The organism is Marinoscillum sp. HNIBRBA16962, from assembly GCF_057801515.1.
The window spans coordinates 5,789,471-5,847,141 of the sequence record NZ_CM173603.1 but is presented as its reverse complement, the minus strand read 5'-3'; the positions used below and the strand labels follow the sequence as shown (position 1 = coordinate 5,847,141).

General features: G+C 44.2%; 55 protein-coding genes and 5 tRNA genes (2 of these 60 running past the window's edge). 35 read left to right on the top strand and 25 right to left on the bottom strand.

Annotation, left to right across the window (positions count from 1 at the left end; all coding sequences use genetic code 11):
* The 6 genes from AC3E9V_RS24310 to AC3E9V_RS24285 all read left to right on the top strand — a co-directional run.
* On the top strand, positions 1-1,235 hold the 3' portion of the coding sequence (locus AC3E9V_RS24310; protein WP_488750767.1) for a CHU_0125 family OmpA-like outer membrane integrity protein. Its footprint begins 757 nt before the window's first position; the window shows 1,235 of its 1,992 coding nt (coding positions 758-1,992); its start codon lies off the left edge, out of view; it ends in the stop codon at positions 1,233-1,235.
* Positions 1,236-1,341: 106 nt separating this feature from the next.
* Positions 1,342-2,430, top strand: a complete 1,089-nt coding sequence (locus AC3E9V_RS24305; protein ID WP_488750766.1) for an MFS transporter — start codon at positions 1,342-1,344, stop codon at positions 2,428-2,430.
* 28 nt (positions 2,431-2,458) lie between these two features.
* Entirely contained in the window at positions 2,459-3,625 is a 1,167-nt protein-coding gene (locus AC3E9V_RS24300; RefSeq protein WP_488750765.1) for an AIR synthase related protein, read from the top strand.
* A complete protein-coding gene (locus tag AC3E9V_RS24295) occupies positions 3,626-4,204 on the top strand; it encodes a GNAT family N-acetyltransferase (protein ID WP_488750764.1) in 579 nt (192 codons plus the stop codon).
* 63 nt (positions 4,205-4,267) lie between these two features.
* Positions 4,268-4,774, top strand: coding sequence for a hypothetical protein (locus AC3E9V_RS24290; RefSeq protein WP_488750763.1), 507 nt, complete (start codon positions 4,268-4,270; stop codon positions 4,772-4,774).
* Positions 4,775-4,791: 17 nt separating this feature from the next.
* Positions 4,792-5,229, top strand: coding sequence for a hypothetical protein (locus AC3E9V_RS24285; protein WP_488750762.1), 438 nt, complete (start codon positions 4,792-4,794; stop codon positions 5,227-5,229).
* Between the two features lie 145 nt (positions 5,230-5,374).
* Here AC3E9V_RS24285 and AC3E9V_RS24280 read toward each other — a convergent pair whose 3' ends face one another.
* The gene (locus tag AC3E9V_RS24280; protein ID WP_488750761.1) at positions 5,375-6,469 is read right to left on the bottom strand and encodes a bile acid:sodium symporter family protein; all 1,095 of its coding nucleotides are present in this window, start codon (positions 6,467-6,469) and stop codon (positions 5,375-5,377) included.
* 171 nt (positions 6,470-6,640) lie between these two features.
* Positions 6,641-9,880, bottom strand: coding sequence for a caspase family protein (locus AC3E9V_RS24275; RefSeq protein ID WP_488750760.1), 3,240 nt, complete (start codon positions 9,878-9,880; stop codon positions 6,641-6,643).
* 209 nt (positions 9,881-10,089) lie between these two features.
* On the opposite strand from AC3E9V_RS24275, the gene ygiD reads away from it, so the two are divergent.
* The 3 genes from ygiD (at position 10,090) to AC3E9V_RS24260 (ending at position 11,756) form a co-directional block, all read left to right on the top strand.
* On the top strand, positions 10,090-10,923 hold the full coding sequence (ygiD, locus tag AC3E9V_RS24270) for a 4,5-DOPA-extradiol-dioxygenase (protein ID WP_488753683.1): 834 nt from the start codon (positions 10,090-10,092) through the stop codon (positions 10,921-10,923).
* A 64-nt stretch (positions 10,924-10,987) separates the two neighbouring features.
* Positions 10,988-11,170: a hypothetical protein gene (locus AC3E9V_RS24265; protein ID WP_488750759.1), complete on the top strand. Its 183-nt coding sequence runs from the start codon at positions 10,988-10,990 to the stop codon at positions 11,168-11,170.
* Complete coding sequence (locus AC3E9V_RS24260) at positions 11,151-11,756, top strand: hypothetical protein (protein ID WP_488750758.1); 606 nt, start codon at positions 11,151-11,153, stop codon at positions 11,754-11,756. Before AC3E9V_RS24265 ends, AC3E9V_RS24260 begins: the two co-directional genes overlap by 20 nt.
* A 148-nt stretch (positions 11,757-11,904) precedes the next feature.
* Here AC3E9V_RS24260 and AC3E9V_RS24255 read toward each other — a convergent pair whose 3' ends face one another.
* The 12 genes from AC3E9V_RS24255 to AC3E9V_RS24200 form a co-directional block, all read right to left on the bottom strand.
* Positions 11,905-12,171: a thioredoxin domain-containing protein gene (locus AC3E9V_RS24255; RefSeq protein WP_488753682.1), complete on the bottom strand. Its 267-nt coding sequence runs from the start codon at positions 12,169-12,171 to the stop codon at positions 11,905-11,907.
* Entirely contained in the window at positions 12,129-12,269 is a 141-nt protein-coding gene (locus AC3E9V_RS24250; RefSeq protein ID WP_488750757.1) for a hypothetical protein, read from the bottom strand. Before AC3E9V_RS24250 ends, AC3E9V_RS24255 begins: the two co-directional genes overlap by 43 nt.
* A gap of 103 nt (positions 12,270-12,372) precedes the next feature.
* Positions 12,373-12,969 carry an RtcB family protein gene (locus AC3E9V_RS24245; protein WP_488750756.1) on the bottom strand — a complete coding sequence of 199 codons (597 nt, stop codon included), beginning with the start codon at positions 12,967-12,969 and terminating at the stop codon, positions 12,373-12,375.
* On the bottom strand, positions 12,888-13,793 hold the full coding sequence (locus AC3E9V_RS24240; protein ID WP_488750755.1) for an RtcB family protein: 906 nt from the start codon (positions 13,791-13,793) through the stop codon (positions 12,888-12,890). The genes AC3E9V_RS24245 and AC3E9V_RS24240 overlap by 82 nt, the downstream gene beginning before the upstream one ends.
* Positions 13,793-14,302 (bottom strand): hypothetical protein, encoded by a 510-nt coding sequence (locus AC3E9V_RS24235; protein ID WP_488750754.1) that lies wholly within the window; start codon positions 14,300-14,302, stop codon positions 13,793-13,795. Before AC3E9V_RS24235 ends, AC3E9V_RS24240 begins: the two co-directional genes overlap by 1 nt.
* 49 nt (positions 14,303-14,351) lie before the next feature.
* Entirely contained in the window at positions 14,352-15,446 is a 1,095-nt protein-coding gene (locus tag AC3E9V_RS24230; RefSeq protein ID WP_488750753.1) for a slipin family protein, read from the bottom strand.
* A 391-nt stretch (positions 15,447-15,837) separates the two neighbouring features.
* Positions 15,838-15,907: transfer RNA gene (locus AC3E9V_RS24225), tRNA-OTHER, on the bottom strand.
* A gap of 146 nt (positions 15,908-16,053) precedes the next feature.
* Positions 16,054-16,126: transfer RNA gene (locus AC3E9V_RS24220), tRNA-Lys, on the bottom strand.
* Between the two features lie 5 nt (positions 16,127-16,131).
* Positions 16,132-16,214: transfer RNA gene (locus AC3E9V_RS24215), tRNA-Tyr, on the bottom strand.
* 164 nt (positions 16,215-16,378) lie between these two features.
* Positions 16,379-16,468: transfer RNA gene (locus AC3E9V_RS24210), tRNA-OTHER, on the bottom strand.
* A gap of 501 nt (positions 16,469-16,969) precedes the next feature.
* A complete protein-coding gene (locus tag AC3E9V_RS24205; protein WP_488750752.1) occupies positions 16,970-17,722 on the bottom strand; it encodes a LytR/AlgR family response regulator transcription factor in 753 nt (250 codons plus the stop codon).
* Positions 17,715-19,712 carry a tetratricopeptide repeat-containing sensor histidine kinase gene (locus tag AC3E9V_RS24200; RefSeq protein WP_488750751.1) on the bottom strand — a complete coding sequence of 666 codons (1,998 nt, stop codon included), beginning with the start codon at positions 19,710-19,712 and terminating at the stop codon, positions 17,715-17,717. The genes AC3E9V_RS24205 and AC3E9V_RS24200 overlap by 8 nt, the downstream gene beginning before the upstream one ends.
* 186 nt (positions 19,713-19,898) lie before the next feature.
* On the opposite strand from AC3E9V_RS24200, the gene AC3E9V_RS24195 reads away from it, so the two are divergent.
* Together AC3E9V_RS24195 and AC3E9V_RS24190 are read left to right on the top strand one after the other, a co-directional pair.
* Positions 19,899-21,062 carry a VWA domain-containing protein gene (locus AC3E9V_RS24195; RefSeq protein WP_488750750.1) on the top strand — a complete coding sequence of 388 codons (1,164 nt, stop codon included), beginning with the start codon at positions 19,899-19,901 and terminating at the stop codon, positions 21,060-21,062.
* 102 nt (positions 21,063-21,164) lie between these two features.
* Positions 21,165-22,403, top strand: a complete 1,239-nt coding sequence (locus AC3E9V_RS24190) for an IS256 family transposase (protein ID WP_488750749.1) — start codon at positions 21,165-21,167, stop codon at positions 22,401-22,403.
* Positions 22,404-22,671: 268 nt separating this feature from the next.
* On the opposite strand, the gene AC3E9V_RS24185 is transcribed toward AC3E9V_RS24190, so the two are convergent.
* From AC3E9V_RS24185 to AC3E9V_RS24165, 5 genes are all read right to left on the bottom strand, one after another.
* A complete protein-coding gene (locus AC3E9V_RS24185) occupies positions 22,672-24,396 on the bottom strand; it encodes an energy transducer TonB (protein WP_488750748.1) in 1,725 nt (574 codons plus the stop codon).
* A 168-nt stretch (positions 24,397-24,564) separates the two neighbouring features.
* Entirely contained in the window at positions 24,565-25,830 is a 1,266-nt protein-coding gene (locus tag AC3E9V_RS24180; RefSeq protein WP_488750747.1) for a type II toxin-antitoxin system HipA family toxin, read from the bottom strand.
* Positions 25,831-25,832: 2 nt separating this feature from the next.
* Complete coding sequence (locus tag AC3E9V_RS24175) at positions 25,833-26,147, bottom strand: helix-turn-helix domain-containing protein (RefSeq protein WP_488750746.1); 315 nt, start codon at positions 26,145-26,147, stop codon at positions 25,833-25,835.
* A gap of 109 nt (positions 26,148-26,256) precedes the next feature.
* Positions 26,257-26,703, bottom strand: coding sequence for an ExbD/TolR family protein (locus AC3E9V_RS24170; protein WP_488750745.1), 447 nt, complete (start codon positions 26,701-26,703; stop codon positions 26,257-26,259).
* A gap of 85 nt (positions 26,704-26,788) precedes the next feature.
* Positions 26,789-27,337, bottom strand: coding sequence for an ExbD/TolR family protein (locus AC3E9V_RS24165; protein ID WP_488750744.1), 549 nt, complete (start codon positions 27,335-27,337; stop codon positions 26,789-26,791).
* Between the two features lie 108 nt (positions 27,338-27,445).
* On the opposite strand from AC3E9V_RS24165, the gene AC3E9V_RS24160 reads away from it, so the two are divergent.
* The 4 genes from AC3E9V_RS24160 to AC3E9V_RS24145 all read left to right on the top strand — a co-directional run bounded on the left by AC3E9V_RS24160 (position 27,446) and on the right by AC3E9V_RS24145 (position 29,465).
* Positions 27,446-28,006 (top strand): RNA polymerase sigma factor, encoded by a 561-nt coding sequence (locus AC3E9V_RS24160; protein WP_488750743.1) that lies wholly within the window; start codon positions 27,446-27,448, stop codon positions 28,004-28,006.
* On the top strand, positions 27,993-28,259 hold the full coding sequence (locus AC3E9V_RS24155; protein WP_488750742.1) for a hypothetical protein: 267 nt from the start codon (positions 27,993-27,995) through the stop codon (positions 28,257-28,259). The genes AC3E9V_RS24160 and AC3E9V_RS24155 overlap by 14 nt, the downstream gene beginning before the upstream one ends.
* Positions 28,260-28,338: 79 nt before the next feature.
* Complete coding sequence (locus AC3E9V_RS24150; protein WP_488750741.1) at positions 28,339-29,019, top strand: hypothetical protein; 681 nt, start codon at positions 28,339-28,341, stop codon at positions 29,017-29,019.
* On the top strand, positions 29,016-29,465 hold the full coding sequence (locus AC3E9V_RS24145) for a hypothetical protein (RefSeq protein ID WP_488750740.1): 450 nt from the start codon (positions 29,016-29,018) through the stop codon (positions 29,463-29,465). The genes AC3E9V_RS24150 and AC3E9V_RS24145 overlap by 4 nt, the downstream gene beginning before the upstream one ends.
* 142 nt (positions 29,466-29,607) lie before the next feature.
* On the opposite strand, the gene AC3E9V_RS24140 is transcribed toward AC3E9V_RS24145, so the two are convergent.
* Positions 29,608-30,483, bottom strand: coding sequence for a fatty acid desaturase family protein (locus AC3E9V_RS24140; RefSeq protein ID WP_488750739.1), 876 nt, complete (start codon positions 30,481-30,483; stop codon positions 29,608-29,610).
* A gap of 92 nt (positions 30,484-30,575) precedes the next feature.
* Positions 30,576-32,321 carry a response regulator gene (locus AC3E9V_RS24135; RefSeq protein ID WP_488750738.1) on the bottom strand — a complete coding sequence of 582 codons (1,746 nt, stop codon included), beginning with the start codon at positions 32,319-32,321 and terminating at the stop codon, positions 30,576-30,578.
* Positions 32,322-32,493: 172 nt separating this feature from the next.
* On the opposite strand from AC3E9V_RS24135, the gene AC3E9V_RS24130 reads away from it, so the two are divergent.
* The 3 genes from AC3E9V_RS24130 to AC3E9V_RS24120 are packed head-to-tail and all read left to right on the top strand — an operon-like array spanning position 32,494 to position 33,906.
* Positions 32,494-33,009 (top strand): RNA polymerase sigma factor, encoded by a 516-nt coding sequence (locus AC3E9V_RS24130; RefSeq protein WP_488750737.1) that lies wholly within the window; start codon positions 32,494-32,496, stop codon positions 33,007-33,009.
* A complete protein-coding gene (locus AC3E9V_RS24125) occupies positions 32,990-33,256 on the top strand; it encodes a hypothetical protein (RefSeq protein WP_488750736.1) in 267 nt (88 codons plus the stop codon). Before AC3E9V_RS24130 ends, AC3E9V_RS24125 begins: the two co-directional genes overlap by 20 nt.
* A 5-nt stretch (positions 33,257-33,261) precedes the next feature.
* Positions 33,262-33,906: a ClpP family protease gene (locus tag AC3E9V_RS24120; RefSeq protein ID WP_488750735.1), complete on the top strand. Its 645-nt coding sequence runs from the start codon at positions 33,262-33,264 to the stop codon at positions 33,904-33,906.
* A 30-nt stretch (positions 33,907-33,936) separates the two neighbouring features.
* Here the strand turns inward: AC3E9V_RS24120 and AC3E9V_RS24115 are convergent, their stop codons facing one another.
* The gene (locus AC3E9V_RS24115; RefSeq protein ID WP_488750734.1) at positions 33,937-34,866 is read right to left on the bottom strand and encodes a PAS domain S-box protein; all 930 of its coding nucleotides are present in this window, start codon (positions 34,864-34,866) and stop codon (positions 33,937-33,939) included.
* A gap of 256 nt (positions 34,867-35,122) precedes the next feature.
* Between AC3E9V_RS24115 and AC3E9V_RS24110 the strand changes: the two genes are divergently transcribed.
* The 6 genes from AC3E9V_RS24110 to AC3E9V_RS24085 all read left to right on the top strand — a co-directional run bounded on the left by AC3E9V_RS24110 (position 35,123) and on the right by AC3E9V_RS24085 (position 42,404).
* Positions 35,123-36,493 (top strand): RCC1 domain-containing protein, encoded by a 1,371-nt coding sequence (locus AC3E9V_RS24110; RefSeq protein WP_488750733.1) that lies wholly within the window; start codon positions 35,123-35,125, stop codon positions 36,491-36,493.
* Positions 36,494-36,795: 302 nt separating this feature from the next.
* On the top strand, positions 36,796-39,678 hold the full coding sequence (locus AC3E9V_RS24105; protein ID WP_488750732.1) for an IPT/TIG domain-containing protein: 2,883 nt from the start codon (positions 36,796-36,798) through the stop codon (positions 39,676-39,678).
* Positions 39,679-39,862: 184 nt separating this feature from the next.
* Positions 39,863-40,792: a helix-turn-helix domain-containing protein gene (locus AC3E9V_RS24100; protein WP_488750731.1), complete on the top strand. Its 930-nt coding sequence runs from the start codon at positions 39,863-39,865 to the stop codon at positions 40,790-40,792.
* A 74-nt stretch (positions 40,793-40,866) separates the two neighbouring features.
* On the top strand, positions 40,867-41,208 hold the full coding sequence (locus AC3E9V_RS24095) for a hypothetical protein (protein WP_488750730.1): 342 nt from the start codon (positions 40,867-40,869) through the stop codon (positions 41,206-41,208).
* 73 nt (positions 41,209-41,281) lie between these two features.
* Positions 41,282-41,731 (top strand): YHS domain-containing (seleno)protein, encoded by a 450-nt coding sequence (locus AC3E9V_RS24090; protein WP_488750729.1) that lies wholly within the window; start codon positions 41,282-41,284, stop codon positions 41,729-41,731.
* 103 nt (positions 41,732-41,834) lie between these two features.
* Positions 41,835-42,404, top strand: a complete 570-nt coding sequence (locus tag AC3E9V_RS24085; RefSeq protein ID WP_488750728.1) for a uracil-DNA glycosylase family protein — start codon at positions 41,835-41,837, stop codon at positions 42,402-42,404.
* Positions 42,405-42,489: 85 nt separating this feature from the next.
* Here AC3E9V_RS24085 and AC3E9V_RS24080 read toward each other — a convergent pair whose 3' ends face one another.
* Entirely contained in the window at positions 42,490-43,230 is a 741-nt protein-coding gene (locus AC3E9V_RS24080; RefSeq protein ID WP_488750727.1) for a copper homeostasis protein CutC, read from the bottom strand.
* 51 nt (positions 43,231-43,281) lie between these two features.
* Between AC3E9V_RS24080 and AC3E9V_RS24075 the strand changes: the two genes are divergently transcribed.
* The 5 genes from AC3E9V_RS24075 (at position 43,282) to AC3E9V_RS24055 (ending at position 47,129) form a co-directional block, all read left to right on the top strand.
* Complete coding sequence (locus AC3E9V_RS24075) at positions 43,282-43,866, top strand: YdeI/OmpD-associated family protein (protein WP_488750726.1); 585 nt, start codon at positions 43,282-43,284, stop codon at positions 43,864-43,866.
* Positions 43,863-44,906, top strand: a complete 1,044-nt coding sequence (locus AC3E9V_RS24070; protein WP_488750725.1) for a WD40/YVTN/BNR-like repeat-containing protein — start codon at positions 43,863-43,865, stop codon at positions 44,904-44,906. The genes AC3E9V_RS24075 and AC3E9V_RS24070 overlap by 4 nt, the downstream gene beginning before the upstream one ends.
* A gap of 716 nt (positions 44,907-45,622) precedes the next feature.
* A complete protein-coding gene (locus AC3E9V_RS24065; RefSeq protein ID WP_488750724.1) occupies positions 45,623-46,249 on the top strand; it encodes a DUF2975 domain-containing protein in 627 nt (208 codons plus the stop codon).
* A gap of 42 nt (positions 46,250-46,291) precedes the next feature.
* Positions 46,292-46,924, top strand: a complete 633-nt coding sequence (locus AC3E9V_RS24060; protein WP_488750723.1) for a DUF2975 domain-containing protein — start codon at positions 46,292-46,294, stop codon at positions 46,922-46,924.
* 1 nt (position 46,925) lies between these two features.
* Positions 46,926-47,129, top strand: coding sequence for a helix-turn-helix domain-containing protein (locus tag AC3E9V_RS24055; RefSeq protein WP_488750722.1), 204 nt, complete (start codon positions 46,926-46,928; stop codon positions 47,127-47,129).
* An 87-nt stretch (positions 47,130-47,216) separates the two neighbouring features.
* Here AC3E9V_RS24055 and AC3E9V_RS24050 read toward each other — a convergent pair whose 3' ends face one another.
* Positions 47,217-48,191 (bottom strand): glycoside hydrolase family 43 protein, encoded by a 975-nt coding sequence (locus AC3E9V_RS24050; protein ID WP_488750721.1) that lies wholly within the window; start codon positions 48,189-48,191, stop codon positions 47,217-47,219.
* A gap of 214 nt (positions 48,192-48,405) precedes the next feature.
* Between AC3E9V_RS24050 and AC3E9V_RS24045 the strand changes: the two genes are divergently transcribed.
* Entirely contained in the window at positions 48,406-49,194 is a 789-nt protein-coding gene (locus AC3E9V_RS24045; RefSeq protein WP_488750720.1) for a CPBP family intramembrane glutamic endopeptidase, read from the top strand.
* Entirely contained in the window at positions 49,178-50,152 is a 975-nt protein-coding gene (gene hemB / locus AC3E9V_RS24040) for a porphobilinogen synthase (protein ID WP_488750719.1), read from the top strand. The genes AC3E9V_RS24045 and hemB overlap by 17 nt, the downstream gene beginning before the upstream one ends.
* A gap of 951 nt (positions 50,153-51,103) precedes the next feature.
* On the opposite strand, the gene AC3E9V_RS24035 is transcribed toward hemB, so the two are convergent.
* Positions 51,104-51,181 (bottom strand) — tRNA-Pro (locus AC3E9V_RS24035).
* A 386-nt stretch (positions 51,182-51,567) separates the two neighbouring features.
* Here AC3E9V_RS24035 and AC3E9V_RS24030 point away from each other — a divergent pair.
* From AC3E9V_RS24030 to AC3E9V_RS24015, 4 genes are all read left to right on the top strand, one after another.
* Positions 51,568-52,212 carry an RNA polymerase sigma factor gene (locus AC3E9V_RS24030; RefSeq protein ID WP_488750718.1) on the top strand — a complete coding sequence of 215 codons (645 nt, stop codon included), beginning with the start codon at positions 51,568-51,570 and terminating at the stop codon, positions 52,210-52,212.
* 165 nt (positions 52,213-52,377) lie between these two features.
* Positions 52,378-53,409, top strand: coding sequence for a FecR family protein (locus AC3E9V_RS24025; protein ID WP_488750717.1), 1,032 nt, complete (start codon positions 52,378-52,380; stop codon positions 53,407-53,409).
* Between the two features lie 125 nt (positions 53,410-53,534).
* Positions 53,535-56,795, top strand: coding sequence for a SusC/RagA family TonB-linked outer membrane protein (locus AC3E9V_RS24020; RefSeq protein ID WP_488750716.1), 3,261 nt, complete (start codon positions 53,535-53,537; stop codon positions 56,793-56,795).
* A 12-nt stretch (positions 56,796-56,807) separates the two neighbouring features.
* A protein-coding gene (locus AC3E9V_RS24015) for a RagB/SusD family nutrient uptake outer membrane protein (protein ID WP_488750715.1) crosses the window boundary here: on the top strand, positions 56,808-57,671 show its 5' portion. 834 nt of this gene lie beyond the right edge of the window; 864 of the gene's 1,698 nt are visible here — the first part of the coding sequence; its start codon is at positions 56,808-56,810; the stop codon falls past the right edge of the window.

Sequence of the window (57,671 nt, the reverse complement as noted above, 5' to 3'; positions counted from 1 at the left end):
TTAGGATTGGGAACTGGACCGAACCACGACCACTCAGCATCAATGACCCGGACTCCTGGGATTCTACCCCGGCTCTGACTCCTGATGGCACCACCCTGTATTTTTCCAGTACCAGGGAAGGTGGCTATGGAGGGGCTGACCTATATTCTGCACAGCTAAACCGGCGAGGACGCTGGGTGGATGTACAAAACCTGGGACCTGCCATTAACACACCGGGAGATGAGGCATTTCCATTTGTATCAGAGGATGGCCGGTTGTATTTTGCATCAGACGGGCATCCTGGTTTTGGAAATCTGGACCTGTTTGCAGCAACACGTACCAGAGGTAAGATTACGATAGAAAACCTGGGCCAGCCTATGAACTCCTCTGCGGATGATTTTGCACTTTACCAGTTTGACCTTACCCGGGGTTTCTTCTCCTCCAACCGACCTGGCGGAAAAGGAGATGATGATATCTATACCTTTGTCAACGATGATCCGGACCTGAAGATTGTCAATTACTTTGTGCAGGGAATTACCGTAACCACTGATGACGGAAACCAGGAGATCCTCTTGCCAAACACCAAAGTATCATTGGTAGCCACAGATGGTGAGGTAGTCAACGAAGCATTTACCGGAGAAGACGGAGCATTTAAATTCCGCGTATACCCGGAAGAAGACTATAACTTGATTGGAGAAAAAACAGACTATTTCACTACAAGGAAGGAATTTTCAACAATCGGAAAGAGTGTGAATAAAGATACCCTTAGTGAACTCATTACCAATGTCACCTTCAATACGAAGGTTATGATGGACCGAATCGTGCTGGAAAAACCAATTGTGCTCAACAATATCTATTATGACCTGGATAAAGCCAACATCAGGCCCGATGCGGAGCCCGTTCTCGACAGTCTGGTAACCATCATGAATGATAACCCTGATATCTACATTGAACTCGGTTCCCATACGGATGCTCGTGCCCCGGATGACTACAACATGGATCTGTCTCGAAGAAGGGCTCAGTCGGCAGTAAATTATATTATCAGGAATGGGATCAATCCGGAACGCATTGTGGCTAAAGGATATGGAGAAACCCAGCTGATCATAAAGGACGCCCAAACAGAGGAGGAACATCAGAAAAACCGACGAACAGAATTTAAAGTACTCCGCTACGACCCTCGAGAGCGAAATGATGACCTGCCTCCTGTGGAAGAAGCAGACGAGTATGATCGGTTCTTTGATGATGAGGGTGATTAATCCGCTGACCTTCAATTAACTTCGCGCCAAATTCGATAAAAATTTGGCACAGCATCTTAGATTTTTCTTCAGCAAAAAAGACAGCGTCCTAATAGGACTTGTTTTCATGATGAACAGTTTGCTGTTTGGCAACTGGGTCACCCGTATTCCCAGCATGAAAAATGCCCTGGGCCTTAGTGAAGCAGAGCTGGGTCTGGCTCTCCTGGGCGCACCAATTGGTGCTTTGTTCATTATGCCCTTTTCCGGCTGGATCATAGCCCATTTCCGTCTGGGGAAAACGGTCTGGTCCAGCGGATTAATCCATTCCCTGTCTTTACCGCTACTTGCACTGGCAGACTCTTTTTGGTCATTGACACTGGCCCTGGTCTTTTTTGGGCTTACCAACTCGATCATGGACATCTCCATGAACGCTACAGCTGCTGCTACGGAGCGAGCCCTGAAAAAGAATATCATGTCCACATGTCATGGGATGTGGAGCGTAGGAGCCATGCTGGGATCTGGATTGGGAAGCATCCTGGTAGGCATAAATGTCTCTACTTTCGCACACCTGGCCGGTACAGCGCTCTTCGTTTGCTTGCTGCTCTTCAGCTTATTCAAAAGTCTTTTGGCATATCATGAAGAAAAACGCTCCGGGGATAAAGTGTTTGCAATACCCAATAAAACGCTACTATTGCTGGCCCTGATGGGGTTTTGTATCATGGTGAGTGAGGGTGGTATTGCTGACTGGAGTGGCGTATATATGCGAGATAACCTCCATGCCAACGCCTATCTCACGGGTATTGCTTACGCGGGATTTTCCCTGTTGATGGCTGTTGGTCGCCTTATCGGAGACGCCATTATTCCAAAATTCGGGAAAAAAGCAATAGTTTCCTTCGGCGGATTTCTGGGAGTAATCGGACTTGGTACTTCGCTCCTGGTAGGCCATCCCATTGTAGCCATCGTCGGCTTTTCCATTGCCGGGTTTGGATACTCCTGTATCGTTCCCGTGCTGTTTATTACTGCAGCAAATGAGCCCGGATACTCATCAGGAGCGGGAATAGCCTCCGTGACCACCATTGGTTACACGGGTTTCTTAATCGGCCCCCCACTTATTGGCTTCCTGGCAGAGGCTTACAGTCTTCCTGTAGGACTGGGGTTTATTGTTCTGTGTTCATTACTGGTAGGACTGTTGTCTCTGACCATAAAATTCAAATGATTTACTTTCTTTGCGTAAAAAAATTCCCATGTCTGATCGCTACGCAAAACGAGGAGTATCTGCCACCAAAGATGATGTGCATGCCGCCATAAAAAATGTGGACAAGGGGCTTTTCCCAAAAGCTTTTTGCAAAATAGTACCGGATCTGCTGGCCAAAGATGACGACTACTGCACCATCATGCATGCAGATGGAGCTGGCACTAAATCCTCTCTGGCATACATGTACTGGAAAGAAACCGGAGACCTGTCCGTATGGAAAGGCATTGCACAGGATGCGGTGGTCATGAATACAGATGACCTGCTGTGTGTGGGATGTACGGAAAACATTCTCCTCTCCTCCACCATCGGAAGGAATAAAAACCTGATCCCGGGTGAAGTGATCTCTGCCATAATCAATGGTACCGAAGAGGTACTGCAAATGCTCCGTGATCAGGGAATTGACATCATCAGTACCGGTGGTGAAACGGCAGACGTAGGTGACCTGGTCCGTACGATCATCGTGGACAGTACCGTGACTGCCCGTCTCAAAAGGGATGAAGTAATCAGCAACGATGGTATCAAACCAGGCAATGTGATTATCGGGCTGGCTTCTTATGGACAAGCTTCTTATGAAGATACTTATAATGGAGGTATGGGCAGTAACGGACTGACCTCCGCCCGCCACGATGTATTTGATAAAATCTATCGCGATAAATACCCTGAAGCCTATGACCCTGCTGTAGATCGTGAGTTGATCTTTTCCGGCAGCAAAAAGCTTACTGATCCTGTACAGGACAGCCCGCTGGATGCCGGCAAACTTGTTCTTTCGCCTACGAGAACCTACGCTCCGGTAGTCCGGCAGATCTTATCTGAGCTTCCTAAACGAATCGATGGAATGGTGCACTGTAGTGGAGGAGCTCAAACAAAAGTCCTTCATTTCATAGATAACCTGAAAGTCGTAAAAGATAACCTGTTCGATATACCCCCGCTCTTCAAATTGATTCACGAGGAAAGCGGTACGGACTGGAAAGAAATGTACCAGGTGTTTAACATGGGACACCGATTTGAGCTCTACCTGGATGAAGCTTATGCACAAACTGTGATCGATATAGCTACCTCATTTGGTATTGAAGCTCAAAGAGTGGGTCATGTAGAAGCTGCCCGGACGAAAGAAGTCATCATCAAATCCCCTGGCGGGACTTACAGCTACCAATAAATGATTATAGTACCAGATCTTTCTGACCAAAAAGTCAAACTTTCACTACTAAAAGAAACTGATTTTGACGGCTTGCTAAAAGCAGGCCAGGATCCTGATATCTGGAGATGGTTCCCTGTGGTCTTATCAGATCCGGATACATTAAAAAGCTGGATGGAAAAGTTGCTGGGTGACCACCAGGCAGGAGTTCGTGTTCCTTTCACGATCCGTGACGTACAAACGGACAAGGTCATTGGATCGACCAGTTACATGCACATAGCTGCTGCAGATCTGTGTCTGGAGATCGGCACCACCTGGATTGATAAAGCTTATCACGGCTCAGGAATTAATTTCAATATGAAATACCTTCTACTTAAACATGCGTTTGAGGCTATGGGCTACTACCGCGTGGAGTTCAGAACTGATGTGCTCAATGTCCGGTCAAGAAAAGCCATCGAAAAACTGGGAGCAGTGCAGGAGGGCATCTTTCGAAATCACCGGTTTAACCAATCAGGCGGAAGGAGAGATTCGGTGATTTACAGTATTGTGAAAGAGGAATGGCCAGCTGTAAAAGGGACTCTTTTGAAAAAAAGCATTTAACAAAAAACATAGGAAGCCAGAGGTCGTTTCAAATAGATAGAATCGATTTACCGGATATCAGTTATGAGAAAATTTCTGATAGCCGCCTTTATCTTGCTTTTATTTAATTCGCTACAAGCTCAGGACTCTCTCAGGCTGCAGCTTCGTAGTGAGTTTTATCCGATCTACAGCAACTTCCTGAGTTCTGTTGGCGAGGGGCTGGGTATAGAAATTCAGAAAGAAGTTTCAAAAAACTCAAGCGTTGGCATCAGCTACGGCAAATTTCTCTTTGACCAGTCATCAGCAAGAAACCTCGAAATCCTTTTTTACAACCGGTCAGATACTCATCAAAGCATAAATGCCAGTGTAGGGTTAGGTTTCTTCGTAAGGCAGTGGAGTGACTCTTCCCCGAAAATCCGAGACACCTTATCAGGTACCAGGATGATTTATACCACCGGATATGTAGTTTCACTTGGAGTGATCGGGCGTCTTCGGGAGCAGGTGAGTATATCCACCAGGGTAAATTTCAGCAATAATACAAATGCCAAAGCAACTTATTCTCTTCGACAGGGTATCATCATCCGTTTTTGATGCATTAGTTTTGAGACATGATCGTTTCAAAACCCAAGACGAATACCATTACTGCACTGAGTGTTTTCGTTCTGCTGATCTTTGCTGCATTTTTCATGCTGCTCAACAGCCTGCTGACTAACCAGGCTTATTTCATTCTCAAGCTTATTCTCACTCCCATTGTGCTGGTTATCGGACTCATCGTACTGAGTAAGCTTCTTGCCTCCATCAAGGTGGTAAAGCTGGGGGACAACAAACTCCGGATTTTTTACCCGGTCACTCGGCTCAAGATAAATGTGGACGTAAAAGATATCCTGGGCTGGCGTGAAGAAGTGATCAAAACAAAAAATGGTGAATTTAGAGAAGTAAAGATCCTGTATACCAGGAAAAAGATCCTGAAACTCTCCAATCGTGAAAACAGTGAATATGAAGCGATAGTGAAGTACCTGAAAAAGAAGGTAAAAGTCAGTAAGTAAATTTCTTTGATTACAATTACAGTTAAGCGACGGTAAAATACCGGTCTGGCTAAAGCCTGACCTAAGAGCTACCTGGGATCAGACACGGTCGGTCAGACACGGTCGGTGAGACTTTAAGTCGGATCGAAAATAAGACGAAGCAGGACTAATCGCGATTTTTATCGCTTTTTTCGGGATCCCGGTCCCGCCACCAGCTGGCCAGTGCAGATCCGGTAATGTTCATCATAGGTCCGAAAACGGCCGGAGCAAGACCTACAGTGGCCACTTTCCCCATCTGCAAAGCAATCCCGGAGGCCAGACCGGAATTTTGCATGCCCACCTCTATAGCAATGGTACGACAGGAAGCTTCGTCCATCCGAAAAAGCCGACAAGACCAGTAGCCCAGGAAATAGCCAAGTCCATTGTGGATAACACTGGCAGCCACCAGCGCCAGACCAATCTGCAGCAGACTATCCCTGCCGGATGCGGTAATAATAGCGATCACCACAGCGATGCTGATCATGGAAATTCGGGGCATTGCATCATCCAGCCATTTGGTTTTGCCATGGAGTAATCGGTTGAAAAGCAAGCCACCTATGATCGGTAGAATAACAATCCTGATGATCCCCCACATCATACTCCAGAAATCAATCGGCACGAGTTGTCCTGCCAGTAGCTTCATAAGCAAAGGAGTAGTAAGAGGCGCTAGCAAAGTTGCCACAGCGGTGAGGGTCACGGACAGTGCGAGGTTTGCCCGGGCTATGTAAGTCATCACATTACTAGCCAGCCCACTTGGTGAAGACCCGACCAAAATCACCCCTGCAGCAATGGCAGGAGGGAAGCCAAACAGGTAAGTGAGGGAGACACCAACGATCGGCATGATGGTAAACTGGCAGGTCAGACCAATAAATACCGCCCTGGGACTTTTTATCACTTCGCCAAAATCCTTCAAACTCATAGCAGTGCCCATCCCAAACATAATGATCTGCAAAAGGGGTATGATCAGTGTTTTCAATTCAAACGTTCTCCAGGTCTGTAGCACAGAAGGGTAATACATCGCCACTGAAACGGCCGCAAACACCCACATAGCAAAAACAAACCCTTTAGCCAGCGGATGTTTTTGAATTCCCAGGGCGAGGAAAACAAAAAAAGAAACAGCATACGGACCAGTGGCGGATAAGCCATCTGTAAAGAAAAAGTAACCAAAAAGAATTGCTGCCAGGCCGGCAAGAACTAAAAAGTACGACGGTTTGAATTGCATAAGATATGATCTATAATTTTCTAAAATACATCATAAAATTTAGTCCTGGGAAAATAATGCGCGGTAGGGAGTAGCCATCGGTCATTTTGCTTCTTTTTGCTTATGCCTCCGCTAAGTCTTTATGATATGCAAACCCATAATACGGACCGCTCATGGCCAATACATGGTAGCTTACTTTTCTCTCTTCAAAACAATTGGAAAATCATGTCCGATAGAAAATGTATTCGGGTATTGGGGAACATTTTTATATTTCTGTGAGTACTCCGGAACTCGGTCGTCCAAAAATGACTTCAGCTCGTAAACAGTGATTTTGTTGTCCGCCGGAGCACCATCCGCCTCTCCACTCAGGGCTTCCAGTACTGCATAGGTAAACAATCCATGCCCAAGCTCCTGGTACTCCGTAGCTGTCTGATCCGAGCCTGCCGCCGCCAGGATGTGTACTCCGGCACTGCGGGATAGCTGTGCCAAAGCCTTCTCCTCACCTGCACCCCGGGAGGCCAGAACTGCCGTAGACCCTCCTGAATGACAGGCATCTACAAAAAGGACTTGCTTCAATGCCTTAATCGATTTGAGTTGCTCCACCAGGTCATTCACATGGAGCGCTTCCTGCTTTAAACCCTCTTCCTCATAAAGGCGGGTACAATTGACCGGGATAAAATAAAAGTCATCATCAAGCATGCTACCGTGACCCGCATAAAAGAAATAAAAGACATCCGTAGGCTTTACCCGGGCAGAAAGTTCCTGCAGCTTAGCCAGTATGTTTTCCCGCGTAGCTGCTTCATCGGTAATCAGGTGCGTTTCTATTCGGGTAAACAGCTTTTGACCCTGAGTCTCAATCAAGCTGGCGACACTCTTAGCATCATCAACAGCGTAGTTAAGGTTGAGCTGGGGATTTTTATATTGATTGATCCCAATGGAAACGACATAGCAAGCAGCTGTTGGTTCATCCGCCGGACGTACCAGCCGGATCTCATCAGTAGCTGACTCAATGCGTCCTGTACTAAAAGCTGATGCCTGAATGATATTGACTCCCGGTACCAGTTCTATGGAAAATGAATGGGCCACAGTTCCGGCAGACCGGGAAGTACCGGCGGCCTCACCCGTAACAATCCGTTTTCCATTATGAAGCAGTTTGATCTCATCTACACCGCCACCCTGATTTGTTACCCGGACTAACAGCTCGATGCGTTCTTCTTGTGTAATTCCACTTTTCGGATAGATAATCTCCACTTTTGGTGGGGGCAGTTTGGCTATCTGGTCCCCGATTTTTGAGCGATTACTCTCAAAAGCACTCCCCAACAGATTGATCGCCAGCCTGGGTTGATAAAACTCCTCGAAAAAACGATCCAGGCTGTAGCTCTCCGTCCCCCGAACAAAAAACATAGACTCCATACCCTGCTGTGTTGCATAAAAGTGCCCGGATGGTAGCTGGGTGGTCCACCGATCCTGATCCAGCAAAATATGCGTATAAACCTCCTCCTGTTTCTCCAGATCCCAAACCTTCACTGTCCCGTCCTGGCTTCCGGAAATCAGATACCCGTCATCAGAGGTAAAGGTAACCGACACTACCGGACCCGTATGGCCCACAAGATCAAACAGTTCTTCTCCATCCCGGTTCATAACCCGGATAATATTATCTGCTCCTCCTGTGACAATTCGCTCTTCCGCCTCATTCAGTGCGACACAATAGCTGGTGGATCCTCCCTTTCCGATTGGCGTAACCTTTCCGCCATAGTAAAGGTCTCTCAAAAAAACCTGGTCATCCCAACCAGTTGTCAGAAGCGATTTGCCATCCCTGGTGACCAGCACATCATGTACCCGCTTTTCATGTGAATCAAATACCACGACCTCCTGTCCCGTAGCATAGTCTCTGAGAAAATCACCCCAGGTAATCAGTCCGGTTCCGGTAAAAGCAATGCTCAGCGGCGTATCGTACCAGTTTCCGGACGCCGATGAGAAGTCCCTCACGTAGTTCCCGGTCTTTGCATCCCAGATCGCTACGCGTCCGCCCATCAGCACAGATATCAGCTCCTTTCCATCAGGAGTGAAAGCCAGAGCAAAAACCTTATTGGACAAGTCTTTTCGCCAGAGCGTATCACTACTTTCCACATCTGAAACCCGGATGGTTCCGTCCGAGCAACCTGTAGCCAGCAATTGCTGATCAGGACTTAGGGCCATACCCAGCACCAATCCCGGGTGGCTTGCATATTTCCGAACCAGCTTCCCCGTTTTAAAGTCCCAGGCCAGCACCTGATTACCCACCTTTTCCACAACAGTGGAGGGAGGAATAAACAAATGTTTTTTGGTGGTTCGCATGATCCAGTAATCTGCCGGGTGATCAGTCAGGTGACCTTTGAATTCCTGATATGGATCTGTGGTTTCAGGATCGACAAGCTGTAATACTGCCCCTCTCGCCCAGAGCAAGGTATCAGATAAGGGACTAAAAGCCATAGTAGCCAGTTGACCGATATTTCCCACATCCTGAGCCAGGACCTCTTCACCTTTTTCCAGGTCATAAAGGTGGTATCCGATTTCTTTCTCACGGGTAAAAGAACCCTGGACACCCTCCAGGTACAGCGCTGCCAGACGAGTACCATCTTTATTGATCGCCAGATCACTGAGCATAAAAGTAAGCCCACTGGTTATGCGCTGTGAAGGCAACAAAATCCCCGGATCATCTCCCGCATTCACTGACCATTTAATGATCCCCTCTTCTTCCGAACCTACAATGAAATGTTTACTGTCTGGCAAGAAAGCCATTGCAGTAACTCCGGAAAAGCTTAGGGAACGATTTTCATAATGCTTGTAGGTACGGATTAGCTTTTGATTCCTGACATTCCAAAGGGAAACTACTCCCTGCCGGTCTAACGTCAACAACCATTTTCCGTCCGGACTGACATCCATGGATTGCTGGCAGTTGTCCATGCAGTAGGTTCGCTCGCCTTCAAAGATTGCAATGGGCTCCGTTTCATTTAAGCTCCATAAATAGGCTGTTTGTTCTCCCCCGGAAGTCACAAAGCGTTTGCCATCCGGCAGAAACCTACCCGATCTCAGATATGGTTCATCACCGCCTGCTTTCATCAGTAATTTCCCGGTCTTTATTTCATGCACCTGGGCCAGCCCTCCATCCAAAACGGACAAAAGCTTTTCTCCATCCGGACTGAAATCGAGGGATTTGATGTACTCAGGACACTCGATCCGACGTAGTTCACGCCCGGTTTTCACATCCCAGATCAGGATATTTTGATCATACCCGCCACTGGCTATCAGACTGCCATCAGGAGAAAAGACTGTGGCAGTAATCCGGTTGTAGTGCCCTGACTGTATCCGCAGCTCGACCGGTAGCTCCTGGGAAAAGAGCTGTGAGGTGAGAAAAAAAAGCAGGAAATAAGTAAGTTTTCCGAGAGACATGGATTCTAAGTTGATGGCAAGGTAAAATTGGGTAATAGTGAGGTGAAATTAGCAATTACTAACGGCATAAATCGTAAAATGCTGACTCACAGAAACCCCTAACCAAAACCAGGGACATAACTTTCTTATTAAATGTACGTACATACATTTAAAAGAATTACTTGAACAGAACAGAGTTTTTATTAACAGCGTTAGGAGGGGTTACAGACATGTCATCATTGAAATCATTTGCTAAATCAGCAAGAGAACTACCCAAAAGGGATGTGAAAATGCCTGTTTTGTTTGTAGGTCATGGTTCTCCGATGAATGGTATCGAAGACAATGAGTTCACGCAGGGTTGGGAGAAAATGGCCAAAGAGATCCCTGCCCCGGCGGCTGTACTCTGTATTTCTGCACACTGGCTTACTCGAGGGACACACGTTACAGCCATGAATGATCCAAGAACGATCCATGATTTTGGTGGATTTCCACAAGAGCTTTTTGAAGTAAAGTATCCTGCTCCCGGAGACCCTTCCTTAGCTCAGGAAACTGCCCAACTGATTAAAAGCACCAATGTAGGGCTGGATCATGACTGGGGCCTGGATCATGGCACCTGGTCTGTTGTGAAAAAGATGTATCCCGATGCAAACATCCCTGTTCTGCAGCTCAGTATTGATTATCATCAATCACCGGAATACCACTACAAACTAGCCCGGGAGCTATCCGAACTACGAAAAAAAGGGGTGCTGGTAATAGGCAGTGGCAACATGGTGCACAACCTTCGCATGGTGGACTGGCAGCATTTTGATACACCTGACTATGGATTTGACTGGGCGAAGGAGATGAATGAAAAATTCAAAGCCAGCATCAACTCCAAAGACCATGAGAGCCTGCTCAACTACTCGGACTGGGGTGCTGCAGCCAAGCTGGCTATCCCCACTCCCGATCATTATTATCCTTTGATATATTCACTTGCTTTGCAAGGCGATCGTGAAGAGGTAGAGATATTCAATGATAAGTATGTGGCTGGCTCACTGACCATGACCTCTGTGAAGGTGGGGTAAACACCTAAACTTTTTCGTAAAGTATGGAATTATATATTTACCTGAGAATAGATATATTTGAATAATGGCTAAACGTAAAATTGTTAGAAAAAAAAGATCAGACACTAAAATGGGCACCATTGAAAAAAAATATGGAAAGGATTTTGGGGTGCGTTCTGATAAAAAACTTGGCAACTATTTAAAAGAGAAAGGTTATGGCTCTTTAAATGAACTCCTGAATTCCAGGGATGGGAAAGCTAGAAGATAAGCTTGAGGACAATATTCCCGAGATAGAGTTTTTAGAAAACAGGTTCAAGTTTATCAAAAACAGAGCATTAAGAACTAACCTTTCTATTTCATTCCAATACATAATTTTCTTAATTACTCTTGAAGAGGAGGTTAGGCTCCAGGGCCCCATATCTTATTCTGTATTTAAAAACATAATTCTACATACCGCTTCTATAATCGAAGGGTCCCTACACTATTTGATTAATTCACTAATTAAAGTAGGTAAAGTAGATGAAAAAATCCTTGGAACTGAAATAAAATACTCAAATAAAAAGCTTCTTTACAAAACTGAACAGGGCATAGAAATTTGTGGTATTCACATCTCTCGTAAGCCTGTGAAAATAAGTTCCAACACAAACTTTATAGAAATCAATCGAGCCTGTAAAAGAGCTCAAATATTGAGTGACGAACTATTTGGGGAGGTCGAGGAGCTAAGGGAAAAAAGGAATCGAATCCACTTAGCAGGATTAAAAGAAGTAGACAACTACTATGATAAAAAGGATATCCAGAAAGCCTTTGAAACAGCAACAGAAATTTTAAAACTAGTAGAGAATAAGTTAAAATAATGAGGGATAATTACTCACCTGTCTATCTCCAGAAAAGGGCTACAATACAAACCTCACCTAAGCTAATATTATGTTATAGAAATAACGTATTGATAGAGCCGGATCATTGACGATGACCTCCGTGAGGATCGGGTAACGATTACAGAATTTAGCTTGCTTTTACCGATAGTAATTCCCTGTCAATGATCTCTTTTAATGCCACTTTTGGAAGTGCTCCCATTTGCATTTTTGGCTGACCTTCCACAGGGATGAATAAAATGCTGGGGATGCTTCTGATACCAAATAAAGCAGCTAGCTCCCGCTCGGCTTCTGTATCCAGCTTATAGATGACAATATCCTCATATTCTTCCGACAATTCCTCGAATATTGGTGCTACCATCTGGCACGGTCCGCACCAGTCGGCATAGAAATCAATAATTGCCGGCTTATCACCTTTGTATTTCCACTCTTTTCGGTGGTATAGTCAAAGATCTCTTCCTTAAATAGTTCTGCTGTCAATTTTACGGTTGCCATAAATTTCCTTTTTTACTTAAGCAATTTTACGGCTTCAGATTGGTGACGTTTGTAACAAAAGTTGCATTTGGGAGTAAAAAAATCCCACCTAAAAGGCAGGATTTTAATTTGACTTTGAAAAACGTTGATCTCCACACATTCTCACAACCTTCGGAGTAAAGGTCCCTAGCACATCCACCAGGTTTGACTGATGGGCCATCACTTCACGGATATCCTTGTAGACCTGCGGAGCCTCATCCAGACCGGAACCAATCACCTCTACACTGTGCTTTTTCAGATGCTTACGCACATCGTCTCTCGACAGTGACTGTTTGGCCTTGGACCTGGACATGACCCTACCAGCACCATGAGATGCGGAATTTATGGATTCATGCACGCCTTTACCCCTCACTATAAAGCCCGGAGAGGTCATCGAGCCCGGGATAATCCCAAGAACTCCACTACCAGCCGGAGTAGCACCTTTTCGGTGCACAATGATCTCATTGCCATCATTATCCTGCTCTTTCCAGGCAAAATTGTGATGGTTCTCGATCATAGCGAGATGCTGCTCTCCAAGCGCCTGAGCAATCCGCTCGTGGATCTGGTGATGGCAGGCAGATGCGTAATCGCCAGCCAGATTCATTGCCAGCCAGTATTCCTGGCCATCTTCAGTGTCCAGATCCAGCCAGGCCAGATGTTTGCTTCCGAGGGAAGTTTGCACTTATCCATGGCCAGCTTTGTATAGTGCCGGGCAATGTTGGCTCCCAGTCCCCGCGACCCTGAGTGTGAGAGCACTGCCAGGTATTTGCCTGTAGGCAGACCAAACTCGTTACTTTCATCCAATAGCTCAGCTACTCCAAATTCCACGAAGTGATTTCCTCCGCCGGATGTGCCGATTTGAGCAAAGGCTCTATCCTTAAGTGATTTCACAATATTGATCTCACCAAAGGCTTTGCTTTCCAATACTGCATGATCCTTTGGTCGCTTGAATGACGCATTTCCAAACCTCGTGTTGTCCAGCAGCATTTGCTTATAATTATTCACCGAATCGTAATCAAACACGGCAGGCAAGTCATAAAGGGTCATGCACATTCTACATCCGATATCCACACCTACACCATATGGAATCACGGCATTCTCAGTAGCCAGGACACCACCAATGGGCAAGCCATACCCCTGATGAGCATCGGGCATCAATGCCCCTGCCTTTGCAATGGGTAATTTCATGGCTACTTCCATCTGATGGATGGCCCCTGGCTCTATACCAGATGCTCCATAAGTAGTGTATTCCTTCCTTTTCGGCTGAAGGTCTATGGTCTCATTGTGCTCGGTTTTGATGATAAGGCTTTTTGCAACGGGGCCTAATACTTCATGTTTTAGGTAAAAGGCCGGCTCAGCAATAACCCGCTTAAGCAGATCCTTTTTATGAAGTTTACTCTTTCCTTTAAAGTGCTCTTCCATTACTTTCAGAGCTATCCCAATGACCTTACCTTCCGGGTAACCCAGTTTTCTGAGTTCTTTTCCGGTTAATTTATTTGATGCCATTACTTTTTTCTTTTTTTCACTTTCATCAAAACTCCGCTTTTTGGATGAACGTAAAATTTAGGCCAAAATGAATTGGCAACTAATTCTCTCTCACCCCCAAACCTGTCCAGCGTGTATATCCTTTTCCTCCTGATCTCGACTTTTATTTCTACAAAATCAAATAAGTGCTGGAATACGTGAAGTCCTGAAACAGTATTTTTATCCATTTTTTGACATAGTTCTGAATAAACTTTATCCCAATGTTTTCCAACTTTGGAAATAAGGAATCTTTTTAATGGATTCAAATTATCATTTAGCATTTTACCTCCACCGCTCATTAGTTTGATGCTCTCCATCTTTGCGGCGTATTGAAAATCTTTTCCGACATATTTTTTCTTATATCCTTTTCTTTTTGTCGGGTCACTACTACCAATTCGGTAGCATTCGATTAGTTCTTTGTCCATCCTCTTATCACGCCTTTTCTGTCGCTTTTGCCTGGATGGGTTCAAAGTATCAATTTGTGTCTCCATGATGAATGTTTAAAATGCCTCTCGCCCAAATGATGGGCGAGAGGCTTATTTACCTGGAGAAAATGCTCCTCAATTGCTCAATCACCTGACCGTTTCCGGTGACAGTGATTTCCCCAATTTTATCAGCAATTTTCTCTACATACTCCATCTCCTTCAGCTTAAACAACATTTCGTTGTCCTCCATCAGTTTCGCAGTGTTCAGCAAACTTCTGGTAGAAGCCGTTTCTTCCCGACGCATGATCACGTTGGCCTGAGCCTTTTTTTGTGCGATCAGCACCTGGTTCATAATATCTCTTACCTCTCCAGGCAAAATGATATCCCGAACACCGCAATCCAGGATTTCCACCCCAAGTGCATGAACTTTTGTTTTCAGGGCCTTGATAACATATCCTGACAGTGATTCTTTTCGTTCAAGAACCTCATCCAGGGTGTATGTTCCCAAATACTCCCGAAGCGCCAGCTGCACCTGGATGTATAGCTGCTTTTCATAATCCTTGTTGTCAATCACCGCTTTCTCCACATCGGTCACCCGATACTGAGTCATAAAATTGACACGCAAGGCCGCTTTATCCCTGGTAAGGATCTCCTGACCGGAGATCTCCATTTGTCGTTGCCTCATATCCACTTTCTCCACTTTCAGTGGAATCCGGTTTCTCCAGAAATAGTAAGTACCAGTAGTGAGCATTTTCTCAAATTTCCCATCTACATAGAGCACCCCTCGTTCGTAAGATTCCACCACAAAAACCCTGACATAAGGCAAGACTTCTCTTTGCTCCAGCAAAGCCAGGTCTATTTCTTTACCTATCTCCAGTTTGCTTAGGTCAGCCTTTGTGAAAGAAAATTTTTTAACTCCTTTCCAGAAGGCGTACCGACCGGGAGTCAGGACATTTTTGAAAATGCCGTCCTCAAACTGAAGCGCAATCTCCTGGTCCTTCACCTCCACAACCGTCAATAGGCTCATCAGCTGTTCATCTGCCATCAGCAGACTCAGCTCTACCGGAGGATAAAATGGTTTTGACAGATCATATTGGACCACCTTCTCAAAAGGAAAGATCCAATAGACTCCCCGGGTGATCACCCGCTGATAATCACCTTTACGGAATACCAAACCCACTTTCCCTGCATTGATTCTAATTCGTCTCATTGCTTTTGTTGTTAATCGTTTTACTTAATTATTATTGGTCCAATAATTTCATTTTTGTTACTCCACTTTAAGTGGAAAAGAAAGCTCCGAAAGCCGGCCACCCGGAAATGGCGGAGTGACCATTAAGTCAGACTTCTTTCTGCCAGTTCATTCTCACCTTTCCTGCCCATCTTATCTTCTTCACTGATGATCCTGAAGTGCCAAAAAGTTACCTGACGGTATCCTGGGCACTCAGAGCCTTTCCGGACTTTTTGAGTAAGGGTCCACAAGGGAGACCTTACAAAAACCGGCTTTCGGCTGCTCTCAATGGTGCCCTGATTTAGAAGTGAGCGAACTTCATGAATCTAATGGAGCCTCAATCCATCGCGTTTGCCATTTCGCCATCCCGAAACAACGGGAGTGGGATTCGAACCCACACAGATATAAGGGCTGTTGTTCTAACCTGACTGAACTATCCCGCCTCAGGCGGGAGAAGGAGTCGAACCTTCGTCCTACAGCGTTGTTGGAAACCCCTCAAGGAAAGCAGCATATGCGTGTCTACAAGACGGCATACTATGACGCTATACCGAAACGTCTATCCGGTCTTTACACTATCGGAATTATCCAGTGTGTCCGGAAGGACTCGAACCTTCAACCTTCGCATTAAAAGTGCGAAGCTCTGCCTGTTGAGCTACGAACACATATGTGGAAGTGGCAGGATTCGAACCTGCTTAGCCTTGAGCACCTGTTTTACAGACAGGCACGACTCTCCAACTTCGTCGCACTCCCAAAAACTGGTCGTTGGACCGACTATGGCGTATCAGCCAACGACCATTGCTAACATATTCGGAGCTTTTTCAAACATCACAGAGTGAAACGGAACTCTGCTTGCGGCCTTCAACCGCTCTCCGGATTTATCGGGAAGCACCCGTTCTGCCCTTCCCTTAGCATTGCAGCCGATGCATGAATCGAACATGCACCCCCAGAGCCAACCTGCCTGCCGTAGGCAGGACTCTGATGTTCTGCCATTGAACTAATCGGCTGTGCACATAAAAAAACCCCGACCTGAATATCCAGGACGGGGTTCTTTTATCAATGAGTATTACTCATCAACAATGGAATCTCCATTCCTGAAATATTCTTTTGTCTACATCTATACTTTCTTGACAATCTGCCTTAAAAAGGACATACTTCTCCCATTGACGGATCGCTCCGAAACCAAATATTATTCTGTAATTGTGCATATTCTCAAAATTCATATACAACAAAAAACCCAGACCGTAATGGCCTGGGTTTCGATATCTTTATATTGATAAATTAACTTCTTCCAGGCCAATACATCCCATAATCACCAAATAACATATATTTCGGTGTCAGGCTTCGCTCTATGTGTTGGATGCATTGTTTCATTGCTCGGTTTATTTTAGCATTGCAAGTATCGGAAATCGATTTTTTAAAACCAAATAATGTTCTAAAAATTATGAAATATTTTACTGACAGCAGATTAGAAATATGGTAGGAGAACAGTGACCTTTCACCATATATTATCTTCTAAACACACTTAGAAAGTCAGCTTTCTTTTTCTCAGCAACTTCCAGTTCAACTCCATTTTCCAAAGTGAGAAACCCACCTTTACCCTTTGCATACCGAACTACGTAATTGAGATTGACCATATGCGATCGATGAACCCGGAAAAATAACCGGCTGGGGAGCGTCTCTTCATAATGCTTCAAGGTACGGCAGATCAGCAATTCCTTAGGCCCTTGAAGGTGAAATCGGGTAAAGTTGTCATCCGCCTCACAATAAATGATATCATCAATAAGAACAATCTCAAATCCTTCCATAGTTGGGAGCATCACCCTATTGGCTTCACCATTAGATTGTCTGAGATTATCCAAAAGTACCCGGGTATGGTGCATATAGTCATCCCGAGCTCGTTCATTTTTGATCTTATCCACTGCCTGTATCAATTCATCAATATCAATTGGTTTTAGGAGATAGTAAGCAGCACTTTGATTCAAAGCCTGGATGGCATAATTATCATAAGCTGTAACAAATACCGTCTCAAACATTACCTCCCCAACCTGATCCAGTAGATCAAATCCATTGCCATAAGGCATCTCAATGTCCAGAAACACAATGTCCGGTTCATGGTTCTCGATAGCTTTCAAGCCGGTAGCAACAGAATCACACTTTTCCATAAGCTGCACGTCCTTGCAATACTTCGAAAGGTAATTAGCGAGAATTTCCCTGCTATCCTTCTCATCATCTACCAAAATTGCTTTTAGCCTATCCATGTTTTCCATTTATACCATTTGAAGGTAGGTGAACAATCACTTTTGTTCCAGTTTCGGGCTCATTCAAATCCTGAATTTCCACAGAGAGCCTCTTTTTATAAACTTTGTTGAGGATGGTTATTCGTTCACGGATATTTTTTAGACCCATCGAATTATGCTTTTGCTGATTAGGTGTTTTTACAGCTATTGACCTTTCTCTTCCTATCCCATTATCTTCAATAGTAACCAGTAAATCTCCATTTGATTTAGTAAATGAGACCTCCAGATGTCCTTTCTCCTCTTTATATCTCAAACCATGCCATACCGCATTTTCAATATAAGGCTGAATGAGCATTGGAGGAATATCCACAGCGTCCATATCTATTTTTTCATCTACATGAAAAGTGTAGTCAAATTTATCCCTGAACCTATAATGCTCAAGCTTGAGATACAGGTTAAGCATTTCCTTCTCCTCATGTAGTGTTATTAAATCCTTTTGAGAATTATCCAGCACCAGCCGCATCAGTTTTGAAAATTCAGATAAAAATTTATTGGCTGAGCGCTCATCGTTTCGAGCAATGAATTGATTGATAGAGTTTAAAGCATTAAAAATAAAATGTGGATTCATCTGGCTTCTCAGGGATTTTAATGCCAGTAACTGACTCATTTTTTTACTGCGCTGTGCGTTTCTGTAAACCAGAAATGAGCCAACAAAAGCAATAACAAGGAGCAAAACGAGTCCATAAATAATGATCCACTGAATAAATAATTGCGATTCTATTAATTGACTGCTGGTCACTCCAAGTTCATAACGGGTATCGTCCAGAGCTAATTCTTTAGAAAGGGATTCGATATCACTTTGCTTGCGAATCAGATCGGCTCGTTGCTGCTGCAGTTGCTGGTTTTCTTTAGACAGCTGGTCCGATAATTTGCTAAATCGATCATATGCATGAAGTGCCCTGGCAGTTAATCCATCCTGCCTGTACGCTTCAGCCAATGCCCGGTAAGCATTTACCTGCTCCTCCACAACACCCAGGGAATCTGCAAGCTCGGCAGCCTGTTCCAGCTGCACAATTGCTTCTGATGTCTTCCCCTGCTCAATCAAGATCTTTCCTATTGCCTGACGTTCTTTGGAAACACTCAACTTGTCCCCTTTCTCCAGACTTTTTTCAACCGATTGATTACGTAAGACAAGCTCGTCATCCAGGCGATTTTGACTTCTATAAGCGCTGATCAGTTCATCTTTTGTTGCCTCAGTGGTGTTTTTATAAACAGATTCTTTATCACCAATTTCAAAACGCTGACTTTGCTGGTATAGCTCCTCAGCATCATCCACTTCATTCATTGCTGCAAGTATCTTGGCCTTGATTGCTTTAGATTTACCTAATGCTTCCTGAGAATCAGAATTTTCTGCCAATGCCTCCCCTTCATCAGCAAATGTTAATGCTTTCTCCAGGTCACCCAAAAGAAAATAAGTATCTGCAAGATCGAGTGTTACATTAAGGTGCCTTTCCGGAAACCGCCGGACTACAGACTGTAATTTCATCTGAATATTTAAGGCTTTTTGATGCTGCCCAAGTGCATTATAGGATCTCCCCAAACCCGTTAATGTCTGGAAATATTCTTCGGTAGTGCGGTAGGGGCTGGCTGAACTACTGGATACATCCTCTGATAATTTTTGATAAGACTGAAGGTAGTTGATGACAGCAAGCTCCCATTCGCTGATACCCTCATTGATATAGCCAAGCAGCATGTAACATTTGGCCTGATTGAAAGAACTTTTCTGAGTGATGCTCAAAGCCAAAGCTTCTTCCACCAGATTCAAAGCGGAGTCCGGATCTGAAAGTGCCCTTTCCCTCGCTTCTGAAAGCAGGTCAGGGACACTCCGCTCAAGCTGAAACTTGCGTTTGGATAAACTCTTATAGCGAGTCTTTTCGTCTTTGGTTTGCTGTGCGGATATAGAACCGGCACAAAAAACAAGAGCAGTCAATATGATAATAAAAACCTTCAATTGATCAATTTTATACAATTTAAGGCATTTATCGTTGATGATCTGTTATCTATTACTAACAAAACCCACACTCACTAAGTCAAATGACCTCTTCACTAAGTGAGTACTGCTATAGCCTAAATACTCCTCTTTTTTTTATCTGATCTCTCGTTATTTCAAGCAAGAATCTATCAAAAACTAATCATTATGAAAACATATCAATCCCTACTGCGAGGAGCGCTTAAATTCACACTTATATTTTTAATAAGCTGTAGTAGTTCAGTCTCAGCAAATACTGCTGAGAATAATGAACCTGAGAAAGCATCAAAACAAAAAATCATGCTGGCTCTGCTGCTGGACACCAGCAATAGCATGGATGGACTGATTGAGCAGACCAAATCACAGCTTTGGACCATTGTCAATGAATTAGCATCTGCAAAATGCGCGGATGGAGAACGGCCTGACATCAAAATAGCCCTTTTTGAATATGGAAATAGCGGACTTCCTCATTCTGAGGGATATATGCGAATGGTTACAGACTTAACAAATGATCTGGACATGATTTCCAAAAACTTATTTGAGCTTACCACTAATGGCGGTGAGGAATTTTGCGGATTTGCGATCAACAATTCAGTAAAAAACCTTGACTGGTCTGAATCTCAGGCTGATCTGAAAATGATCTTTATTGCCGGAAACGAACCTTTTACGCAGGGCAGGACTTCTTACAAAGTTGCCTGTCAGCTTGCGAAAGAAAAGGATATCGTGGTAAACACAATTTTCTGTGGAGACTTTCAGGAAGGTATCAACACGCAATGGAAAGACGGGGCCGATATTACCGGTGGGTCTTACATGAGCATAGCCCAGGATCGCCAAACGGTATATATACAAACCCCCTTTGATGACGAAATTGACCGGTTAAATGATGAGGTCAATAAGACCTATATCCAGTATGGTAAAAAAGGAGCTGAACGTAAAGAAATGCAGCTTGCTCAGGACAACAACGCGGCTTCTTACAGCCGAGCAAATAAAGTAAAGCGGGCTATTTCTAAAAGTTCACATGTTTACAAAAATGAAAGCTGGGACCTTGTGGACGCTGCAGAAGCCGATGAAGGGGTTATTGAGGAAGCTGAAGAGGAGTACTTGCCTGAAGAGATGAAAAGCATGACCATCGAGCAACGAAAGGCCTATATTTCGGAGCAGGCGAAAAAACGAGACAAACTGAAGAAAGAGATACAGGTATTGGCCGAGAAGCGTAACCAGTATATCGCAGAAAACCAGAAGGTAGAAAATGAGGATGATAAAATGCTGGATAAAGCCATGCTAAATTCAATCAGAGAAAAAGCTACAAGCAAAAACCTTAGTTTCGAGTAACCATTTACATTATGGAAAAGCCTGGCTGATTCCCTGCCGGAGACTGTAATCTCAACTCTGTCTAAGCTTTGAATTTAGTTTTAAAATTTATAAGTATTAGACATGAGTGAAGAAGAGAAAGAAAGCTTAAAAGAAAAAGCTCTAAGACAATTTAAAAACGGAGAGCCATTATTCGGAAAAGATGGAGCGTTTGCCCCGATACTGAAAGAGTTTTTAGAAGAGGCTCTGGAAGCCGAGATGGAAGGCCATTTAGCCGGTGATGAATCAGGTCGTGAATCTGGAAATAAGCGTAATGGCAAGGGTCGGAAGACCGTGAAGAGTAGCCAGGGAGAAGTGGAGATTGAGACACCACAAGATCGCCACAGCAGCTTCCAGCCACAGGTTATTGAAAAGCGTCAGCGCATCTTGGCTGACAATCTTGAGAAGCAGATCATTGCTATGTACGGTTTAGGAAACAGCCTGCGGGATATTCAGGATCACATTTCCGAGATGTACGATACAGAAATATCCACCCACATTCTCAGCGAGATCACTGACCGGGTAGTACCTAAGGTAAAGCAGTGGCAGAGCCGCCCTTTAGAGCCGGTATACTGCATAGTGTGGCTTGATGCGATGCATTTTAAAGTTCGGGAAGAGGGTAAGGTCAACCATAAAGCCTTGTACAATATCCTGGGGGTCAATAAGGAAGGCAGGAAGGAAATACTGGGTATGTATGTCTCTGAGAGCGAAGGAGCTAACTTTTGGCTCCAGGTGCTCACAGACCTGAATAATCGTGGAGTCAATGACATCTTAATAGCCTGTACCGACAATCTGACCGGCTTTAGTGAAGCCATCCATTCGGTCTTCCCAAAAGCCGACATTCAACTCTGTGTGATCCACCAGATCCGTAACAGCCTCAAGTATGTAGCCAGTAAAGAGCAGAAGCTGTTTATGAAGGACCTGAAGCTGGTCTACCAGGCAGATACCAAAGACCAGGCAGAAACAGCTCTGTCGGAGTTAGAAGAGAAATGGGGAAAGAAATACCCAGTGGTGATCCGCTCCTGGAATGATAACTGGGACCGATTGAGCACCTACTTTGAGTATAGCCGACCCATCAGGCGGCTGATCTATACCACAAACACTGTAGAAGGCTTTCACAGGCAGATCCGCAAGGTCACTAAGACCAAAGGTGCATTCACCTCTGATATGGCCTTGATGAAGCTGGTTTATCTGGTCACAAGACGTATTGAGAAAAAATGGACATCACCCTTGCAGAATTGGGGGTTGACTGTTCAGCAATTGGCTATTAGATTTGAAGGACGGCTGGACCTGGACATAGCTACCAACCGTTCTAAAGAATAAAAATTTTCCTTCCGGGGGGTACCCCCCGGAAGGAAACCTAGGACAGAGTTGAGGTAACACTCCCCCCTGCCGGGCTTTTTTTGTAATCTTGTTTTGGTCTCAATCAGTCTTTGATGAGAAACCGTTTGTACACCTTGTCAGAGTAGAAGTCAATGAATATATCAAAGACGTAGCCTCAAAACCAGCCTAGCCTGATGCTCCACCTTTGGACTAATCGGCTTTAGGGCAACCTAATTTAAAAAGATTCTATGATTAAACTGAAAAGTAATTAGTATCTAGGAAAATTAGGAATTGGAGGTGGTTCAGGTAGTGTGAAGTTCATTGCCGGATTAAATACAGGGTCCATATATGGATAATGGTACCAGTGATTCACACTAGGAACATTTGTGAAACGGCGCGCGTAAAAGGTAAATGGAATCATTACCTCATATTTAACTTTTTCCCCACCTTTTTTGAATGATTCATAATTGATAGAGAATAGATTCCCTAAGTCCTCATACTTGTCAAAAAATTTAGTAATCTGTGCGTCGAGCTCTGGACCTAAAGAACCATACATCTTTACAGATTGATAATTAGTTTCAGGATCTATGGTTATTGCTATTGCTACCTTACCTGAAATATTTTTTCTTAGACTCGCACTAAAATACATTTCACTAGCGTCCCTGTCCCATTTTCTCTGAATAGGTGCTACATCGTATTCTTGACCTAACCACTGATAAATTTTTTTACCTTCCTCAACATAATAGGACTCTTTTAAAACACCTTTTTCATACGTTCTGTAAACTATCCGATCATTATGTTTATCATTTAGCTCCTCTTTTCCCGAACCACCTTTATCCAAAAGGTTTATCCCTTCAGAAGAAGCCACGTAATAATATTTTAAAAGTTCTATTTCTTTCTCTCTATTTGCTGTAAACCTTCCTTTATTCATTAGCGGTTTAGTCTCTTCTGTCCTGGTTTCTATACCATAATGATAATGCAGTTCACCATTCTGATAAAAGACCTTAACCTCTTTGAGTTCATTGTCTACAAATCGTGCTTCTTTCCTTAATTGACCTGATGGATAGTACCATTTTGAGAAACCCTCTTTCCAATTAGAATCATCCAATGCATCTGCTGGTCTCCAATGCATGGTTGGCCAAAAAACGAATTCTAATGAACTACTCTTATTCTTCGGGTTAATTGGTGTCGTTTGAGAATCATGGACCTTAATCCCGTTTTTGTAATAACTTATCGTCCAAACGGAATCAACTTCTATTATCCTGCCCTCTATTGGACCCTTGATCTTGTTAACTTTATTATTCCACCACTCATCCAAGTAAAAAGATTCTCCAGCCAGAAATTTATCATATATAACTGAATTAAACATAAGTAATGGCACATCATCTTTAGTCAATTTTTTTGAGGTCACTAATTGCTCTACACCAGGGATTTGGCTGAAATATTTCATTAGATAACGTCTAAAATCCGCCTTTGACTCTGGTGGGCTAACCCAATAGTCTTCCCCAATTGGTCTGAGTAAATAAGTTGGAATTACCTGCCCTCTTGTAAACCCATAATGAATTGCAAAATCGTATTGGTTACTCGAACAATAATGTTTTACATAGCGTGGGTTTTTCTCACTAAATAATAACCCCTCAATTCTAAAATTATAGGTACTATAAAAGGAATCAACTCCTATAACAAAGCTAAAAACCCTATCCGGCTTCAATTTTTCCTTTGCAAATGGATCGCCATTCAAATACAAAATAGCTTTCCTGTTCTTCAACATGATATCTCCGGATCTCTTATCTCCGGATTCATCATAATAGTAACCCCACATACTGCCATTAGAATATTCATTATGCACTAAACTTTTAGCATTGCTATATTCTGGCACATCCAAATAACCATCTATTGGATTGCCCTGAGTATCTGTATAATAACCAGTTTCAATTTGAGAAAACCCTGAAAAGGGTAAAAAAACAAGTAGAAATAAAAATGAAATACGCATTGTTATGTAATTGACGATGAAATCCAAATTAACAAACCAATTGAAAAAACAAAATCAAATCAGTTGGAATATAGTTGAAACCTACCTCTCACTCCTCCAGCGGCCTGAACACCACCTTCCGGGCATTGACTTTTTTTAGCTCCTCCTGGATTTCACTGATCAGGCACATTATTCCACTGCTCCAAAGGCTGGAGCTTTAACTTCCTGGTTAGTTTTTGATATTCCATACTTAGTGGCTATTTCACGCCATCGGCTAACAGAGGCCTTTACCTTCTTAAGAATATCTAAAGCTTCAGTATAATCAAGACGGAAGTATTCATGAACTTCCATTGCCAGCTCTAAGTCCAGGGCATTATCGTCTTCTGAAATATTGAGTTTTAAACCGGTTCCGGTTTCAACCGGATTTATGTCATAAGCCGGTGATAAATGCCAACCATCATTTGTCAACAGGAAGCCATGGTTTCTCAGGTGATCATCAGTATTTGAAACACAAATGCTAAAAACAATCCTTCGCCAAAGCTCGTGAAGGTCGTTATCAACATTAGCTCCAATACTGGTTATAAAATCTACCAATTCAAGATAGCTAACCCCGCTTGCTGCATCAGCTCCATCAGTGTATCCAAGTTGTGTCATTGCTGAAGTGAAGTGGATACGCTTACCATTGCTTGTTCGATCAAACCTTTTGGTGAGGAAAGTATGATGATCACTTGAAAATTTTCTCACCCTGCATTCAGACATATTTACCCCTGCCGCTATAGCTAAATCATAAGTCACCATCTCCCAGGAACCAATATCACTCTCATCACTTTTGCTTGGAAACTTTGCAATCCATAAATGATTTTCCGGATCAAGTACACTGGCTTTAGGCCGAGCGCCACCTAAAGAAGAACCGGGATTTACCAGCATATTTAACCATTGTAGATATTCAGGATCATCAACAGCATCCTCCTCTTCAAGTCTTAAACTGATTTGCTCAAGCTCACGAATAGAGGTCCAAGGTGGACTTGTTTGACGTTTGTCATTACTTAAGAAAGGCCCTTCCGGAGCGAGTTTGAACCTTAGTCCTCCCATCCGGTGCTCATCATATACTCCAAGGAGGTAATCCGTTTCTAACAATTTAATTGGTTTTCGCTTAGTTACCCTTGCTTCTGCTGCCTCCCTCCGCTGCATCAGCACTCTTCCCCACCGATCAGGAGAAGAGTCAAGAAACAAACCAAAGTTGAATTTCGCACTGTCATTAAGGTATTGAGAGCCCGAGTAAAGCTGAAGGTCCGGATCCAGGATCTGAACAAATCCTGATGCTAGCCAGGACTTATCATATTCAAAAGAGAAAATTTCTTTTCCTCGCAATGTTTCTGAGGTCAATATCCCCATAAAAACAGGTCCCTTCACCTCCTGCCAATCGGCATAAACATAGATTTCTTTCTTCGCCATGGTTATTTCTTCTTAGGGGCTCGTTTTTTTATTGATAGGCCTGCATCCTGGATCTTTCTTCCCAATTCATCATCTTTTGCAATGAGCAGGAAATCCTTCTCAAGACCAAGTACTTTCAACACATTGATATAATGACCTATACTTACAGTAGACTGTCCTTTTTCGATTGATAATAAAGTGGGCCTGCTAATCCCGGCACGTTCAGCGACGATCGCACTGCTAAATTTGCGACGTAATCTGGCCAGCCTGATCTGGTTTCCAACAGTCTCAAGTATTTTGCTTGTTTTAGGTAGAAGAGAAATAGACTTCCTTTTCATAACAGTAAATATAATTTACAATTATACATAATATGTAAATTATATTTTACTTTATGGGTATAATGAATTCACTAGTGAGAACATTCTCAGGTTGGAAATTAGCCTTCCTTTACTCCTCCAGCGTCCGAAACACCACCTTCCTTGCATTAACCTTTTTCAGCTCCTCCTGGATGTCACTGATCAGGCCCATTTTTACCAGCTCATCAGCTTTCAGCAAAACGATCATCTGGTCTTTGTACACTTCCGGTAAGGTCTCCCGCTGAGCAATGGCCCACTCACCGATATCAGCTACTTTAAGCAAGCGGTTCTCAGCGGCAATCTGAGGTTCTGTCCCATATTTCCGGTCTTTTGGCACCCCGATATTCAGTTCTTTGATCAGAATTTTTTTATCCACCTTAGTCAATGCCTCTGCCTTGGGATACTTGATCTTCACCTTGTCCTCTTTTGGCTTGATGGTGGCACTGACCATGAAAAAGAACAATAGCAGAAATACAATATCCGGCAAAGATGCTGTAGATATGGTGGTCTTTCGATTGGGCTTTTTACGAAGGTTCATGGTTTTCAAATTTTAATTTTTCTAATCCTATTATACAAAAGAGGAAGATCTCTCCTCACGCCGAGATGACAATTGCCTGGTTTCCTCATATATTATCTGGTTGAGCAATGGAAATATTCATCGGTATTCCCTCCTTCCCCTGGAGGTAGATACCATACTGAATAGGGTTATCATGATCCAAACGCATGTACTCATCCGCGCTTAGCCCTACCTGACTCCCATAGATCTCATAGTAAGCTCCCTTCACCTCATCCAGCACTTCAATAAAATGCTTGTAATCCGTACCCCGATTGGTTTTGATTGAAACCACCGCATCTTCCGGGTTGTCGGAAAGTTTTGGGTTTTCACCCTGGTTAAGTACAAAAGCCTTTACCTCTTCCCTTAACCCTAGCAAATCTTTTCGAACCACATCCTCGATCAGGTATTGATTCTTTGAGTTGACCTGGATCTTGAACAGGTTTCGTTCGTTGATCTGCTTGGTTTGCTGCTCATCAGGCTCCGGAGGCAGTCGCAGCATCAGCCCTTTTTCCTGCAGGATAGTAGTGGAGACAAGAAAAAAGATCAGCAGCAGAAAGGCGATATCGGCCATGGAGCCTGAGTTGATTTCCGGGTTTTGGAGACGTGTGGATTTCATCTTTTTTACTGGAATAATCCCGCAATCTGAAAAAGTCACATACAGTCACAAGGAAAAAACACGTTCTAAATATGTGACTATCTATTAACTACCGGATTCATCCAATAAGTGAGCCTCGCATTTGACCATAGCAGCCTGGATCAGGAACGCAGCTGGATCGAGCAGGCGAAAAAGGACACACATTCTTTTAAGCCGCTTTATGACAAGTATTACGAGCCAGTTTTTCGGTTTATCTACCGCCGAACCGATGATGAAATGCTAGCCGCCGATCTTTGCTCGCAAACTTTTTTAAAAGCAATCTCTAACCTAAAAAAATTCCAATGGCAGGGAAAGCCCTTTGGCAGCTGGCTCTTCCGGATCGCTTCCAATGAGGTGAAAAAGCATTACCGGGATCGGAAGGAAATTTTCATCATTGAAGAGGACAAAATCCTGGACGCACCAGAGCTTAAGGATGAGTGGCTGAACTATAATAAAGACAAGCTGGTCAACATACTAAATGGACTGAATGACCTGGAGGTGCGCCTGATCGAGTTGAAATATTTCGAAGGCAACACCTTTACGGAAATCAGCCTGCTGCTGGAAATGAAAGAAAGCGCAGTGAAAATGCGACTTTACCGGTTATTGAATAAATTGAAAAAACGATTGGAGGAAGGACATGTCAAGGTATAATTACCGGATAAAAAGAAAGTTGTTCCGGGACCGGGGCATTGACCGGTTCAAGAACTTTGATGCGCTGGAGCGGCAGTATGCCTCCAGAAGGCGCACTCAGAAGATTATTCGCTACGTAATCTTACTCATTGCATTGGTGCTACTTATTGGAGCAGTGATCTTTAGTGTCAGTGCACAGGAAATCAAAAAGTCAACACTTCCTCAGCCAGACCCAAGGGAAGTGAAGTTTAGAAATGCTGGACAAAAGCTTTGAAGGCACTAAAACATTTTAGTTCATTGCATTTAAAGGGAGGTTTTTGTAGGTTGGTATTTTCTACCTAACCTATCAAACAATGACACGAGAAGAACATCTGGCATTTTGTAAGAAATGCACTAACCGTAAAATGGACATGCAGCAAGGTCTGATCTGTTCTCTGACGGCAGAAAAGGCCAGTTTTGAAAATGAATGTCCTGACTTTAACCTTGATGCTACAGTAAAAGAAGAACCTGTCAACCAGGACCCGCTGCAACCATCAGAAGTTATGAGTCGGCTATCTTCGGACGCTTACGAAAAGCTCCGGATGGAACAAAACTATACTGCTGCTGTGATATCCGGAATTGCTGCAGGACTTATTGGTGCCATTCTTTGGGGAATCATAACCGTATCCACAGGTTATCAGATCGGCTACATGGCGATTGCTATCGGGGCTGGAGTGGGTTTTTCAATGCGGTATTTTGGAAAAGGGATAGACCAGATCTTTGGTATGACCGGAGGCATCATCGCTGTGGCAAGCTGTGCAGTAGGCAACTTCCTGAGTATTATTGGCTTTGTCGCCAACTACCAGGAGTTAGGATACATTGAAACCCTTCTGATGTTCGATTATTCTGTCTTGCCTCAAATCATGCAGGAAACGTTCAGTATAATGGATGTCTTTTTTTACGGTCTTGCTGGCTATGAAGGCTATAAATTTGCTTTCCGGTCTATTACTGAGAGTGAGTTGACTAGTTTCAAAAGTAACGCTGCTGAAAATTGAATTTCAGGTCAGTACCCAAAAGATTAGAGAGATTCTTTAGGCAAAACCTTATAGCAATAGAGCTTACTGGGTTTGGAGTTGCCGTTATTGCGTTTTTACTTGAAATGCAAATTATAACAGCACTCTCTCTGACAACAGTAGCGACAATCTATTTTTTGTTTCTCCACTTTGATTCGAAATCAACGGATTGGATGCAAAAAATATTTGAAAAAATCATGCCAATAAGTTGGTCAATTGCAACAGTAGGTATCATGTTTTGGGCACTTCAACTCCCTGGTTTTGAAGCACAATTATGGATGGGAGCGGCTGCTCTTGGCTCTTCAATCATTTTTTTAACTTACCAGAAGTTAATCTCTGAAAGTTTTGAAGCTCATGTCGAGCTAATTCGCTCATTTTTAATTTTTGCTGTGAGCATCGCAATAATTGGCATCTCACAAATTTCCTAAGGTGGAAGATAAGCCATCTCTTTTTTATCCATTTAAGGCTGCTTGCAAAGCATCTACCAATTGATCTTTAAATGATCTGATAAAATCTCGAATAAGATAAAGCGAAAAGGTTAGCGCGATTCATACTTAACCCGTACAGTCATCAAGTAAAACTGGCCTCTTTCTGTTTTCTCTGGAGTCGCAGGGAGTCTGTTCTGAACTTTGGTATAAACAGACCCAATACATAAACACGGATCAGATACCATAAAAACGACTGTTCATTCAGGTCAGGTCGGATCAGGTGCTCAATTTTCTTATGAGCTGCCGGAGTTTCACTCCAGTGCAGGCCGGGGTGCATGTGGTGTATGGTGTGGAGACCATTGTTGAACATGAAGAAGTTAAGTGGCCAGCCTACGATATTCCTGGAATGGTTATATTCAGACTCCTCATCCGCATGTACGTGTTGGACGTAATTGAAGATCAGGACCGTATTTAATGATACCTGCTGAGGAATGATCACATAAATCAGGGCCTTTTGCCAGTCAATAAAAAAAGCCACACCAATCCAGGCCAGAAGACTTACGATCTGCAGGGTATAGAAAACAAACTGCTCCTTATTCTTTTTAAATTGCTGACGATAAAACTTACCAATCGCTTTCTGCTGGATCATCCCACTCATTGTCGGATAGATCAACAAGGTGAGCAGATTGTTCCTTTCCGAAACCATATAGGTTTTGGTATAGTCCTCCTCCTTATTATTAAATCTGTGATGATTTTTATTGTGAGTAGGGATCCATCCAAAAACCGGGAAGCCATAAAAGATCGTGATCCAACAACTGTGAAGCTGGTTTAGATATTTGTTTTTCCAAACCGGCAAGTGATTGTGATTGTGGGCAAAGACTGAGAAACAGATGGAGAAATAGAGATACAGCGCGTACAGCCACCCATTGAACTCCGGTGCATTCCAAAGCCAGAAAAACAATACTGTGGCCGCTACCATCCAGGTAAGAGTTTTAAGATCGGCTATTTTCCTTAACAAACTGAGGTTGTTTAATTTAACTAAATGTTTCTGACCACAAATTTAAGAAGAATCACGACACAACTTGCCTAAATATCCGGATATCGTAAAATTCAATTCGCAGACGTACTCCTCAAATGCTTTTCAAACACTTCCACCAGCTGTTCCTTTTTAAAGGGCTTGCTGATGAAGTCTTGCATACCAGCCTGTAAGCAAGCCTCAACATCTTCTTTCATCACATTTGCTGTCAAGGCAATAATCACCGGAGCTTTACCTTTCAGCTTCTCAGAGATTTCCTCCGCTGCCCTGATGCCACTTTTCTTTGGCATCTGAACATCCATCAATATGACATCAAACGACTGCTCCCGGGCCTTAGCTACTGCTTCCTCCCCATCACGGGCAAACCCGACATGCTTTATGCCGAGGCTCCCAAGAATTCGCTCCGTGACCATCATATTGATATCCTGGTCTTCTGCAATCAACACTCGAAGATTACTAAAATCAGACTGAATCTGATCATTTTTAGGTTTTTCTGCCATTCTGCTTCCCAGCTTTAAAGGAATAATGAAAAAGAAATTAGAGCCTTCACCTGGCACCGAGCTGAACCCTACTTCACCGCCCATATGCTCTGCCAGACTTTTGGCTATCGAAAGGCCCAGGCCGGTCCCTTCGATCATTAACTGATCGTGCGCTTTATAAAATTTACTGAAAAGCATGGCCTGATGCTCCTTAGCTATACCTATGCCGGTATCAATGACATTAAACATCAACCTCACGGCTGATTTACTACTCTTTTCAACACTTGCCTGCAAAGTAATAGAGCCTTTTTCTGTGTATTTAATGGCATTAACCAGAAAGTTGATCAGGATCTGACGGATCCTCTTAATATCTCCTGTCAAATGGCCCGGCACATTACCGCCCAGTTTCAGCTTAAGCTTTACCTCATCCGTCTTACCCTTCAGACGAGAACGCACTAAATTTAAGATTTCCTTAAGCTCAACCTCCAGGTGAAATACCTCCTCTTTCAAAGCCAGCTCCCCACTCTCTATCAAAGCCAGATCCAGCACATCACTGATCAGATTATTGAGTAGGTTACTTGAATAGCTGAGCTTCTGGATCAGATCTTTCTGATTCGCATCCAGCCTGGTATCTTGTAATAATTCTGTGATGCCAACAATACCATTTAGCGGGGTGCGCATTTCATGACTGATGGTAGCTAGAAACTCCGTTTTTGCTTTGTCAGCTGCCTGCGCATTCGTCTTTTCCTTTTCGAGTTCCTTGTTCACTTTTCTCAGATGGTACTTATCCACCAGGTATTCTCTCTTGAAAAAATAGAGCGCAAGCCAGATGATCAGCAGCATGGTGATGTTGGTAATGAAGAGGTCTAGCAGAAGCACCTGGTTATCTTTATAGGTAGGTGGCTGCACATAACCCGCATACTCAATGTATGAAAATGTAGCAACCACCACCACTAGCAGCAGGCAAAAGCCCAGGAAGTCGCGCAATTTGAGCACCATGAGGCCCGATATGAAAATGAGCACTACGAACCGAATGATGGCTCCCTGGAGTCCGCCTGAGGGGATCCAGGCCGCAATGACCATACCGATGACCACGTAATAATATACCAGTGACAGGATGCGAAAAGAAAATCCACGTCTGAAGAGGATCAGCAGGATGGTATAGATCACAAAACCAGAAGTATATACAAGCTGGATGGGCCAGTTATAGCCGATGAAGAAGCCATAAACCATGTAGATGCCCATCACACCTGCTGTGACGACCAGAGACACCAGAAACAATCGCTTCACTACTGGCTGGCTCCCCGTATCTTTGTCTGTTTTGTCAGCAATCTCCCTCATTAGATCTAATGTAAGTTAAGCATAACTGCTTTTTTAGCACTTAATAACTAGCTTATAAAAGTGTTGCACACATTCAATTAAAGACATATTTCAAAAAAAATTCAATTTTCCGGGTGATATATTCGTATAAAATGGAACCTATCAGTGAACAGTAACTAATTCTATCATGGTCATGGAAAAAACCAGAGACGCATTATTTACAGGTTTGTATCAAAAAGCATTTCCTGCAGTAGCCCGGTATGTCAGTGCCAGAGGTGGATCATTAGAAGATGCCCGGGAGATCTTTCAGGAGGGCTTAGTGCAATATTATGAAAAAGTTTTGATTGCAGGTTTTGAGCCAGACTCCAGTCACAAAAAATACCTTATCGGGGTTTGTAAAAACCTTTGGTTAAAAAATTCCCACGATGGACTAAAGATCCAATCAGATGATGACCTGGATATCGCTGATCCGGATCATGAACCTGCCGTAGCAACCATGAAGCTATTACAGGCTTTACAAATGGCCGGACAAAAGTGCCTGGACCTCCTGCAGTCATTCTACTATGAAAAGCTGCCTATGAAAACACTGGCAAACCGGTTTGGCTATGCCAGTGAACGATCTGCCACAGTGCAGAAGTACAAATGCCTGGAAAAGGTACGTGATGAAGTGAAACAAAAATCACTGACCTATGAGGACTTCCTTGATTAAGATCGAACAGTTGGAACGATACTCTTTCAAAACAGGCGACCCTGGAGAAATCCTGTTGACTGAAGCACAACTTCAGCTCGACCCTGAATTCGCCGAGCAGTTGGATTGGCAAAAGAAAACCTACCAGGTCATCAAAGCCTACGGCCGTCAGCAGCTCAGAAGGCAAATTTCGCACATAGATCACAAAATGTTTTCCGGTAAAAAAAACAAACCTTTCAGGGATAAAATCTTTTCATACTTCAACTAATTATTATGTCTCTACAAGCCAGTTTAATCCCCATGGTGGTAGATCAAACCAGTCGGGGAGAGCGCTCCTACGACATCTACAGCCTGCTGCTTAAAGAACGGATCGTCTTTTTAGGAACCTCTATTGATGATCAGGTAGCCAACGTTATTGTAGCACAGCTACTCTACCTCAACAGCCAGGATCCCAACCGCCAGATCGACCTGTATATTCAATCACCGGGAGGGGTGGTCTATGCAGGTTTAGCCATCTATGATGCCATGCAGATGATCTCCGCTCCAGTTTCAACTGTCGCTATGGGCTTTACAGGAAGTATGGCCACAGCTCTCCTTACCTGCGGTGCCAAAGGGAAGCGTTACGCTTTACCGCAGGCTACCATTCATATGCATCCTACGGGAGGCGGATCCAAAGGCTATACCGAAGATGTACGTATAGCAACCAGGGAGCAGGAACGCATCCAGGCTCAGCTTTTCCACATCATAGGAAAAAATACCGAACACAGTTGGAAAGAGATTGAGGAGTTTTTCCTGCGGGACAGGTACCTTAATGCATTGGAAGCTAAGGAATATGGATTAGTGGATGAGGTACTGGGGGATACTTCAACCCTAATCCGGTTAAGTAGTACAGATCAGCAAGTGGAGTTTTATAGTTAATTAGTTGCAGAGAACTGAAGATTAAGCTGTCTAAAACTCCCGGATAAACTTGATAAGATCCTGGGAGGGATTTAAACGTAGTTTTTTCTTTAGCCGGTTTCTGAACACTCTCAGACTTTCCTTTTTGATGATCATAGCCTTAGCGATCTCTGAGGAATTCATCCCCAACTTTATAAATGCCAGATGCTGCAGGTCATGTTTAGACAGATCCGGATAGCTAGTTGATATCTTCTCATAAAAATCCGGATGAACATTTTTGAAACGAATCATAAACCCTTCCCAATCATCGTCAAACTTGAGGGTCTCTCTTATGTAAGTCAATACACTTCGTAATTCCTGCCTTACCTTTGGCTCCAACTCCAGTACTTTGGCTTCCAGCTTTTCCATTACGGCTTTCTTTTTTTCCAAAAGAATGGTCGATGACATTAGGTTCTGTTGGAGGAGCTCACGTTCCCGCTTTTCCATTTCAGCCATCTTCCGGTCCTGGATATTGCGTGTACAACTCAATATAAGGATCACCTCGCCTTTTTTATTGCGTATTGGTTTGGTATAGCCTTCAAACCACTGGTAGCTGTTGTCCTTGAGACGAAACCTGAGTTCCAGTTTTTCAGGAAGGGCACTTTTACCTTCTTTTGTTGTACTGAGATTATCGGCCAATGAAGCCATGTGATCGGGATGAACAAAATCAATCGGGACTTTCCCCGCCAGATCTTCTGGTGTGTAGCCCATGATCTTTTCTGTAGAGGGACTGGCATACAGATATCGGCCATCCGCCGGATGGTGCAGACAGATTACATCCATCGTATTTTCTGATATCAACTTTAGTTTATCTATTTTTTGCTGTGCCAGCAGCCGGGAGAGGTTATCTCCATCAAGGCTTTTGTCCTCATTCAGATACCTCAGAAACTTCTCGGTCTCCTCAGCCTTTCCTGCCTGATCATGCGTGTGTTTTTCCTTCATTTTGTTAACGGTAAATTTTTCCTTCTGAATTCCATTCATGACTTCACCAGACCTTGTAAAAGTGAGTCAAGTTGCAAAAACAGAAAATATTTTACTTCATGTTAACGGATTGTTAACGCTTTGAGTCTAACCTATTTGCCTGGTTTTCTTCGAAGGTACATTTTTGGCACTTTACCAATATAGAATTAAATAATTTCTAGATCCGCCTCAATTCTGTAAACGCCGATTTCTATTAGTTTAAAAACAGTAACCACATATGAATGACTCAATTTTCAAGCTACAGTCAGCAATCATACTGGCTTTATGTTTGCTGCTCCTGGGGGCATGCAACGACGATGACAAAAAAGACGATCCGGCACCAGAGCCTGTACCTCCCACCATCAGTAGTTTCAGCCCGGCTACCGGGCTGGCTGGGGATACTATTGCCATCACTGGTGAGCATTTCAGTGCTACTGCCAGTGAGAACATCGTAGAATTCAATGGTATCTCAGCCACAGTAGATGCAGCTTCTACTAACTCATTGACAGTGGTAGTTCCTGAAGGAGCCAGCACTGGAAAGATCAGCGTCATGGTTAGTGAACAGATAGCAACCAGTGCAAATGATTTTACAGTACTATTCATCAAACAAATAGCCGCAGGAGTAGAACATACTTTGATTCTAAAATCTGACAATACCCTGTGGGCGACCGGACGTAATTTTTATGGTCAGTTAGCAGATGGGACCACCACTGATGTAACTACCCCAAAGCAAATCATGGAAGAAGTCAAAGCCATTGTTGCCGGAACTCAACACTCTTTGATCCTGAAAGAGGACCACACCTTGTGGGCAGCCGGACATAATAGTCAGGGTCAGCTAGGCGATGGAACTACCACTCCTATAACGTCCCCAAAGCAAATTATGGAAGGCGTAAAGGCCATGGCGGGAGGAGAGCTTCACACCTTAATCCTGAAAGACGACAATACCTTGTGGGCCACAGGATGGAATGATTACGGTCAGCTCGGGGATGGGACCACCACCGAAGTACACACCCCCAAGCAGGTTATGGATGGTGTCAAAGCCATTGCTACCGGTTTTTATCATTCTCTGATCCTAAAAGAGGACCATACCTTGTGGGGAGCCGGGTATAATCGTGTGGGTGAGTTAGGCGATGGGGCTACTAAAATAATCGAGCCAAAGCAGATCATGGGAAATGTCAAAAACGTTTTCGCCGGAGGCGCTCACACACTCTTTCTGAAAGACGACAATACCTTATGGGCCATGGGATGGAATGAATATGGTCAATTAGGCGATGGAACCACGACTGAAGTCAATACTACACCAAAACAAATCATGGAGGATGTCAAGGCGGCGGATGCCGGAGTTACCCACACGCTAATTCTGAAAGATGACAATACCTTGTGGGTTACTGGAAGTAATGAATTTGGTCAGCTGGGAGATGGAACTACCACAGACGTAACTATACCTAAACAAATTATGAAAGGTGTCAGGGCTGCGGTTGCCGGAGGTTATCACTCATTGATTTTCAAAGAAGACAATACACTATGGGTAACCGGGCAAAACATTTATGGTCAGTTGGGCGATGGAACTACGACCAATACAAGCACAGCAGTGCAATTAAGCTTTTGACCAAGACGATCTAAGCTAAAGCGAGTCCCAAAACAGCACCATATTTTTTCTAAATCATAAACTAAAATTATTTGAAATAACCCATGGTGCTCGTCATTTAGTTGATCGGGATCAAATAGAACCATTATGTTAAATACATTCTTGCTCAAAGCAACAATAATGGAACCAGGACCAGTGCAATCGAATCTGTATAAGCAATTTTTTAAGATGAACGGACAGTATCCGATCTCAGGTCGAAGTGGAAGGATTCACCATCCGCTTTTGTAAGCAAAAAATATTTAAAAAGTCAAAAACCAAACAAAATGAACGACTCAATTTTCAAGCTATCGTCAGCGATCATGCTGGCTTTATGTATGCTGCTCCTGGGGGCATGCAACGACGATGACAAAAAAGACGACCCGGCACCAGACCCAGTACCTCCCACCATCAGTAGTTTCAGCCCGGATACCGGGCTGGCGGGGGATACCATTGCCATCAATGGCGAAAACTTCAGCACCACCAAAACAGAAAATGTGGTGGAGATCAATGGTATGGCAGCAACGGTCATTAGTGCTTCGGCTGACAGCCTGACTATAACGGTACCGGAAGAGGCCACTACCGGCAAGGTCACGGTAACAGTAGATGAGCTGACAGCCACCAGCACCAAAGATTTCACCATACTGCCATCTCTGAAAGTCAGCGGCTTTTCGCCAACAAGCGGCCTGGCCGGAGACACTGTCACCATTACCGGAGAGAATTTCAGCGCCACAGCCAGTGAGAACGTGGTGGAGATCGGGGGCACTGTTGCACCCATCTCATCAGCCACCACTACAGAACTCAAGGTCACAGTACCGGAGGAGGCTGCGACTGGCAGCATCTCGGTGACGGCCCACAGGCAAACGGTCACCACCGGTGAAGATGTTTTCACAGTAATCCATTCCCCTGCCATTACAGGATTTTCACCAGCATGGGGAGCCATCGGCACAGATCTGACCATCTATGGAGAAAACTTCAGTGCCACACCCAAGGAAAATCTCGTAAAGATCGGAACCAGCACTGCCACAGTCACTGCTGCGACCACTACACAGCTGACCGTGACTGTACCAGACGGGGCAATTTCCGGCAGTGTGTTTGTTACGGTAAATGGACAGGTGGCTACTACAGGACAGAGTGTTTTTACAGTCATTTATACGCCGGTGATTAGCAGTTTCTCTCCTGCTCAGGGAGCTGTTGGCACTTCAGTGGTCATCAATGGAGAGCATTTCAGTGCCACACCAGAAGAAAATGAAGTCACCATCAGCGGTGCTACAGCTTCTGTGACAGCTGCCTCCACCACCCAACTGACCGTCACTGTGCCGGAAGATGCAACGACGGGAAGCATCACGGTCACAACAAAAGATCTGACCGGAACCAGCGGAGAGACCTTCTTTACCATCGTTGAAGGACCGATCATCAGCAGCTTTTCTCCTGAGAGTGGACTGCCGGGCGATGAGGTGATCATCACCGGAGAAAATTTCAGTACCACTGCAAGTGAAAACACCGTGAAGTTTGGCACAGTGGCGGCCACTGTCAGTGCCTCCACAGCAACCCAGCTTACAGTCACTGTCCCAGCTGATGCTGTTACTGGAAAGATATCCGTTACCACCAATGGCATTACGGCCACAAGCACCAACAATTACGCAGTTCTGCGTCCGGTCATCAACAGTTTTTCGCCTCAGAGTGGGGTGCCGGATGATGTGGTCACCATCACTGGAGAAAACTTCAGTCCGGTAATAGCCGAAAATATCGTCAAGTTTGGGTTCAGGCAAGCTACCATCACCGCTGCCTCAGCCACAGAGCTGACAGTTATTGTGCCTCAAGACCTTAATACCGGACTAAAAATTTCGGTCAACACAAACGGATTGTTGACTTATAGTGCAGACAATTTTACCGTGCCGCCCCCGCAGATCACCAGTTTTTCGCCTGAAAGCGGCGAGCTTGGGGATACGGTTACCATTACCGGAGCAAACTTCAGTCCGCTCATCGAAAAAAACACTGTGAAGATCAATGGTTCGCTGCCCACTATATTGTCAGCTACCAGCACTACACTGGTGGTGAAGGTATCCAAATGGGCCACCACAGGCAAGGTGTCTGTGACCAGTTGGTATCAAACCGCCACCAGCGTCAACGACTTTACCGTGCTGGATGTCGCGGTGACACATGTCTCACCTGGAGGCAACCACACGATGTTTTTGCGTGAAGACAATACGCTGTGGGCTTCGGGGGATAATACCTATGGCCAGCTGGGTGATGGTACCACTATAAGTGTCACTGAACCCAAGCTGATCATGGAAGATGTACTGGCCGTCAGCGCCGGGGGTTCCCATACCCTCATTCTGAAGACTGACCATACACTTTGGGGATGTGGCAACAACCAGTATGGACAGATGGGCATCGGGATGACCGATCTTTCGTCTATTGTCACTCCGATGCAGATCATGACTGATGTAAAGAAAGCTGTAGCAGGGCCAGCCAACTCGCTCATCCTGACCAACAGCAATGAGCTGTGGGTTTGTGGGCGGAATAACTACGGGCAGGTGGGCAACGGCGAAACAGCCAATGCAGAAATGTCACTGGCACTCATCAAGAGTGATGTGAAGACCATGGCCGCTGGAAATTTCCATACCATGGTTGTGACCAATGATGACAAGCTCTGGACCTGCGGATACAATGCAAAAGGGCAATTGGGTGATCACACCAAAACAAACTCGTCCACGCTGATAGAAATAACCGGGGGTGTGAAAGATGTGGCTGCCGGTATTTATCATTCGATGGTGCTAAAAGGCGATACCGTCTGGGCAACCGGAGATAACCTTGAGGGACAAATGGGTGCCGGGACATTGTCTGGCTCTGTTTCCCTTATCATGGTGGGCAAAAATATCCAGAAAATAGAGGCTGGTCAATATCACACGACTGCCCTTGGCACCGACAATTCAATGTGGGTGACTGGTAGTGATGATTTTAGGCAGGTGGGTATGAATGGGTTCGGCCCTACGACATTTACAGAGAGAGAATATGTGGTAACGGATGTCTTCAGTAGCGCCAACGCCACCTTCTACATCAAGGAGGGTAAATTGTGGGGTACCGGCAAAAATGACAGTGGCCAGATCGGCATTGGCACCACCTCCAATCCTGCCAGTCCGCAATGGATCTACTTCGTGAGATGACGTAGCTGTAAACAAACGGGGGGAGCTTCTCCCCGTTTGTTTGCTTTAGCAGGATAGCCCTGTAGATTCATAAAAGGCAGCTAAACGACAGTTCTATCTGTTAAACGAGTTTCAGAAGGACTGAATACTGATTTGAATGTACTTTGTATGCATGATGCATGTTTGCCAACACCCCACAATTATTTTGGCTCCTTCAAATGCGCTTTTGGAGTTCGACTTTCAAATACGCTGGTTTAATGATCCTACAGCGCTTTTCCTTACAAAAGGGCAGTACTTCAAAGAGGTTTCAGACACAAAAGTCAAAATCATTGAGCTAAAAAACCTTGGAGATCCTAAAGAATACAAATACCTCTTCTCACACATTACCGAGGTAGGCCACGTGGAAGATGATTCATCCCAAAAAGCTGGTGGTTTAACAGCCCTGCCGCATTTTCAGCAACGCTGGCTGAAAATGAATCCTTTTCACGCTTCCGCAAATGAGCTGGACATCCTTTTTACGACCAACGAACTTCTTGAAGAGAACCACGATTTACCATCATTTCTCTGGTCAAACAGCCCCGACTATCGAAAAGTAAACCAGGTAAGTCAGCAAAAGATCTCATTGTCACTTAAGCAATGGAGCCACCACAAGCTCATCAAAAAGGCCAAATACAGCCTTTTTCATACAGGCGGGTCGGTACAGGAGACTGCCTATCAGCTGGGCTTCAAAGACCCCTCTTATTTTGGAAGGTTTTTTAAATCCAAAACCAATCAAACCCCCGGTGAGTTTAGTGAGTCCCTGGGAAGGCCATTCCACCCGGACCTCTTGCTAAATCTGGAAAACCTGATCGAGCAGTACTATCGCCACCAGCATCAGATTCAGTTCTATGCAGATAAGCTGCATTTAACTCCAAAAACACTGGCAAGAAGAGTTCAGCAGAATTTCAATCTTTCCGTAAAAGAGCTCATCCAGCAGCGGCTGCTTACGGAAGCCAGAAAAATGATCTGTAAGAACGAAAAGATCTCCACCATTGCCTTTGCTTTAGGATTTGAAGAAGTCAGTCATTTCTCTACTTTCTTCAAAAACCAAACAGGCCTTTCTCCCATTGATTTCCATCAAAAAAGTACCAGGTAAAGGGAAATTTTCGTAACCAGCCGGCCCAGGTCCAAAGCTAGGTTTGCATTATCAAACTTTAACAAAAAAAGATTATGCAAGAATTAGTGAAAGAAATGGACGCAATGGTCCTGGAGGGGCAGATCCCTCAGGCCGTCCAGGCATTTTTTGCCGAAAAAGCCCATACAAAAGACGTAGACGGTTCTGAAACTTCTACATGTGAAGAAGCCCTGACCAAACTTACAGGCTTCGTAGGCAACATTGCCAACGTCAGGGAGATCACCCTTTTAAGCTCCTCATTTAATCCCCAGGTATCTATGTCTGAGTTTCGGTTCCACTTTGATATGAAAGACGGAAGTGAGATCCTGTGGCATGAAGTGATCCGGCGTAAATGGGAAAATGGAAAGGTGATCGATGAAGTGTATTTCCAAAATTGACCTGAATGATCACCCCGGCATTATGATAATTAAAAACAGATTAATTGTTCCACAATCAAACTCAATAAGTGTCATGAAAAAAACAATCTATTCATTCGCAATTCTATTGGCAGCAGTATTTTCTGCAAACGCACAAGCATACAATACCGACGACAGTAAAATTACCCTCCAGGGGTACAGTCCGGTTTCTTACCTGGACCTGGGTATCGCTCAGAAAGGTCTGAAAGAGTATAAATCTACTTACGACGGACTTAGCTATTATTTCACAAGCAAGGATCAAAAGAAAACCTTTGATGAAAATCCAGGCAAATATTTGCCGCAGTACGGCGGATACTGTGCTTTCGGGATTTCTGTGGGCGCCAAATTCCGGGTGAATCCACACAAATTTGTGGTAAAAGATGGCAAATACTTCCTATTTCTTTATGACCTGGAAGTGGATGCTCAGCAGCTTTGGCTGGACGGCAGCCACGATAAGCTGGTAGCTAAAGCCAATAAAAACTGGACCTCACTGAAAAACAAGTAAATTCGTTACATGGTGAGCAGAAAGTGGCAGTTCGGACACAAGGGGTTCTTCTTGTTCGGCTCCACTTTCTCAATTTTATGAATCAAGTCAAGCGTTAACAGAAATGAACCTTTCTGAAGAGATCCACGGATGTGATATTTGTAAACAACACCTGCCATTAGGTCCGCGTCCTGTCTTTCAGTTTAGCCCCGAATCCCAAATGGTGGTGGTGGGCCAGGCACCGGGCAAAAAGGTTTACGAATCAGGCGTACCCTGGGATGATGCCAGTGGAGAACGATTACGGGAGTGGATGGGAATAGATAAAACGGTGTTCTACGATGAGAGGCAGGTAGCATTGATCCCAATGGGGTTTTGCTATCCGGGAAAAGGAAAATCCGGTGACCTGCCACCCAGACCGGAATGCGCGGAAACCTGGCATGAAAAGATCTTTGGTCAGATGAAAAGGATACAGCTCACCATACTCATAGGACAATATGCACAAAAATATTACCTGCAAGACCGGATCAAGAAAACACTGACAGATACGGTAAGGTCATTTAAAGATTATCCCCCCGAAATCATTCCACTACCACACCCTTCCCCACGCAATAACATTTGGCTCAAAAAGAATGAATGGTTTGAGCGGGAGCTCATCCCGGTTTTGAGAGATAGAGTGGGTCATCTTTTGATTTAGCCAAACTTCCTAGCCGGGTCCTGACAGGCGGAGATCTCAACTCTCCATCAACCTGTCCCCCGACAGGCGTTTCCTGAATGTTCACCTAGCCACAAACAATCTTCCTAAACTCCCGGATCACCTCTTTATCCACCACCTTTGTGAAATATTCCGAGTCGGGAAGAGCCCCCATGCTTACCTTTTCATTTCGAAAGCGCATAGGACTCTCTACCTTTTTACGACCGCTCACATGAATTTCACTGATGCCCGTTTCCTTCACAAAAGCCTCAACATTATGAAGCCGTACTCCTCCGCCTGCCAGGATAATGATGCGGTCTCCGGCCTGCTGAACAAGCTGTTTAATGACGTCCTTTCCGCTGATTACATCAGCATGCAAACCGGAAGTCAACACCCGATCCACTCCCAAAGCAATCAGGTCCTCCAGCGCCTGTTTTGGATCATTGACCATATCAAATGCCCGGTGAAAAGTCACATTCATGGGCCTGGCCAGTCGAATAAGGTCCTCCGTCCGCTGTTTGTCTACGGTACCGTCTTCATTGAGACAACCAAAAACCACTCCGTCAGCGCCCGATTCCTTTGCCACTTGTATGTCCAGCTTCATTACTTCAAACTCGTCCGGAGAATAAAGGAAATCCCCGCCTCTGGGCCGGATCATTACCTGTAAACCTATATTGATCTTTTCACGGACATGCCGGATCATCCCGATGCTTGGCGTAGTACCTCCCTCCACCAGGTTATCACACAGCTCTACACGATCAGCCCCACCTGCCTGGGCGGCTAATGCCGATGCTACTGAATCAATACATACCTCCAATTTTCCAGACATGGGACAAACATAGGTTCATTTGTTTCAATCTGTTATTTTTAACCTATGGAAATGAGCAAAACCGTAGAAGAATACATTGATAAGCAATCCGATTGGGCGGATGCACTCAAAAAGCTCCGAAGTATCATCTCGAAAACAGAAATGGATGAAACTGTAAAGTGGGGAATACCTACCTACACCATCGGTGGTAAAAATGTAGTGGGCATTGGTGCTTTTAAAAGCTATGCCGGACTTTGGTTTTTCAATGGATCATTTCTGAAAGACCCCAAAAACCTGCTGATCAACGCCCAGGAAGGCAAAACCAGGGGCTTGCGCCAAATGCGATTCCAATCCATAGAGGAAATCGATGAAGCGATTATCCGTCCCTACTTACTTGAAGCTATTGAAAACCAAAAGCAGGGGAAAGAGATCAGGCCCGAGAAAAAACCGCTGGTGATCCCCGACGAACTAAAAGAGGCATTAAGTCAGGATGGGAGCCTTTCCGAAGCTTTTGATGAACTCAGCCAGGGAAGGCAAAAAGAATATGCCGAGTACATTGCAGAAGCAAAACGGGAAGAAACAAAGCTCAACCGCCTGGAAAAGATCAAACCTATGATCCAGCAGAGAATAGGCCTGAATGACAAATACAAATCATGAGACAGATGAATGCACGTTCCTTTCTGATCCTGCTTGTGGTTTGTATCAATTGTTGTACCTCCACTGATCAAAAAATAGTTACTGCCAAACTGGAAAGTAACACCGGATCTCTTCTCCAGGCTATCAGCATCATTGATGCAAAAGCAGCCTGGATCAGCGGTCACGAAGCAACATTTCTCAGAACCATAGACGGGGGCAAAAGCTGGGAGGTTTTCAGGCATGAAAGCGATACCCTGCAATTCCGTGACCTACATGCGATTGATAAGGACAATATCGTTCTGATGTCCGCCGGGCCTGGAGCGGCTTCCAGGATCTTCCGGTTTTCTGCCGCAGACGGATGGAAAGAAACCTATGTCATGGACCACCCGGAAGGTTTTCTAAACACAATAGAATTTTGGAATGACGAAAAAGGCCTTGCTTTTGGTGACAGTTTCAATGGAGAGCTTTTCATCCTGAAGACGACTGACGGAGGAAGCTCCTGGAAACGAATAGATCCTGAAAAACTACCACCAGCTGGTGAAGGAGAAGGCGGTTTTGCTGCAAGCGGCACCTGCATCGCTACCCTGCCGGAAGGCAAAGCCTGGATCGCAACGGGCGCCGGGGGCAATGCCAGGGTTTTAAGTACGGTTGATTTTGGAGAAACATGGACTTCCGTAGATACCCCCATGCCGAAAGGACCAATGGCAGGTACGTTTTCCATCCGTATGGCTACAGAAAAGCTTGGCACACTATCCGGAGGAGATCTGGAGAAAGAATTGCCAGGCGATCATCTCGCTCTTACGGAAGATGGAGGTAAAACCTGGCAGTTGGCAAAGGATCCAGTGACCAGGGGTACCCTCTACGGGTCTGATCTGATCCTCCTGAAGGACCAATGGTATTGGTTTATCTGCGGGCCTGAGGGTATGGACTATACTACAGACCTGGGTGAAAGCTGGGTCAATCTGGATAATGCAAATTACTGGGCGGTAGACATCCACCCGGATGGCTTGGGCTATGCGGTGGGTAAAGGTGGAAATATCATTCGGATAGACCTTCAATAAGGTATAAGTTCCAGTGAGGAACACTTTCTTATTATTATCCTTTGTCAAGTAGCAAGTAAGCAGTAAGGGAGTATAGGGTTGATTTTTCTATAACTCCCATCGGCCCGGGAAAAGGGTTGTTGCCGGTTATGTTTATCTGTTAAGTGCAGATATGTCAAAAAAGAAGGAGGCAAAGCACAAACCTTTTTAATAAAAACAGCCTACACCATCATGATTTACTGGTGAGATATATGATATCCAGTGCTCTGCAGGGTACTTTCCGGTAGAGAGGATGACGTCCTGCGCTCTGCAGGACAGTTTCCGGTGGGCGGAAAGCGTGCTGCGCTCCGCATGGGACTTTCCGGTGAAGGGGAAGACGTGCTGCGCCGTGCAGGAAGGTTTCCGGTGGGCGGAAAACGCCCTGCGCTCAGCATGAATGTCTACTTATAAAATTGCATGTAAGCCGCCAGGAAATCTGCTTGCCCGTGGATCGTGAGCCACTTCAGCATTAAACATCCGGTCTACTACCGATGACCTGTTTGTAAAAGATGCTGTATTTCGGGGAATTTACAGATTTGTTATCAGTCAATATTGTGGCCTTATCTAAAGAGGCTGGCCTCCTGAGAGACTTTCCCCGACAGTATCCTGTTACACAAAAATAAAACCGGCGACCTATTGATTATTTATAAATAATATTTTATTATTGTTTTTCAATAATTAAAAATTGATAAACAATCATGAAATTCACATTTCTTTCCGTTTCAAAAATTGTGGTTTGGGTATTTCAGGGGCTATTTGGAGTCATCGGCCTCCTGGGGTTATTCCTTTTTCTCTTTGTGAAAGACACATCTTACAACTTCAATCTTGGATACCTGGAGGTTGAGAAGTCTGTAGAGCTACTTGCAGACAATCCCTCTCTGAGCGTGACGCCAAAAGAAGATGGATATGTCACTCCTGAATTGGAAATACGCAACGTATCACTGGATTTTCCCACGGGTCAGAGTGGTTTAAAGCTCTTAATGGTTACTTTATTCCTCCTTTCTATTGGGGTGATCCTTTTTGGCCTTGAGCAGCTGAAGCAGATGATCTTGAGCGTAGAGCATGGTAATCCATTCATTCGGAAGAACGTCTGGCGCATCTATATACTGGGAGCCTTAATTTGTTGGATACCATTACTAGAAACCATCTTTCGGTTTTTCAGTAATCGCTGGTTGCTTAATCACTACGATCTGGTTGGTATTTACCTGTCAAATAATCCTTCTAACGTTGGCTTCTGGTTTCTTGCAACCATACTTTTATTCACCATTGGAAAGATCTTCGAGCAGGGGATTAAGCTACGAGAAGAACAGGAATTAACTGTTTAAAACGAATACCCTTCCCGCCAGGAAATCCAAACCAAAAATTCAATGAAAAAAATACAGTTCATCTATTCCTTCGTTGTACTTGCCAAGTACTTCATGATCATTGGAGCCCTTTTCGGCATCATCTTTTTTATTTTTCTCCCGATCCAGGATCAAAGTTTTGTGGATGCTAAAAACTTTGAATACAATCTGGGAGACATCTTTTGGGAAGTTCATTCTTCAGAAATAAAGGAGGCGCTGAGGGAGGTCTTACCTGATACCGAAAATAAGATGTTGCTTGAAGTAAATCGAGTGGATGTGTCTTTGCCCATTACAATACAGATCAAGATTATTTCAGTTCTTCTTATTCTGATCTACTCAGGATATACGATATTGATCATTCACTACATCAGCTCAATTATACGACGTATAAAACTGGGCGACATTTTCAATAAGCTCAATATCAAACAATTGAAAAGGATCGGTTTACTGGTAGCGATTTCCCCTATCGTGGAGTCCCTGATTCAGTCAGCTTTTACGCTCTGGTTAAGCTCAAAATATTACCTGAAGGATTTTCACCTCGAGGCGGAAAGCAGGCTTGGCTGGTCATTTTTTATTTTAGGCTTACTAATTTATGCGCTGACTATCGCTTTCGAGCAGGGTCTGTCCATAAAAGAAGAAAACGAACTTACCATCTGATATGCCGATCGTAGTAAACCTTGATGTGATGATGGCCAGGCGAAAAATACGGTCTAAAGAGCTCGCCGAACGGATCGGGATCACGGAAGCCAACCTTTCTATCCTCAAAACCGGCAAGGCAAAGGCCATTAGATTTTCCACATTGGAAGCACTTTGTAAGGAATTGGACTGCCAGCCAGCAGATATCCTGGAATATTCGGATTAATTTATTCAAAATCTCCAGACTGTCCCCCGACAGTCTGGACTTATAACCCCAAAACATCAGGCTGTCCTCCGGCAGACTTGATTGCTATCAAAAACTCTCTAGCGGATTTCGCTCTACACCCTCAAAAGTGATCTTGACAGGTTTGATAAAACCTTCATTGTCAAATTCCAGCTTATCTATACAGGTAACACGATGATTATGATGTGTTTCATCCAAAGGTCTGCGATGATACACGATGTACCATTCCTCTTTTCCAGGCACTTTGATCAGGGAATGATGACCCGCACCGGTAGCAACTTTCGGATCCTGCTGAAGCACAACTCCGATCCGTTCAAACGGACCAAAAGGCGAATCGCTAATCGCATAAGCCACCCGGTAATCAGGACCGCCCCAACCACCTTCAGACCACATGAAGTAGTACTTGCCATCCTTCTTAAACATAAAAGGCCCCTCTACATAGCCTTCAGGCGTGATCTCACGAAAGGTAGTACCATCTTCGTAAGGTTCAAATCCGGTAAAGTCATCATTCAGCTTTACAATGTTGCAGTGTCTCCAACCGCCATAGATCATGTAATATTGATCGCCATCTTTGAAAACAAACTGGTCAATGGGCTGAGCACCGTTATGAAATTTGCTCAGCAGAGGTTCTCCAAGATGATCTTTAAAGGGTCCTTGCGGTTGGTCAGCTACCGCAACACCTATTCCCCCAACTGCCTCATCATTCTGAATATCATTGGCAGCAAAAAACAGGAAGTACTTTCCGTCTTTCTCAATAATCGCCAGTGCCCACATGGCGCTATCTGCCCAGCTGACTGCCGCAGTATCGATGATCCGCTCATGCTTTTCCCAGGTGATCAGATCCTTAGAGGAGAAAGCATCCATAAACACCTGCCTGTCATAAGTATCCGAGTAGGTTGGATAGATCCAATACTGATCTTTAAAAACAATGCCCTCCGGATCAGCATACCAACCCTCAAAGAGCGGATTGCCTGACATGACCGGCTTTTCTGAGCAAGACAAACAGTACAGCAGTAGAATCAATAGAAAATAGACTCGTTTCATCACTTTCAATTTGGAATAAAACTATCAAAATTTTGATTGCTGAAATGTTTTAACCCATTTCATTATTTTGCAGCCATGAAATGGGCATGATCATTTTATTCAGAAAAGTCACAACCGGGCCAACGTGGATGATTGCACCGGCGAACCACTAAAATGATCTTGAGAATTCCCGGCGGGAAACCTCATGTGCCCGATAAAGATAAATAATACGCACATGAAAGAAACCTATCCGAATATCAAACAGACCTTTGGGTTGTTTGGGTTTTTTATATTAAGCTCACTAGTTATCGGCATGGCCATTGGCTTTTCAGGGTATTCCGGAAGTGGGGAAACCTTAAATACCTTCCTGATGATGCTCCTCATCAATGTGGTTGTGATTGCGATTGGGTTAAATTTCAAACAGGCTAATTTTTCTTACCTGGTAGGTAAAAAGGTTAAAACAGCGCCAATCGTTTTTCTCCTGGTGGCCCTGTTTGACATCTTCATGGTGATAACCATCGACCCCATTACTGAACTCATCCCCATGCCTGACTTTTTTCGGGAAATGTTCGAAGAGATGATCAAAAAAGATTTCTGGTCTTTTCTTTCCATTGCTATAGTTGCCCCCATTACAGAAGAATTGCTCTTCAGAAGAATCATCCTGGAAGGGCTGGAAAAAAACTACGGGCCGAAGAAGGCTATCCTTTGGTCGGCATTTTTCTTTGCGCTGTTTCATTTAAACCCATGGCAAGGGATTGGTGCTTTTTTAATTGGTGTCTTTTTGGGCTGGGTATATCTCAGATCCCGAAGCATCTGGGTGTGTATCTTCTTTCATTTCTTCAACAATTCGGTGGCTTTCCTGGCCTTTTACTTTACAGAAGATATGAATGCCTCGATCACGAACCTCACCGGATATGACTATCGCCTGGCCCTGATCATGGGATTGTCCCTGGTTGGGATGTATTTTTGCTATAAACTACTGGATCGACAGTTTAAACTGAAACCAAATGAATCTCGAACGTAGGCCCCGAAGAAACCGCGCAACTGCAGCCATCAGAGACCTGGCTCAGGAAACCCACGTCACAGCCAATGACCTGATCTTTCCGCTTTTCCTGCTTGAAGGAAATAACCGCCGGACCGAGGTGGCTTCCATGCCGGGGATTTACCGGCATAGTGAGGACCTGATCCTGAAAGAGATCGAAGAATGCCTGAAGCTGGGGATCAAAGCCTTTGACATTTTCCCGGTAGTGGACGAACAGTATAAAGACAAACTGGCCACGAAAAGTTACGACAAGTCTTTTTTCTACCTGAAAACCCTCGAAAAGGTCAAAAGGGAATTTCCGGAGGCCCTCGTAATCACCGATGTGGCGATGGACCCCTACAGCTCGGACGGGCACGACGGGATTGTCAAAGAGGGCAGGATACTCAATGACGAAACACTGGAAGTTCTGGGAAAAATGGCCCTGGCCCAGGCAGAAACCGGCATTGATATGATCGGACCATCTGATATGATGGACGGACGGGTTGGCTATTTGCGAAATGTGCTGGATGATGCAGGCTTTACCAACGTGGGCATCATGTCTTACACGGCCAAATATGCCAGCGCTTACTATGGACCCTTTAGAGATGCCCTGGATTCGGCACCCAGGTTTGGGGATAAGAAGACCTACCAGATGAACCCTGCCAACAGGAAAGAAGCTCTGCTGGAGGCCGAGCTTGATTTCCAGGAAGGCGCTGACGTGCTGATGGTAAAGCCGGCCATGGTTTACCTGGACATTATCTCAGATCTGAAAGCAAACTTTGAATTGCCGATTGCTGCTTACAACGTATCCGGAGAATACTCTATGATCAAAGCTGCGGGCCAAAAAGGCTGGCTGGATGCGGCGAGGGTAAGGGATGAAACGCTTACCGCTATCAAGCGTGCGGGCGCGGATATGATCCTCACGTATTTTGCCAAGGAGTTTCTGAAGGACCCGACTTGAATGATATCGAAACCCTGTCCCGAAGCTTACAAGTCGGAGGGCCGCTGGTTCACAAATTAAGGGGTGAGAAGGACCAAATCTGAAAAGCAACTTCAACACTTCGCGTCTCTTTTCCATTTCACCTCTGACCTGTCAAATGAAAAAAGCTGAACCATATATACGGATCAGCTTTTAGTTGTGTCGAGGTGACTGGATTCGAACGCGCACGGCTAGTGCAGCGGCCCCCCGCTGGTTCTACAACGAACCGAAAACAAAAAGCTGACCAATAACATGATCAGCTTTGTTGTCTGGTCGAGGTGACTGGATTCGAACGCGCACGGCTAGTGCAGCGGCCCCCCGCTGGTTCTACAACGAACCGAAAACAAAAAGCTGACCAATAACATGATCAGCTTTGTTGTCTGGTCGAGGTGACTGGATTCGAACGCGCACGGCTAGTGCAGCGGCCCCCGCTGGTTCTACAACGAACCGAAAACAAAAAGCTGACCAATAACATGATCAGCTTTGTTGTCTGGTCGAGGTGACTGGATTCGAACGCGCACGGCTAGTGCAGCGGCCCCCCGCTGGTTCTACAACGAACCGAAAACAAAAAGCTGACCAATAACATGATCAGCTTTGTTGTCTGGTCGAGGTGACTGGATTCGAACGCGCACGGCTAGTGCAGCGGCCCCCCGCTGGTTCTACAACGAACCGAAAACAAAAAGCTGACCAATAACATGATCAGCTTTGTTGTCTGGTCGAGGTGACTGGATTCGAACGCGCACGGCTAGTGCAGCGGCCCCCGCTGGTTCTACAACGAACCGAAAACAAAAAGCTGACCAATAACATGATCAGCTTTGTTGTCTGGTCGAGGTGACTGGATTCGAACGCGCACGGCTAGTGCAGCGGCCCCCGCTGGTTCTACAACGAACCGAAAACAAAAAGCTGACCAATAACATGATCAGCTTTGTTGTCTGGTCGAGGTGACTGGATTCGAACCAGCGGCCCCCACGTCCCTAACGTGGTGCGCTAACCGGGCTGCGCTACACCTCGAATTTATTTGGATGGCAAAATTAATTAAAAGTACGAAAGGAATAAGTAGTCCAGACAGATTTCTGGTAGAGGGATGTTTGCTTAGAATTAAGATATTTTGGGCCATGCAGATCCTTTCAATGTTGGTTTTGGTGGATCTGTTGCTCATTACTTAAATTTTCATTTGTTGATAGAATCAATTTTTGATGATCTAAAATCATAATGAAAAATTTTAACACACAAATAAGATGATGTAATAAGCGCTTAAATAACAGGAATTTTTCAATAGTCGGTCTGTTAGGAATTCATACTGCTGGATATATAAACTATTAATATATTTCAACGAACTTGATTGATTTTGATCTGATTTTTAATACCTTCATTTTTCGAAAAATACTGATTTTCATTTGAAAAGGCCTCAAAACATAACGGATCGACAGGAGAAATCAACCTTGCAAATCAATGGTGTTGATCAGTTTTCAGAGAAGAATGAACGTCTGGTTTGGCAGCAGTTTATAGACGGAGATGACCAATCTCTGATTTATATCTATAGAAAGTATATTGATACCCTATTTAGATATGGCCAGCAGTTTTCCCAGCGTTATGAGTTTGTACAAGACTGCATACAGGAATTATTTTATGAGCTGATTAACAAACGCAAATCGCTATCACAAGCCAGGTCAATTAAAGGTTATCTGCTGGTTTCTCTGAAAAGAAAGATACTTCGTGGAGTTAAGAAGGAAGAGCGACTGCAGCTTGAAGACGATGGGTTTACTTTTTCTTTCTCCGAGTCTACTATTTCAATGAATACAAATCTTCGTGAAGAGGATTACAATACTATCTACCAAAAGATTAATGAGCTACCATCAAGTCAACGTGAAGTAATTTTCCTTTACTTCTACGAAGGAATGGGGTACGCCGACATTGCTGAAATTATGGATATTAAAGTTGCCACAGCCAGAACCATGACATACCGAGCCCTTGAAAACCTCGAGAAAAAACTCGGACCTCACCTCAGCTCCTTCTGCTTTCTGATATTACTTGCTCAGTAAGTCTACAAATTTCGTTGTTATATTTTCAATGAAAATACATAATAACTGAATATATATTCAATTATATATCTAAATACCTGTCAAATATGTAAATATTGTAATTCATAGTCGTTATTTCCGTAACGCATGTCTCTTTAATGATAAAAGTGCTTCGTATAGCGATTCATGAACGAGGAAAAAAATATTGTATTTGACTTATTAAGAAATGAGCATTTTGTCCGGTGGGTAAGGAATCCCACCGAGGAGTCTAACCATTATTGGACGAAGTGGATATCCAAACATGAAGCCAATAACAAGGATGTAGAAATTGCCCGGCACGTCATCCTCACGGGCACGCTTAGAAACAATCAGCCCGTGTCCGATGAGAAATATGATATGATGCTTGAAAACATCATGGACTATGCTCGGCAAGGACGCGGAAACGGTTACAATAGACTTCCAAACCTACGGCGATACTTAAGAATAGCCGCAGCTGTGGTTATGGCGATACTCGGTACGGTTATTATTAAGAATAATCTCGAACCTTCAGACCAATTAGCTAATGTTAAAACCATAGTTAAAGAGGCCCCCAACGGCAGCAAGTTGACCACCAGACTTCCGGATGGAACCACCGTAACACTGAATTCAGGTTCTGTCCTCACATTTCCGGAAAAATTTGATGCAGACACACGAAAGGTGAGATTATCCGGTGAGGCTTACTTTGAAGTGGCACATAACCCCTCAAAACCATTTCTGGTTCATTTCAGAGATCACCAGGTAAGGGTGCTTGGTACATCATTTAATATCAGATCCTATGAAAATGAAGGCTTTACAAAAGTTGCCGTAGCCACTGGTAAGGTTTCTTATTCCATTGATGAAGGAAATGAGGTAACACTCCGGCCTAATGAGATGGCCTGTCACGTTAAGGGTTCAGCTAAATTTAAAAAAGATGTAGTTAACAGATTAGATGCTTTTGGGTGGAGAGAGCGCATTCTTTACTTCGAATCTAATTCGTTTGATGAAATCAGGGTAGCTCTGGAAAGATGGTATGGAATTACAATTACTACCACCAGAGATTTTCACCCCAGTGGGAATTATTCCGGGAAATTTGATAACCCCTCAATCAAGGAGGTTTTGACCGGACTGTCATTTATATATCGTTTCGATTTTACGATCGAAGGGTCAAATGTTTTAATAACCAACCAGACAACTAACTGAATAGCTTATGAAAAGATGAAAGACAAACACCACAAAAAAAGCCCATAACTCTGAGTCATCGGCAAAATGTATCAAGAGTCATGGGCCAAAAGTTTTCGATAATCAATTACCAAAAACAATTTAAAATGAACACAAATCTACGAAAAATACTAATCCGGATGTCAAAATTGTGCATTTACGGCATTATTATTCATCTGTCCATCTTTCTGGTATGCGCCAGGGACGGAAACGCTCAACATAAGAGCGTTAATGAAATTCAGATAAAAATTGATCTGAAAAGGCCTGTAACATTAGATAAGGTGCTCAATTCAATTGAAGGCGAGACTGATTTTCAATTTTCGCACATTGAGGACGAAATAAATACTTCTTCATATTTTCTGAAGCTTGGCTCTCGTGATTATTCTCTGGGAGACTTGCTTCGGAAAATCTCCGCGAAAACGGATCTTGCTTTTCGAAGAGTGGATGACCACATCTTTATCAGGAAAAAAGATAAGGATTCGGAATCGCTGACTGAGCTGATTCAGGAACAGGAAACCATTACGGGCACCGTCACAGACGAGAATGGAGAACCTCTCCCCGGTGCCACAGTGATAGAAAAGGGAACAACAAACGGTACCATTACGGATGTCGATGGGAAATTTTCATTGAATGTGCCCGATGATGCTACCCTGCTGGTCTCATTTGTTGGGTATAAACCCAAGGAAATAGCTGTAGGAGGTCTTTCTACTGTCTCCGTATCATTGGAGCTCGACGTGGAGAGTCTTCAAGAGGTTGTCGTAATTGGTTATGGGGCTGTTAAAAAGGAGGATTTAACAGGCTCTGTGGCTTCAATAGATTCAGAAACCATTACAGCAACCACCATTACAGATGCCGCAGGAGCTCTCCAGGGAAGAGTACCCGGTGTGAACATTGAAAAGAATGTTGGAAGACCAGGTAGTGGCTTTGGTATTACTGTCAGGGGGTTGAGTTCACTCCGTGACAATGGGAATAGTCCACTATTTGTAATTGACGGTATTCCCACTACCTCAGGGTTGACCGACCTGAACCCTAATGACATTGCAAAGATAGATGTACTAAAGGATGCCTCTGCTACGGCCATTTATGGTTCACGTGGCGCCAACGGGGTAGTGATTGTGACCACCAAAAGAGGGACAGAAGGAAAATTCACCATTCAGTATGATGCCAATTATGGGGTTCGTACCCCCACTAATCTTCCTGATATGATGAATGGAGAAGAGTATGTGGCATGGAAAACATACCTGGATCCTGATTTTTTTGATGCAGAAGAACAGGAAGTAATAGACAGGGGCGACTATACCGACTGGATAGATCTCACCCTTCGAAACGGTATGCAGTTTAGCAATACGGTGACCGCTTCAGGGGGCGATGCTAAGGGGACCTTTGCCCTGAGTATTGGTCAGCTTAAAGAAGAGGGTACTGTCCCGGGCCAAGACTTTAACCGCTACAACATGCGCCTGAACATTAACCGGAACTTCGCTGGAAAATGGCAAGCGGGAGGAAATCTCTATTTGTCCAATAGTGTACAGAATGAGGGAAGCTTCGAGACATTAAGGTCGGCCTATCGAATGCCTCCGGTAGCCGATCCTTATGACGAAAATGGTGAACTGAAGTTTATCCCATGGAGATCGGATTATTTAAGTAACCCACTACTGGAATTTACGGATGATGGCGAGATAAGAGAAAACCGCCGTTACAGGTTTTTTGGTAACGTGTATTTGCAAGTTGAGCCCCTGGAAGGATTGACCTTGCGTTCACAGCTTTCCCCTCAGATCATTTACAGGCGTCAGGGTCAATACTATGGGATAAATGCGAAAAACGGTGGTCGTCAGGTAATGGAAAACACGAGCGCCAGTTATTCAAGAAGAGACTTTTTTTCCTATGTGCTGGACAATCAGATCGGCTATCAAAAAGAAGTTGGTCAGAATAACTTTAATCTTAGTTTGATCCAAAGTATCCAATACGAGCAGTGGGAAGACGGTTGGCAGTCAGCCAGAAATTTTCCCTACAACAGCAAATGGTATAACCTGAGTGCTGCAGAAGATATCACGTCTTCCGGTACGAATTATCTGCAGCGCACCCTGGCCTCATTTACAGGCAGGCTCCAATACTCATACCAGGACAGGTACCTCTTTACAGCCACTGGCCGTTATGATGGTTCTTCCAGGTTAGCTGTAGGCAACAAATGGGCATTTTTCCCCTCAGCTGCTGTGGCCTGGAAGTTATCTGAGGAAGGCTTCATGCAAGGTGTTGGTCAGGTAGATAACCTGAAACTCAGGCTAAGCTACGGGGTGACTGGTAACGATGCGATTGATATTTACGGTACTCAGTCCAATACTTCTCAGTGGTATTATGATTTTGATGGTATGGCTTCTCCGTCTTTTTATAAAAACCGCTTAGCCAATACTGATCTCACGTGGGAAAAAACAGCAGAGATCAATTTTGGCCTTGATTTCGGACTCTTCAATTACCGGCTAGGTGGTAGTGTGGATCTATACAGACGTGATGCCAAAGATCTGATCATGGAGCGTCAACTACCCTCGACAAGCGGTTGGGGAAGTGTGTGGGACAATGTTGGTTGGGTGAGAAATACCGGAATTGAAATTGGATTAAATACACTCAATGTACAAACCAGCAATTTCTCCTGGACTACCGACATCATTTTTGATAGCAACAAAAACGAGATTGTGGAATTGTTTGGAGAGAAGAAAGATGATATCGGAAGCAGATGGTTTATTGGTGAGCCGATCCGGGTCAACTATGATTATGAGTTTGACGGTATCTGGCAGCAGGATGAAGCGGCTCTGGCTGCTGAATACGGTCAGGAACCGGGACAGGTAAAGGTTAAGGATCAGGATGATAACCAGGTTATTGATGCCGATGATCGAAAAATAATCGGTCAGCGAACTCCGAAATGGAGCGGAAGTATTACCAATACTTTAAACTACAAGAACTGGGATTTTTCAGTATATGTATATACCAGACAGGGACAGCAATTATATAGCACATTTGTCGCGTCTTTTATGGCCCTTGAGGGGAATTATAAAAACGTGGATGTGGATTACTGGACTGCGGAAAATCCTTCCAATAAATATCCTGAGCCAGGCAACAAAGGCCAATATTTTAATAGTATGAGATACCAGGACGTTTCATTTGTCAGAGTGGGCAATATCTCCCTGGGCTATACTTTGCCTACGGAGTGGATGAGTAAGTTGAACATAAGCAAACTTCGGCTTTACATTACCGCGACTAATCCGATGGTATTTACACAATATCCGGGGTATGATCCTGAGTGGGCAGATACCAACACCTGGGGTGAAGCCACTAGCTATGCTACTTATCTGATGGGGATTAATCTTGAATTTTAAATCGATTTACCAATGAAAGCTATTTATAGATATATTATTGTAGGCCTGTTGGCCACGCTTAGTTTTTCCTGTGAGGATTTTCTCGAAGAAGAAAACAGAAGCAATGTGAACTCTGATATCTACTTCACAGATGAAGCAGGATACGAATCGTTAGTAAGTGCGGCATATGCATCGTTGCGTGATGTTTGGGGTGATGACCCATGGCTGTTTTGCTTGGGGGTAGACATTTACACCCGGGGAGAAAGCGAACAAGTTGGCGGTACGTACCAAAACCGCGATGTGTTCAGCAGCCAGCTAAACGAGTATACGGCTCTGGATGCACAAAATAATTTTGTTGATGAGTTCTACTCGGATGTTTACCAAGCTATACAGATTTGCAATACCGCCATTTCAAGGGCAGATGGAGTCAGTGGAATGAGTGAGGAGAAAAAACAACAGCGTATAGCAGAAGCCAGGTTTCTCAGGGCTTATTACTACTATTTACTGGTAGAGCAATTTGGAGGAGTTCCTATTGTCGAAGATGAAATAACCACTGCTGTAACTCATTTTGAGAGAGCTTCGGAAGAAGCTGTTTATGAGTTTATTGTCGCAGAGCTGGAGGAATCAATGGCAGATGTGCCACCAACCGCAGAGGCGTTTGGCCGGGTGACAGAAGGGGCAGTTAAAAACCTGCTGGCACTGGTACATCTCACCAGAGGTTATAAAACTTATGCTGCATCCGATGATTTTTCCTTAGCGGCTTCTCTGGCCGATGAAGTGATAAATGATTACGGCTATTCACTTTTAGGCACTTTTGATGAAGTATTTACCCCTGGCAATGAAAATAATAGTGAGATTATTTTTTCCATACAGTATGACCAGGAATCGCTAGGACCT

Excerpts from the sequence above, each read along its gene's own strand:
- AC3E9V_RS24305 (WP_488750766.1), top strand. The coding sequence starts at position 1,342 with ATGATGAACAGTTTGCTGTTTGGCAACTGGGTCACCCGTATTCCCAGC.
- AC3E9V_RS24300 (WP_488750765.1), top strand. The coding sequence starts at position 2,459 with ATGTCTGATCGCTACGCAAAACGAGGAGTATCTGCCACCAAAGATGAT.
- AC3E9V_RS24295 (WP_488750764.1), top strand. The coding sequence starts at position 3,626 with ATGATTATAGTACCAGATCTTTCTGACCAAAAAGTCAAACTTTCACTA.
- AC3E9V_RS24290 (WP_488750763.1), top strand. The coding sequence starts at position 4,268 with ATGAGAAAATTTCTGATAGCCGCCTTTATCTTGCTTTTATTTAATTCG.
- AC3E9V_RS24285 (WP_488750762.1), top strand. The coding sequence starts at position 4,792 with ATGATCGTTTCAAAACCCAAGACGAATACCATTACTGCACTGAGTGTT.
- AC3E9V_RS24280 (WP_488750761.1), bottom strand. The coding sequence starts at position 6,469 with ATGCAATTCAAACCGTCGTACTTTTTAGTTCTTGCCGGCCTGGCAGCA.
- AC3E9V_RS24275 (WP_488750760.1), bottom strand. The coding sequence starts at position 9,880 with ATGTCTCTCGGAAAACTTACTTATTTCCTGCTTTTTTTTCTCACCTCA.
- ygiD (WP_488753683.1), top strand. The coding sequence starts at position 10,090 with ATGTCATCATTGAAATCATTTGCTAAATCAGCAAGAGAACTACCCAAA.
- AC3E9V_RS24265 (WP_488750759.1), top strand. The coding sequence starts at position 10,988 with ATGGCTAAACGTAAAATTGTTAGAAAAAAAAGATCAGACACTAAAATG.
- AC3E9V_RS24260 (WP_488750758.1), top strand. The coding sequence starts at position 11,151 with ATGGGAAAGCTAGAAGATAAGCTTGAGGACAATATTCCCGAGATAGAG.
- AC3E9V_RS24250 (WP_488750757.1), bottom strand. The coding sequence starts at position 12,269 with ATGGCAACCGTAAAATTGACAGCAGAACTATTTAAGGAAGAGATCTTT.
- AC3E9V_RS24240 (WP_488750755.1), bottom strand. The coding sequence starts at position 13,793 with ATGGCATCAAATAAATTAACCGGAAAAGAACTCAGAAAACTGGGTTAC.
- AC3E9V_RS24235 (WP_488750754.1), bottom strand. The coding sequence starts at position 14,302 with ATGGAGACACAAATTGATACTTTGAACCCATCCAGGCAAAAGCGACAG.
- AC3E9V_RS24230 (WP_488750753.1), bottom strand. The coding sequence starts at position 15,446 with ATGAGACGAATTAGAATCAATGCAGGGAAAGTGGGTTTGGTATTCCGT.
- AC3E9V_RS24205 (WP_488750752.1), bottom strand. The coding sequence starts at position 17,722 with ATGGATAGGCTAAAAGCAATTTTGGTAGATGATGAGAAGGATAGCAGG.
- AC3E9V_RS24195 (WP_488750750.1), top strand. The coding sequence starts at position 19,899 with ATGAAAACATATCAATCCCTACTGCGAGGAGCGCTTAAATTCACACTT.
- AC3E9V_RS24190 (WP_488750749.1), top strand. The coding sequence starts at position 21,165 with ATGAGTGAAGAAGAGAAAGAAAGCTTAAAAGAAAAAGCTCTAAGACAA.
- AC3E9V_RS24185 (WP_488750748.1), bottom strand. The coding sequence starts at position 24,396 with ATGCGTATTTCATTTTTATTTCTACTTGTTTTTTTACCCTTTTCAGGG.
- AC3E9V_RS24180 (WP_488750747.1), bottom strand. The coding sequence starts at position 25,830 with ATGGCGAAGAAAGAAATCTATGTTTATGCCGATTGGCAGGAGGTGAAG.
- AC3E9V_RS24175 (WP_488750746.1), bottom strand. The coding sequence starts at position 26,147 with ATGAAAAGGAAGTCTATTTCTCTTCTACCTAAAACAAGCAAAATACTT.
- AC3E9V_RS24170 (WP_488750745.1), bottom strand. The coding sequence starts at position 26,703 with ATGAACCTTCGTAAAAAGCCCAATCGAAAGACCACCATATCTACAGCA.
- AC3E9V_RS24165 (WP_488750744.1), bottom strand. The coding sequence starts at position 27,337 with ATGAAATCCACACGTCTCCAAAACCCGGAAATCAACTCAGGCTCCATG.
- AC3E9V_RS24155 (WP_488750742.1), top strand. The coding sequence starts at position 27,993 with ATGTCAAGGTATAATTACCGGATAAAAAGAAAGTTGTTCCGGGACCGG.
- AC3E9V_RS24150 (WP_488750741.1), top strand. The coding sequence starts at position 28,339 with ATGACACGAGAAGAACATCTGGCATTTTGTAAGAAATGCACTAACCGT.
- AC3E9V_RS24135 (WP_488750738.1), bottom strand. The coding sequence starts at position 32,321 with ATGAGGGAGATTGCTGACAAAACAGACAAAGATACGGGGAGCCAGCCA.
- AC3E9V_RS24130 (WP_488750737.1), top strand. The coding sequence starts at position 32,494 with ATGGAAAAAACCAGAGACGCATTATTTACAGGTTTGTATCAAAAAGCA.
- AC3E9V_RS24125 (WP_488750736.1), top strand. The coding sequence starts at position 32,990 with ATGAGGACTTCCTTGATTAAGATCGAACAGTTGGAACGATACTCTTTC.
- AC3E9V_RS24120 (WP_488750735.1), top strand. The coding sequence starts at position 33,262 with ATGTCTCTACAAGCCAGTTTAATCCCCATGGTGGTAGATCAAACCAGT.
- AC3E9V_RS24115 (WP_488750734.1), bottom strand. The coding sequence starts at position 34,866 with ATGAAGGAAAAACACACGCATGATCAGGCAGGAAAGGCTGAGGAGACC.
- AC3E9V_RS24110 (WP_488750733.1), top strand. The coding sequence starts at position 35,123 with ATGAATGACTCAATTTTCAAGCTACAGTCAGCAATCATACTGGCTTTA.
- AC3E9V_RS24105 (WP_488750732.1), top strand. The coding sequence starts at position 36,796 with ATGAACGACTCAATTTTCAAGCTATCGTCAGCGATCATGCTGGCTTTA.
- AC3E9V_RS24095 (WP_488750730.1), top strand. The coding sequence starts at position 40,867 with ATGCAAGAATTAGTGAAAGAAATGGACGCAATGGTCCTGGAGGGGCAG.
- AC3E9V_RS24090 (WP_488750729.1), top strand. The coding sequence starts at position 41,282 with ATGAAAAAAACAATCTATTCATTCGCAATTCTATTGGCAGCAGTATTT.
- AC3E9V_RS24085 (WP_488750728.1), top strand. The coding sequence starts at position 41,835 with ATGAACCTTTCTGAAGAGATCCACGGATGTGATATTTGTAAACAACAC.
- AC3E9V_RS24080 (WP_488750727.1), bottom strand. The coding sequence starts at position 43,230 with ATGTCTGGAAAATTGGAGGTATGTATTGATTCAGTAGCATCGGCATTA.
- AC3E9V_RS24075 (WP_488750726.1), top strand. The coding sequence starts at position 43,282 with ATGAGCAAAACCGTAGAAGAATACATTGATAAGCAATCCGATTGGGCG.
- AC3E9V_RS24070 (WP_488750725.1), top strand. The coding sequence starts at position 43,863 with ATGAGACAGATGAATGCACGTTCCTTTCTGATCCTGCTTGTGGTTTGT.
- AC3E9V_RS24065 (WP_488750724.1), top strand. The coding sequence starts at position 45,623 with ATGAAATTCACATTTCTTTCCGTTTCAAAAATTGTGGTTTGGGTATTT.
- AC3E9V_RS24060 (WP_488750723.1), top strand. The coding sequence starts at position 46,292 with ATGAAAAAAATACAGTTCATCTATTCCTTCGTTGTACTTGCCAAGTAC.
- AC3E9V_RS24055 (WP_488750722.1), top strand. The coding sequence starts at position 46,926 with ATGCCGATCGTAGTAAACCTTGATGTGATGATGGCCAGGCGAAAAATA.
- AC3E9V_RS24050 (WP_488750721.1), bottom strand. The coding sequence starts at position 48,191 with ATGAAACGAGTCTATTTTCTATTGATTCTACTGCTGTACTGTTTGTCT.
- AC3E9V_RS24045 (WP_488750720.1), top strand. The coding sequence starts at position 48,406 with ATGAAAGAAACCTATCCGAATATCAAACAGACCTTTGGGTTGTTTGGG.
- hemB (WP_488750719.1), top strand. The coding sequence starts at position 49,178 with ATGAATCTCGAACGTAGGCCCCGAAGAAACCGCGCAACTGCAGCCATC.
- AC3E9V_RS24025 (WP_488750717.1), top strand. The coding sequence starts at position 52,378 with ATGAACGAGGAAAAAAATATTGTATTTGACTTATTAAGAAATGAGCAT.
- AC3E9V_RS24020 (WP_488750716.1), top strand. The coding sequence starts at position 53,535 with ATGAACACAAATCTACGAAAAATACTAATCCGGATGTCAAAATTGTGC.